At 70.2% G+C, this 57,671-nt stretch carries 42 protein-coding genes (1 of these 42 running past the window's edge); 16 read left to right on the plus strand and 26 right to left on the minus strand.

The window, feature by feature from the left end; all coding sequences use genetic code 11:
• The 4 genes from EJK15_RS25630 to EJK15_RS25645 all read left to right on the plus strand — a co-directional run.
• Positions 1 to 1,451: AbfB domain-containing protein (locus EJK15_RS25630; RefSeq protein WP_138713016.1), on the plus strand; the 1,451-nt coding region annotated here is incomplete at its 5' end.
• 88 nt (positions 1,452 to 1,539) lie between these two features.
• A complete protein-coding gene (locus EJK15_RS25635) occupies positions 1,540 to 2,814 on the plus strand; it encodes a pectate lyase (RefSeq protein ID WP_138713017.1) in 1,275 nt (424 codons plus the stop codon).
• Between the two features lie 197 nt (positions 2,815 to 3,011).
• Entirely contained in the window at positions 3,012 to 3,497 is a 486-nt protein-coding gene (locus tag EJK15_RS25640) for a SigE family RNA polymerase sigma factor (RefSeq protein ID WP_138713018.1), read from the plus strand.
• A complete protein-coding gene (locus tag EJK15_RS25645) occupies positions 3,494 to 4,675 on the plus strand; it encodes a hypothetical protein (protein WP_138713019.1) in 1,182 nt (393 codons plus the stop codon). Before EJK15_RS25640 ends, EJK15_RS25645 begins: the two co-directional genes overlap by 4 nt.
• Positions 4,676 to 4,792: 117 nt before the next feature.
• On the opposite strand, the gene EJK15_RS25650 is transcribed toward EJK15_RS25645, so the two are convergent.
• Positions 4,793 to 5,968, minus strand: a complete 1,176-nt coding sequence (locus tag EJK15_RS25650) for an ISAzo13 family transposase (protein ID WP_138713053.1) — start codon at positions 5,966 to 5,968, stop codon at positions 4,793 to 4,795.
• 321 nt (positions 5,969 to 6,289) lie between these two features.
• Here EJK15_RS25650 and EJK15_RS25655 point away from each other — a divergent pair, with 321 nt between their 5' ends.
• From EJK15_RS25655 to EJK15_RS25670, 4 genes are all read left to right on the plus strand, one after another.
• Complete coding sequence (locus tag EJK15_RS25655; protein WP_138713020.1) at positions 6,290 to 7,222, plus strand: sulfotransferase domain-containing protein; 933 nt, start codon at positions 6,290 to 6,292, stop codon at positions 7,220 to 7,222.
• Positions 7,223 to 7,242: 20 nt separating this feature from the next.
• A complete protein-coding gene (locus EJK15_RS25660) occupies positions 7,243 to 8,466 on the plus strand; it encodes a peptidogalycan biosysnthesis protein (protein WP_171074526.1) in 1,224 nt (407 codons plus the stop codon).
• Positions 8,467 to 8,516: 50 nt separating this feature from the next.
• Positions 8,517 to 10,256, plus strand: a complete 1,740-nt coding sequence (locus EJK15_RS25665) for an AMP-binding protein (protein ID WP_171074527.1) — start codon at positions 8,517 to 8,519, stop codon at positions 10,254 to 10,256.
• A 226-nt stretch (positions 10,257 to 10,482) separates the two neighbouring features.
• Positions 10,483 to 15,588, plus strand: coding sequence for a type I polyketide synthase (locus EJK15_RS25670; RefSeq protein ID WP_138713023.1), 5,106 nt, complete (start codon positions 10,483 to 10,485; stop codon positions 15,586 to 15,588).
• A gap of 56 nt (positions 15,589 to 15,644) precedes the next feature.
• Here the strand turns inward: EJK15_RS25670 and EJK15_RS25675 are convergent, their stop codons facing one another.
• Positions 15,645 to 16,343 (minus strand): thioesterase II family protein, encoded by a 699-nt coding sequence (locus tag EJK15_RS25675; RefSeq protein ID WP_171074528.1) that lies wholly within the window; start codon positions 16,341 to 16,343, stop codon positions 15,645 to 15,647.
• A 175-nt stretch (positions 16,344 to 16,518) separates the two neighbouring features.
• Here EJK15_RS25675 and EJK15_RS25680 point away from each other — a divergent pair, with 175 nt between their 5' ends.
• Positions 16,519 to 17,241 carry a sulfite exporter TauE/SafE family protein gene (locus EJK15_RS25680; protein WP_171074529.1) on the plus strand — a complete coding sequence of 241 codons (723 nt, stop codon included), beginning with the start codon at positions 16,519 to 16,521 and terminating at the stop codon, positions 17,239 to 17,241.
• A 159-nt stretch (positions 17,242 to 17,400) separates the two neighbouring features.
• Here the strand turns inward: EJK15_RS25680 and EJK15_RS25685 are convergent, their stop codons facing one another.
• From EJK15_RS25685 to EJK15_RS25730, 10 genes are all read right to left on the minus strand, one after another.
• Positions 17,401 to 18,894, minus strand: a complete 1,494-nt coding sequence (locus tag EJK15_RS25685) for a CoA-acylating methylmalonate-semialdehyde dehydrogenase (protein WP_206061109.1) — start codon at positions 18,892 to 18,894, stop codon at positions 17,401 to 17,403.
• Positions 18,895 to 18,940: 46 nt separating this feature from the next.
• Positions 18,941 to 19,840, minus strand: coding sequence for an ATP-binding cassette domain-containing protein (locus tag EJK15_RS25690; protein ID WP_138713027.1), 900 nt, complete (start codon positions 19,838 to 19,840; stop codon positions 18,941 to 18,943).
• Positions 19,837 to 20,892, minus strand: coding sequence for an ABC transporter permease (locus tag EJK15_RS25695; protein WP_138713028.1), 1,056 nt, complete (start codon positions 20,890 to 20,892; stop codon positions 19,837 to 19,839). The genes EJK15_RS25690 and EJK15_RS25695 overlap by 4 nt, the downstream gene beginning before the upstream one ends.
• Positions 20,893 to 20,898: 6 nt before the next feature.
• The gene (locus EJK15_RS25700; RefSeq protein ID WP_240777203.1) at positions 20,899 to 21,864 is read right to left on the minus strand and encodes a sugar ABC transporter substrate-binding protein; all 966 of its coding nucleotides are present in this window, start codon (positions 21,862 to 21,864) and stop codon (positions 20,899 to 20,901) included.
• 180 nt (positions 21,865 to 22,044) lie between these two features.
• Positions 22,045 to 24,015 (minus strand): 3D-(3,5/4)-trihydroxycyclohexane-1,2-dione acylhydrolase (decyclizing), encoded by a 1,971-nt coding sequence (gene iolD / locus EJK15_RS25705; protein WP_138713030.1) that lies wholly within the window; start codon positions 24,013 to 24,015, stop codon positions 22,045 to 22,047.
• Positions 24,012 to 24,929, minus strand: coding sequence for a 5-deoxy-glucuronate isomerase (gene iolB / locus EJK15_RS25710; protein WP_138713054.1), 918 nt, complete (start codon positions 24,927 to 24,929; stop codon positions 24,012 to 24,014). Before iolB ends, iolD begins: the two co-directional genes overlap by 4 nt.
• 11 nt (positions 24,930 to 24,940) lie before the next feature.
• Positions 24,941 to 25,846: a Cgl0159 family (beta/alpha)8-fold protein gene (locus EJK15_RS25715; protein ID WP_138713031.1), complete on the minus strand. Its 906-nt coding sequence runs from the start codon at positions 25,844 to 25,846 to the stop codon at positions 24,941 to 24,943.
• Positions 25,843 to 26,796, minus strand: coding sequence for a 5-dehydro-2-deoxygluconokinase (gene iolC / locus EJK15_RS25720; protein WP_138713032.1), 954 nt, complete (start codon positions 26,794 to 26,796; stop codon positions 25,843 to 25,845). The genes EJK15_RS25715 and iolC overlap by 4 nt, the downstream gene beginning before the upstream one ends.
• A gap of 5 nt (positions 26,797 to 26,801) precedes the next feature.
• A complete protein-coding gene (locus EJK15_RS25725; protein ID WP_138713033.1) occupies positions 26,802 to 27,701 on the minus strand; it encodes a TIM barrel protein in 900 nt (299 codons plus the stop codon).
• Positions 27,698 to 28,711: a Gfo/Idh/MocA family protein gene (locus EJK15_RS25730; protein ID WP_138713034.1), complete on the minus strand. Its 1,014-nt coding sequence runs from the start codon at positions 28,709 to 28,711 to the stop codon at positions 27,698 to 27,700. The genes EJK15_RS25725 and EJK15_RS25730 overlap by 4 nt, the downstream gene beginning before the upstream one ends.
• A gap of 168 nt (positions 28,712 to 28,879) precedes the next feature.
• Here EJK15_RS25730 and EJK15_RS25735 point away from each other — a divergent pair, with 168 nt between their 5' ends.
• Positions 28,880 to 29,617, plus strand: coding sequence for a GntR family transcriptional regulator (locus tag EJK15_RS25735; protein WP_138713035.1), 738 nt, complete (start codon positions 28,880 to 28,882; stop codon positions 29,615 to 29,617).
• Positions 29,618 to 29,903: 286 nt separating this feature from the next.
• A complete protein-coding gene (gene tuf, locus EJK15_RS25740) occupies positions 29,904 to 31,070 on the plus strand; it encodes an elongation factor Tu (RefSeq protein WP_138713036.1) in 1,167 nt (388 codons plus the stop codon).
• Between the two features lie 105 nt (positions 31,071 to 31,175).
• Here tuf and EJK15_RS25745 read toward each other — a convergent pair whose 3' ends face one another.
• From EJK15_RS25745 to EJK15_RS25775, 7 genes are all read right to left on the minus strand, one after another.
• A complete protein-coding gene (locus EJK15_RS25745) occupies positions 31,176 to 33,953 on the minus strand; it encodes a glycoside hydrolase family 2 TIM barrel-domain containing protein (protein WP_138713037.1) in 2,778 nt (925 codons plus the stop codon).
• A gap of 67 nt (positions 33,954 to 34,020) precedes the next feature.
• Positions 34,021 to 35,172, minus strand: coding sequence for an amidohydrolase family protein (locus EJK15_RS25750; protein WP_138713038.1), 1,152 nt, complete (start codon positions 35,170 to 35,172; stop codon positions 34,021 to 34,023).
• Between the two features lie 152 nt (positions 35,173 to 35,324).
• Positions 35,325 to 38,723 (minus strand): phosphodiester glycosidase family protein, encoded by a 3,399-nt coding sequence (locus tag EJK15_RS25755; protein WP_240777204.1) that lies wholly within the window; start codon positions 38,721 to 38,723, stop codon positions 35,325 to 35,327.
• 80 nt (positions 38,724 to 38,803) lie between these two features.
• Positions 38,804 to 41,053 (minus strand): hypothetical protein, encoded by a 2,250-nt coding sequence (locus EJK15_RS25760; RefSeq protein WP_138713039.1) that lies wholly within the window; start codon positions 41,051 to 41,053, stop codon positions 38,804 to 38,806.
• A 48-nt stretch (positions 41,054 to 41,101) separates the two neighbouring features.
• A complete protein-coding gene (locus EJK15_RS25765) occupies positions 41,102 to 41,953 on the minus strand; it encodes a sugar ABC transporter permease (protein ID WP_240777205.1) in 852 nt (283 codons plus the stop codon).
• On the minus strand, positions 41,950 to 42,945 hold the full coding sequence (locus EJK15_RS25770; RefSeq protein WP_171074530.1) for a carbohydrate ABC transporter permease: 996 nt from the start codon (positions 42,943 to 42,945) through the stop codon (positions 41,950 to 41,952). Before EJK15_RS25770 ends, EJK15_RS25765 begins: the two co-directional genes overlap by 4 nt.
• A 4-nt stretch (positions 42,946 to 42,949) precedes the next feature.
• A complete protein-coding gene (locus EJK15_RS25775) occupies positions 42,950 to 44,230 on the minus strand; it encodes an extracellular solute-binding protein (RefSeq protein ID WP_138713040.1) in 1,281 nt (426 codons plus the stop codon).
• A gap of 90 nt (positions 44,231 to 44,320) precedes the next feature.
• Between EJK15_RS25775 and EJK15_RS74800 the strand changes: the two genes are divergently transcribed.
• From EJK15_RS74800 to EJK15_RS25785, 3 genes are all read left to right on the plus strand, one after another.
• Positions 44,321 to 44,554 (plus strand): pullulanase-associated domain-containing protein, encoded by a 234-nt coding sequence (locus EJK15_RS74800; RefSeq protein WP_171074533.1) that lies wholly within the window; start codon positions 44,321 to 44,323, stop codon positions 44,552 to 44,554.
• Positions 44,446 to 47,121, plus strand: a complete 2,676-nt coding sequence (gene pulA / locus EJK15_RS25780) for a pullulanase-type alpha-1,6-glucosidase (RefSeq protein ID WP_338089889.1) — start codon at positions 44,446 to 44,448, stop codon at positions 47,119 to 47,121. Before EJK15_RS74800 ends, pulA begins: the two co-directional genes overlap by 109 nt.
• A gap of 125 nt (positions 47,122 to 47,246) precedes the next feature.
• Positions 47,247 to 47,912, plus strand: a complete 666-nt coding sequence (locus EJK15_RS25785; protein ID WP_240777206.1) for a hypothetical protein — start codon at positions 47,247 to 47,249, stop codon at positions 47,910 to 47,912.
• Positions 47,913 to 47,944: 32 nt separating this feature from the next.
• Here the strand turns inward: EJK15_RS25785 and EJK15_RS25790 are convergent, their stop codons facing one another.
• Entirely contained in the window at positions 47,945 to 48,595 is a 651-nt protein-coding gene (locus EJK15_RS25790) for a Uma2 family endonuclease (RefSeq protein WP_171074531.1), read from the minus strand.
• Between the two features lie 234 nt (positions 48,596 to 48,829).
• Here EJK15_RS25790 and EJK15_RS25795 point away from each other — a divergent pair, with 234 nt between their 5' ends.
• The gene (locus EJK15_RS25795; RefSeq protein ID WP_138713042.1) at positions 48,830 to 49,552 is read left to right on the plus strand and encodes a VIT1/CCC1 transporter family protein; all 723 of its coding nucleotides are present in this window, start codon (positions 48,830 to 48,832) and stop codon (positions 49,550 to 49,552) included.
• A gap of 17 nt (positions 49,553 to 49,569) precedes the next feature.
• Here EJK15_RS25795 and EJK15_RS25800 read toward each other — a convergent pair whose 3' ends face one another.
• The 6 genes from EJK15_RS25800 to EJK15_RS25825 form a co-directional block, all read right to left on the minus strand.
• The gene (locus tag EJK15_RS25800; RefSeq protein ID WP_138713043.1) at positions 49,570 to 50,205 is read right to left on the minus strand and encodes a LysE family translocator; all 636 of its coding nucleotides are present in this window, start codon (positions 50,203 to 50,205) and stop codon (positions 49,570 to 49,572) included.
• A 75-nt stretch (positions 50,206 to 50,280) separates the two neighbouring features.
• Positions 50,281 to 51,912 carry a glucose-6-phosphate isomerase gene (gene pgi, locus EJK15_RS25805; RefSeq protein ID WP_206061110.1) on the minus strand — a complete coding sequence of 544 codons (1,632 nt, stop codon included), beginning with the start codon at positions 51,910 to 51,912 and terminating at the stop codon, positions 50,281 to 50,283.
• A 98-nt stretch (positions 51,913 to 52,010) separates the two neighbouring features.
• A complete protein-coding gene (locus tag EJK15_RS25810) occupies positions 52,011 to 53,717 on the minus strand; it encodes an IlvD/Edd family dehydratase (RefSeq protein WP_138713044.1) in 1,707 nt (568 codons plus the stop codon).
• A 203-nt stretch (positions 53,718 to 53,920) separates the two neighbouring features.
• Positions 53,921 to 54,895, minus strand: a complete 975-nt coding sequence (locus EJK15_RS25815) for a cytochrome d ubiquinol oxidase subunit II (protein ID WP_138713045.1) — start codon at positions 54,893 to 54,895, stop codon at positions 53,921 to 53,923.
• A gap of 13 nt (positions 54,896 to 54,908) precedes the next feature.
• Positions 54,909 to 56,177 carry a cytochrome ubiquinol oxidase subunit I gene (locus EJK15_RS25820; protein WP_138713046.1) on the minus strand — a complete coding sequence of 423 codons (1,269 nt, stop codon included), beginning with the start codon at positions 56,175 to 56,177 and terminating at the stop codon, positions 54,909 to 54,911.
• 387 nt (positions 56,178 to 56,564) lie between these two features.
• Positions 56,565 to 57,461 carry a LysR family transcriptional regulator gene (locus EJK15_RS25825; RefSeq protein WP_138713047.1) on the minus strand — a complete coding sequence of 299 codons (897 nt, stop codon included), beginning with the start codon at positions 57,459 to 57,461 and terminating at the stop codon, positions 56,565 to 56,567.
• 105 nt (positions 57,462 to 57,566) lie between these two features.
• Here EJK15_RS25825 and EJK15_RS25830 point away from each other — a divergent pair, with 105 nt between their 5' ends.
• Positions 57,567 to 57,671: the 5' end (the start) of a hypothetical protein gene (locus EJK15_RS25830; RefSeq protein WP_138713048.1), read on the plus strand. 243 nt of this gene lie beyond the right edge of the window; the window shows 105 of its 348 coding nt (coding positions 1–105); the start codon lies at positions 57,567 to 57,569; its stop codon lies beyond the right edge, outside the window.

The raw sequence follows: 57,671 nt of genomic DNA on the forward strand, positions 1-57,671 counted from the left end.
GGGCGCAGCCGTACAAGGCGGGGTGGGAGAAGCTGGCCGCCAACGGGCGCTCGGCGAGCACGTGGAAGCCGCGGCCGCTGGAGACCGTGGTGCGCGGCGGGGACGGGCAGAACTATCCCCAGCTCTACAACGACATCCACGCCGCCTACCAGAACGCGCTGCGCTGGAAGATCTCCGGGGAGAAGGCGCACGGCGACGCCGCGCGTGACATCCTGAACGCCTGGTCGGGCACGTTGAAGACGATCACCGGCAACGCCGACCGGTTCCTTGCGGCCGGCATCTACGGCTACCAGCTCGCCAACGCCGCCGAGCTCATGCGCGGCTACCCGGGGTTCAACGTCGAGCGGTGCCAGAAGCTGCTGCTGACCGTCTTCTACCCGCTGAGCGACGACTTCCTGGTACGGCACAACGGCGCCTGCATCACCAACTACTGGGCCAACTGGGACCTGTGCAACATGGCCGCGATCATGGCGATCGGGATCTTCTGCGACGACCAGGCCAAGTTCGATCGGGCCGTCGACTACTTCAAGAACGGCAAGGGCAACGGATCCATCATGAACGCCGTCCCGTTCCTCCATCCGGGTGGGCTGGGCCAGTTCCAGGAGAGCGGGCGCGACCAGGGGCACACCATGATGGGCGTCGGGCTGCTCGGCACGATCGCCGAGATGGCCTGGAACCAGGGGCTCGACCTGTACGGCTACGCCGACAACCGGATCATGAAGGCGGCCGAGTACGTCGCCAGGTACAACCTGGGCCAGGACGTGCCCTTCACCACGTACAAGTGGGGCACCGGCACGAACTGCGCCCGCCGGGAGCAGACGGTCGTGTCGGATGTCGCGCGCGGCCAGGACCGGCCGGTGTGGGAGCTGCTCTACAACCACTACGCCAACCGGCGGGGGCTGTCCGTGCCCAACACGAAGGCGTACGCCGAGCGGGTGCGGGTCGAGGGTGGCGGTGGCAACTACGGGCCCAACAGCGGCGGATTCGACCAGCTCGGCTTCGGCACCCTGCTCTACACCCGCGCGGCCGCCGCCTCCGGAGGCGGCGGCCTGCTGCCGACCGGGGTGACGCGCGCGCTCCAGTCGGTCAACCTCCCCAAGGAGGGGGTCGCCGTCTCGGGCGCCCTCGGTGTGCTCGGCGAGGCGGCACCGCTGCGGATCGTCCCGGGCCTGGCCGACGCCAAGGGCTACTCGTTCATCGACGAGGACGGGCGCTACCTGCGGCACAAGGACTACCGGCTGAGGTTCGAGGCCGACAACGGCACCGCGCTGTTCGAGCGGGACGCGACCTTCCACGCCAGGGCGGGCTCGGCGAGCGGGACGGTGCGGCTGGAGTCGCTCAACTATCCCGGCCGTTTCCTCCGCCACCGCCATCACCAGCTGTGGCTGGACAAGGCCGAGGACACCGCCGCCTTCCGCGCCGACAGCACCTTCAAGCCCGTCAGCTCCTGATCACGGTGGCCCGTCCGCGTGGCCGGGCGCTGCGATCCGTCCCTCTGGCAAGCCGGTGATCTCACCGGACCACCGTGAAGGAAACACTTTGCACTGGAGATCCACGAAGACGGCCGCCCTGCTCGGCGGCGTGCTGCTGGCGGCCTCCGCGCCGGCCGGGATCACGCCCGCGGCGGCGGCGTCGGCGCCGGGCACGTACCAGCTGGTCAACGCCGGCAGCGGCCTGTGCCTGAGCGTCCCCGCGAGCGCGACGGGCGACGGGGTGCAGCTGGCCCAGCAGGCGTGCGCGGGCGGGGCCGACCAGACCTGGACGCTCTCGGCGGTGAGCGGCGGCTACCGGCTGCGCGTCGCGCACAGCGGCAAATGCGCCGGGATCAAGGCCAACAGCACCTCGGCGGGCAAGGCGGTCCAGCAGCAGACCTGCGTCGCCGGGCGGTTCCAGACGTGGCGGCTCAAGGCCATGGCCGGCGGCACGCGGCAGCTCGTCGACGTGGGCAGCGCCAAGTGCCTCAACGTCAAGTCCTCTTCCAAGAGGGCCGGCGCGCTGGTCCAGCAGAACTCCTGCGACACGGCGGCGAGCAAGCGCTGGACCCTGCGCGCGGCCGGCACCACCGCGAGCCCGGCCCCGTCTCCGACCGCGGCCCCGACGGCGCCGGCCGGCCCGACCGCGCCCACCGGTTCGTGGCCCACCGCGACCGGCAAGGAGGCGGTCACCGCGACCATCACCGTCACCGGTGTCCGTGACGGTGGCATGAGGCGCTTCTACGGCTCGGGCGCGCTGGGCACCGGCGACCAGAGCGAGAGCCAGCCCCCGATGTTCAAGCTGGCCGACGGCGCGACGCTGGAGAACGTGATCATCGGCGCCCCGGCCGCCGACGGCGTCCACTGCATGGGCACCTGCACGCTCAAGAACGTCTGGTGGGAGGACGTCGGCGAGGACGCCGCCACCTTCAAGGGCACCTCGGCCACCCAGACCATGGCCATCTACGGCGGCGGCGCCCGGGCCGCCTCCGACAAGACGTTCCAGCACAACGGCCCCGGCAAGATGATCATCAAGAACTTCCGGGCGGAGAACGTCGGCAAGCTGTACCGCTCCTGCGGCAACTGCTCCAAGCAGTACGCCCGCCATGTCGTGATCTCCAACATGACGATCACCACACCCGCCAAGGTGATCGCCGGGATCAACGCCAACTACGGCGACACCGCCACGTTCTCCGGGGTCACGATCGTCAACGACCCGAGCAGGAAGGTCGTGGTCTGCGCCAGGTTCAAGGGCGTGACGAGCGGCGAGCCCACGCAGACCGGCAGCGGCCCGGACGGCGCCCACTGCCTCTACACCGCATCGGACATCACCTACAAATAGCCCGGCTGTTGCCGGTGGGGCCGCCACCACCGCCGCCCCACCGGCGTTCACCTCCCTGACACGGCACGAGGAGGTTTGCCGCCACCTGTGAACGGACACAGGTTTCTGGCTCTACGCCTGGCGACGCCTGATCCCGCGAAAACGGCGGATTTCGTCAAGGCCCCAACCGTTCACCCCCTCTCGCGCGTCTTGTCTACATGACGGATTCCGAGGCGTTCGAGGCCTTCGTCGCCGCCTGGCACCCGCGACTGCTGCGTGCCGCCATCCTCATCAGCGGTGACAGGCATCTGGCCGAGGACGTGCTCCAGGATGCCCTGATCAAACTGGCGCGCCGCTGGTCGAAAGTGCATACCGACCCGGTCAGTTACGTGCGTACCACCCTGTACAGGGACGTGGCGTCCAACTGGCGGAGGCGACGGGAATTCGCCTACGGGGAGCCGCCCGACCAGGCGGATCACGACACCTCGGGAGCGTCGGACCTGAAGGTGGTGTTCGCCCGCGCGCTGGCCAGGCTGCCGGTGAAGCAGCGGGCGGTGCTGGTGCTGCGCTTCTACGAGGACCTGCCCGTCGGGGAGGTCGCCGCGATCCTCCGGGTCTCGTCCGGGACGGTGAAGAGCCAGACGCACGCGGCGCTGAAGCGGTTACGCGAGGTCGCTCCCGAGCTGGAAGAGGTGTTGATATGACGGACCAGAGGCTGCGGGAGCTCTTTGATGATCTCGCCGAGACTCTGCCCGAGGGGTCGTCCGGCGCGGGCGAGCTGTGGCGGCAGGGCACGCGGAGCCGTACCCGCCGCCGGCGGACGGTGGCCGCGGCGGCCGCGACGGCCGCGACGGTCACCGCGCTCGTCGTGGTGGCGATCGCCGTGTCCCCGGAGCCGGTCGAGCGCGGCATCACCGTGTATCCCAGCGTCACACCCACGTCCACGATCCCGCCGGCCCCCGCCGTGGACATAGCGCCGCCGCCCAGCGGTGAGGCGGGGCTGCCCACGCTGGCGACCGAGCTGCCGGAGAGGTGGGCCGGCATCCCCGTCGTGACCGCGGTTTCCGGACCCGTCCTGGCGCTGGCCGAGTTCGGCGACGGGCGGATCTACATCATGAAATCCGGCGGCCGCATCCCTCTCGATGTGAAGCTGGGTGATTCCGTGGACTCGGCCGGCAACGGCGGGACGCCGCTGAAGCCCAACTCGCTCGCCCCCGACGGGACGATGGCCGCCTTCCCGCAGAAGGACGAGGTGGTGGTCGTCGACCTCGTGATCGGCCAGACCAGGCGCTACCCGGTGCCGGGGTTCAACGAGGTGGTGCTCTGGCGCGGCGAGCAACTCCTCGTCGAGCAGGAGAAGGCGAACTACCTGCTCGACCTGGCCACGGGGAAGGTGCGGCGGCAGCCGTACAAGGGCTTCACGGGTGTCGCAGGCTATCGCGACCTCAGGATCGTCTCGCCCGGCGAAGGCGGCCGGACGGTCATCCAGGAGGGCGAGTCGGAGGTGGAGCTGGACCTCCAGGACATCACCAACGAGGGCCGCATGCCCGTGGGCATCCTGGGCAACCACGGATGGCAGCGCGACGGCCTCGTCGCCAGGTCCGCGTTCGCCCACCACGACCGGGCGGAGGTAGCCGACGTGGTCGTGGTGGCCGACACCGCCACGGGACGGGTGGTCAGGACGCTGCTCCTGCCCTGGGGCGATTCTCGTGACATGAGGTGCGGGAAGGGCGGCTGCCCCGTGCGCGGCTGGATCAGCCCAGGCACAGTGATCATCGAGAGCGGGGACAGGCTGCTCGGCTGGAACATCAACACCGGCGCGCTGTCACGCGTCGCCGACCTGCCCGAGGGTGTGACCGCCTACTCCCTGCGCAGTGGGTGAGCGGCCGGGACACGCCGAGGGCGTCCGCGATGTCGTCGACGAAGGACGGGGGATCGCGGACATCGGTCTCGGCCTGCAGGTCGGCCAGAAGCGCTTCCATCCGCGCAGCCTAAGAGCTCAGTCTGAATCAACGTCTCCAGTCGGCGCCGCTGTGATCTTGGCCGTGGAACTCGGGTAGATGGTGTAGTTCCAGTCGGGCCGGAAGGCATGCCTGGTGATCTGGGCCGCCTCCAGCTCCTTCGTGTCCCGGTCCGAGATCTTGATGCCCTTCGGATGGGCGGCGGTGTCCAACTCGGCGGTGCCCGTCAGCCCGGTCGCGGTGGTGGTCGGACTGATGGTGTTGACGATCACTTCGTGGCTGGTCACCGGTCCGCCTCGCCAGTTCATCGAGCTGCAGCTGAACAGCTTGTGCTCGATCCGGCTCCACTTGGAGGTCCCCGGCGGCAGATGCGCCAGCCGGATGGCCAGCCCGGTCTCGGCTGCGAACGCCGCCAGTTCCTTCTTCCACAGCCGGACCCGGTTGCCGTTGGACCCGCCGCAGTCGCCGATGATCAGCACCTCGGCAGCGTCGGGGTAGCGGGCTCGGCCGACCCGTGACCACCAGGTGCGAATGGCGTTGACCGCGAACGCCGCGGTGTCGTGGTCAGTCCCCACACTGACCCACCCGGCGTTCGCGCCCACGTCGAAGACGCCGTGGGGCCCGACCAGTTCCTTCTTCTCGGTGTCCACACTGATCACCGGCTGCCTCGCGGCCAGCGCGGTCAGCACAAGATCGTGGATGTGCTGGAATTGCGGATCGCGGTCCGGGCTTTGGGCACCTTCGATCGTCTTGGCGTCGGCCTGCAGGCTGTATCCGGCCTCCCGTAGCAGCCGCCGTACGACATGGACACCGACGCGATGCCCACCCGCCGACAGGTCGTCGGCCAGCTTGGTCAGCGACTTGCCGGTCCACCGCAGCGGGGACTCAGGGTCGCCACGGGTGACCGGCTCGACCAGGGCATCCAGCGCGGCGGGCAGCGCGGGATCGCTGACCTCGGCCTTCTTTCGGCCGCCGCCGGGGCGGCGAACGCCCTCAGCCAGCGGCTTGGCGCCCGATAACTCCTTGATGCCCTCGGCGATGGCCTCGGTGGTCACCCTGGTCACCCCGGCAACGAACGCGATTCCGCCGTACCCGAGCGAGCGCGCCTCGGCGGCCAGCCACAGCCTCCGGGATCGCTCATCCAGCAGGTCCCGCAGGTCAAGCCAGCGGCGGGTCAGGGCACTCTCCAGGCGTTCCCGATCCTCAGCGGCCATCGCGCGAAGCTTCACCACACGATTAGATCACCAAGTGTCAGACAGCGGGTTTATTTTCATATGAGCCCCTTAAGAAGTGTGCGTTTGGGACGACGGTCAGACGATCTAAAGGCCGGACCATCGTCACGATGAGCCGGCCTCTGACCTGGACTCCCGTGTGGAGTCATGGGGATGGCACATGCCCTACCAGGGGGCTTGGTTGCGTCAAGAGTTCCCGCCCGGCCAGACCAGCAATGCCACCAACTGAGGATTCTTATACGGAATGCACACAGACAATCACATACCTTCCTTTACTCCCGTTCAGTGATTAAACTCACGTCAATGACGACGCATCTGGCCCGTTACCTCACACCGATGGAGGACAGCTCCCGGTGGGACGGGTTCGAATTCCGGCCTGGCGACATTGTCATCAATTCGCCGGCGAAGTGCGGCACCACCTGGACCCAGACGATCTGCGCGCTCCTGATCTTCCAGACACCCCGGCTGCCTGCGCCGCTGTCGAGCCTCTCACCGTGGATCGACATGCTCGTGCGTCCGAAGCAGGAGGTCTGGGACCACCTGGCTGCGCAGCAGCACCGCCGTTTCATCAAAACCCACATTCCCCTCGACGGCATCCCGGCCGATCCACAGGTCACCTACATCACGGTGGGGCGAGACCCCCGCGATGTCGCCATCTCCCTGCGCAGCCACGGCAGGAACCTCAAACGTGACGTGATTCGTCGATTGATCCACCAGGCCGCCCACCCCGGCAACGGGGCGGCCGAAGCCCCGGTCGACGGTCATGACGAGAGGGACCTCCTCGACGAACGGACGTACTTGTTACGTTGGGTGGACATCGACGACTCGCCGTACGTCAACCTCGACTCGCTGCGTGCGCTGATCTGGACGCAGAGCCGCGCATGGATTCGCCGCGCGGAGCCGAACGTCATCCTGCTGCACTACGCAGACCTCTCCGACGACCTCGCCGGCCAGATGCGACGGATCGCGGAACGGCTCGACATCGAGATCGACGAGAGCAAGTGGCCGGAGCTGGTCGAGGCCGCCACGTTCCAGCAGATGCGAAATCGCGCGGCTGAACTCGCACCCGACGAGCAACTGGGCTACATCCGCGATCGCAAACGTTTTTTCCGCAGTGGTAAGTCGGGCCAATGGCAGCAGTTCCTCACCGCTGGGGATCAAGCACACTACGACCGCCGGATAGCCGAGCTCGCGGAGCCGGACTTGCTCGAATGGCTCCATCACCGGGCCGGCTGACCCCTGACTGCCGTGTGTTGATGACGCAGATGACGCATCAGAAAATTCCGGATATGACATCAGAAGTGCCCGGGCTCGTGACGGTCGAGCGCGTCCCCTCGTTGGGCGACGTTGCCGGGCGTGTTTGGAATGACGTCGCCGACCCGCGGGACATGTTCCAGAGCCGTGCGTGGCTGCAGGCTCTCGAGCAATCCGGTGACGGACCCGTCACGTACCTGATCGCCCGGCACCCTGGGCACCCTCGAATCCTCGGCGCCCTTCCCCTCTATGACTCACTCCCCAGTCGTGGTGACTACCTGTACTGGCCGGAGCTCCACTTCCAGGACCTTCTGCACGCCGGTGGTTCGCTCAATGGTCGACTGGGATTGCTGGCCGGTTCCTGTGCGGGATTCAGTACGCGGCTCATCGTGGACCGCACTCTGCCGAGTTCGGCCAGGACAGCGGTCCTGCATGCGCTCCGGGATGCGGCCTGCGCCGTCGCAGCCGACCGCGGGCTCCCGTACACCTTCTTCTTGTTCCTCGACGCCTCCGCATGGAGCGACCTCGCTCCGGTCATCGGCAACGGAGATCACCACCGATTGGCGAGCGTTGCGCAGACTGAGCTGGAGCTCCCCGGTGAGGACTTCGAGGATTACCTGGCGACGCTGCCACGGAACACACGCACCAGCGTCCGCAGGGAGGTGGGGCTCTTCGCCAAGGACTGTGCGACCGAGACCGTCCCTCTCCGTGAAGCCATCACGACCATCGCGCCGATGATCGTGAACGTGAGGGCCAAGCACGGGATGGCGTACAGCGTGGACGCGGTCACGCGACGCCTCTCGGCGTACTCGTCCGCTCTGGGAGATGCCTCGTCGATGGCGGTGCTGTGCCGTGTGCAGGGTCGTATCGCCGGCACCGGAGTCATGTGCCGCTGGCATGACCGGCTGTACGTGACGGACTTCGGGCGCCTCGATGACGAAGCGCCGGACCCGTTCGTGTACTTCAATGCGGCGATCTACGAACCCATCAAGTACGCCTATTCGGTGGGGCTGTCGAGAGTCGTCACCGGCGCCGGGGCAGAGCTGGGCAAGGCCCGGCGTGGTTCGGCCGTGCTCCCGCTGGTGCACCTGGCGTGGGCGGCGGCCGGAGGTCGCCCGAACCGCCAGATCGACAGCGCGCCGGCGGAGAACCGCAAGGAGCACTGGCGCGAGCTACGCAGCGCTCACCCCAGGTACTTTCACTCGGTGTGGGATGAGCTGTTGTGACGCAACATCGATCCGATGGGCTGGACGTCATGCCCGCGAGGGAGGCTAGCGTGAGCCGAGTGGACGAGCCGACCGGCCCCGTCCGTGACACAACCAGCACTGCCGCGCCGGGACTTCTCGGACGGGTGCCTCGTGACCTGAGCAGGGTTGCCCTGGTCCACGAGGATCGTGACATCACCTTCGGCGACGTTGCCGCACTCAGCGAGGACGTCAGCAGCGTCGTGCAGGCCCACCACCTGAAGCGCCGCGTGGTGGGCGTGCCGGCAGAGCGGAGCCCGGAGTTCGTCGCCCGGATCGCGGGGGTCTGGAGCGCGGGCGCCGTCCCGGCGATCCTCGGGGACTGGGGTGCTGAGCGGGTGCGCAGAGCATTGATGGCCACTGGCGCCGTGGCGACCTTCGGACCATCGTCCACCCCGGCTGGTCTGGAGGTGCTGGACAGTGTGCCGTCACCCTCGCGCCTCCATGGCGAGGACATGGGAGGAGTCAGTCATGTCCTCTTCACGTCCGGCACGACGGGAAGGCCCAAGGGAATCGTCGTCGGACGAGCGGCCTTCGAGGCCGCCAGTTTGGCGTTCTTCAAGGAACTGCCCATGGACGAATCCGATCGGGTCGCCTTTCTCAGCAGACCCGGCCACGACCCGAGCCTGCGGGAGCTGATCGCGCCCTGGCTCACCGGTGCGACGTTGTTCATCCCCGACAGCCGCACGGCCTCGGACCCCCGGCTGATGGTGGCCTGGCTCTCGAAGCATTCCATCACCGTGCTCCAGGGCTCGCCGGTCCTCCTCCAGCTCATGGCGGGCTCGTCGAGGCTTCCCGTCGACAGCCTGCGGCTGGTCTGCTCGGTGGGGGCACGACTCACGGCCGCGGCGCTGCGGTCGACGGCACGGTTCGCCCCGCGTGCCACCATCGTCAACTGCTACGGCGCGTCGGAGACCCCGCAGGTCGTGTGCATGCACCAGGTGCCGCCCGGTAAGGGGATCGCGAGCGAGGACCCGATTCCCGTCGGACGCGCACTCGGCCATGCCGTGGTCAGGATCGTTCCCACCGACGCGTCCGACGGTGAAAGTCCGGAAGGCCGGCTGCACGTGGAAGCCGCTGCCTGCGCACTCGGCTACACGGACGGAACCCCGCTGCTGGCTCCCGGCCATAACGGCCGACGCTGGTACGACACCGGCGACATCGTCCGTCGACTACCGGATGGCTCGATGTGCTTCCTCAGGCGGGCGGACCGGCAGGTCCAGGTCAACGGCGCGCGTGTGGAGCTGGACGAGATCGAGGGCGCGGCCGCCCGGGTCGCCGGCGTCGCCGGCTCGGTGGCGATGTTCGTCGAAGACAGCAGAGGAGTCGGCTCCGTGCGCCTGACCGTCGTACGGAGCTCCACGACGGCGGTCGACAGCGACGAGCTTCGTGCGGTGCTCCGCGACCATCTGGACCCCGCGGTCGTGCCCTCGAGCATCGAGGTGCGTGACTCATTGCCGGAGAACCACGGGTGGAAATCGGCCCAACCGGCGGTCGTGGATGCTGCGAGGAACGACCCGCAGGATGAGGACCGGGCGGCGACGCTGTGGGAGGTGCTTCACGAGAGCGCGCAGTCTGCTCTCGGCCGAGGCCGGATCGACCCTGACGGCGGCTTCTTCGACGCCGGCTTCACCTCGATGTCCCTCATGCGTTTCGTGTCGGAGGTCTCCGTTCGTCTCGGAACGGAGATTTCTCCCGTGCTGGTCTTTCGGTATCCCACCCTGAAGGCTTTTGCCGATTACCTGCGGGAGAACTTGGACGACATGACCTGACCTCGGTGTCCTTTCTGCTGAAGGGGGCGCCGCCATCGCCGGCCGGTGGTCATCCAAGACAAATTGTCTTTAACGAGCCCGGCCACGGAGCATTCTTCGCGATACCGTGATCGTTGACAAGCTCGGATTGCTGGCGGTGAGGGCTGACGTAGGAAGCGCCTCGGGTCTCCCGCGACGGCTCGTTCCCTGTACGGAGCGGCAGCAAGCGAATCGGAGGGCGGACGATATGGGTAACCTCGTTGAGCCGATCGCGATCATCGGAATGGCCGGTCGTTTCCCGGCGGCGGCCGACACCCGGCAGCTCTGGAGAAACCTCGTGGCCGGGGAGGAGGCAGTGCGCTTCCCGTCCGAGGACGAGCTCCGGTCGAGCGGCGTGTCGCGTGAAGCGCTGGACGACCTGGCCTACGTGCGGGCAGTGGCGGAACCTGAGGGCATCGACATGTTCGACGCCGGGTTCTTCGGCCTGACCCGGCGTGAGTCCGAGGCGTGCGACCCGCAGCTCCGGCTATACCTGGAGACCTCCCACGCCGCCGTCGAGAACGCCGGCTATGACGCCTTGAGACTCGGCAGAGCAGGCGTGTTCTCATCGGTCGCCGCGAACCGCTACGGGATGGGCCGCGTCTTCGGGAGCCCGGAGGCACTCCGGAGTGCTACCGGCATGGCGGCCGGCATGTGGAACAACCCCGACAGCGCGTCGACGCTGGTCTCGTACAAGCTGAACTTACACGGCCCCAGCATGACCGTGCAGACCGCGTGTTCGAGCTCGCTCGTGGCCGTGCATCTCGCCGTGAACGCGCTTCGACTCCACGAGTGCGACGTCGCCCTGGCCGGCGGTGCCGACGTTGAGTTCCCCGTCGGTCACGGGTACTGGTGGGCCCAGGACGGCCCGCTGAGCCGGGACGGCCACTGTCGCCCCTTCGACGCGGCAGCCAGCGGCACGATCTTCGGCAGCGGCGTCGGCGTCGTGGTGCTCAAGCGGCTCACCGACGCCCTGGCCGACGGCGACCGGATCTCTGCGGTGATCCGGGCTGTGGCTGTCAACAACGACGGCGCGAACAAGGTCGGCTTCACCGCGCCCAGCGCCGATCGGCAGGCGGAGGTCGTGCTGAGAGCCATGGAGATCGCCGACGTGGGTCCCGAGGACATCGGGTACGTAGAGGCACACGCCACCGCGACTCGACTGGGTGATGCCATCGAGATCTCAGCGCTGAGGAAGGCATTCAGTGCTCGGGCAACGTCGGGACTTGGGCAGTGTCCCATCGGATCGATCAAGGGAAATGTGGGCCACCTGGGCCACGCGGCAGGGATCACGTCGCTGATCAAGGCTGTGCTGTCGCTGGGCCATGAGCAGATCCCCGCGAGCATCAACTTCGAGGAGGTGAACCCGTTCCTCGAACTCGAGGGCTCACCGTTCTTCGTCAACGACACGCTGCGGCCCTGGCCTCGATCGGCCGGCAACCGACGCCTGGCGGGGGTCAGCTCCTTCGGAATCGGTGGCACGAACGCGCACGCGATCCTCGAAGAGGCGCCGACCCGCGCAGTCGACCCGGATCCGGGACCCACGCAGCTGATCGTGTGGTCAGGACGGACGCGGTCCGCGGCCGAGGCCTACCCGGAGCAGCTTGCCCGATCCTTCAAGGAGAGTGCGGACCCGCTCTCCAGCGTCTCGTTCACGCTGCAAAAGGGGCGCACCCCGCACCCGGTCCGAGGCGCTGTGGTGGTCGAGAGCATGTCCGATGCGGCCACTGCCGTGCTTGACCACGCGAGGCGAATCGTCACCCCGGAGGAACAGGCCGATCGAAGCACCGTGTTCCTGTTCCCGGGAGAAGGGGCGCAGCACGCCCACATGGCGGCAGAGCTCTATCGCACCGAACCGGCGTTCAGCGCGGCACTCGACGAGTGCTTCGATCTCTTCGAGGCCCACGGCCTGCCACGGCGGCAGATCTGGGCGGAGGCGTCGGAAGGCCTGGAGGACACCACCGTCGCGCAGCCGTTGCTCTTCAGCGTCGAATACGCGCTGGGGCGGCTGTGGCTGGCGCTGGGCATCGAGCCCGACGTGCTGCTCGGCCACGGCATCGGGGAGTTCGCGGCCGCCACGCTCGCCGAGGTGTTCACCCTCCCGGAAGCAGTACGGCTGGTGAGCGCCCGAGCCCGAGCGATGGGCGAGTCGGCCATGATGAGCGCCGCTGAGCAGTTCCGCCTGGCCTTCGACGGCATCGAGCCACGTCGTCCTCGTTGGAAGGTCTACTCCGCGTCCACAGGCGGCCTGGCGGAGGCGGCACAGGTGAGCAGCGCGGACTTCTGGATCCAGCAGCTCACCCGGCCCGTCCTGTTCGAGCAGGCGCTCGATGCCGTGTTGTCCGACGGTGACCGAGTGCTGGTGGAGGTGGGCCCCGGGCGGACGCTCACCACTTTGGCACGCTCACATCCTCAGGTGCGCGCCAAGCAGCACTTGGCGGTGCCGACGCTCCCGAACGGGCCGTCAAAGGGCGCCACCGAACGCACTTCCTTCCTTCATGCGCTGGCCCGGATGTGGACCCTCGGCACGGATGTGAACTGGTCGTCGCCGGCTGCGACGGGTCCTCGTGAACGCGTACCTCTGCCGGGCTACCCGTATCAACGCGAGCGGTACTGGATCGAGCGGGCGTCTCCGAGCAGCCCCGGCACCGACGCGCCCGCCCACGAGGCGAGGGAACCAGAGGGCCGTGCAGTGTTCCGGCTGCCCACGTGGGTGGAGGCCGCACCGGCCGGGCACCACGACACCGACGCCTGGGACCGGTCACGCCCACTGGTGTTCCTGCCCGACGATTCGCAACGAGCCGACGAGCTGGTCGCCCTGCTCGACAGGGCCGGGTGGGATGCGTTACGGGTGCGGCACGGCTCCTCATATTCGGGAGCAGCGGACCGGAGCCCGGAGTTCGTGATCCGCCCCCGGCACTCGGCGGACGTCGTCCGGCTACTGGACGAACTGAGAGACTCGCAGCGATACCCGGAGCTCATCATCGACGCGACGCAGCTCGGAGGCCTGGCCGAACCTGACCTGAGCAGCATCGACGACCAGCTCGACGCCGGTTTCCACCGAATCGTCGAGCTTCTGCAGGAAGCGGCGCGACGGGCACCCGACAAGCGCGGTCGCAACGTCCTGGTCGTCACCGAGCTGTCCGCGGACGTGACGGGCGGCGAGACCGTGCACCCGGTGAGGGCCATGCTGCTCGGACTCTTGCGGAGCTACATGCTCGAGAACCCTCGCGCCATGTGCAAGCTCGTCGACGTCCAGGGCGGCGTGACCGACGATCGGCTGCTCGCAGAGCTGCGCAGCCTCGATCGATCAGAGATCGTCGCCCTGCGGGGGGATCGGCGTTGGGTCCCCGGCGAGCGGGAGCTCGTCCCTGACGGTGTGGGCCCTGCCGACCTGCGTCGCAGGGGTGCCTACGTCATCACCGGCGGACTCGGTGGCCTCGGTCTGGCCGTGGCGCGTGGCCTGGCGGACACGGGCCTGCAACCACGGTTGCTGCTGCTGGGCCGCCATGCGGCAGGCGGGCACGACGCCGAGCTCGCCGAGCTCCGCGCTCTCGGAGCCGAGTGCCGCATCGAGGCATGCGACGTGACCGACGTGGCTGCGCTGCGGCAAGTGATCGACCAGGCGTCGGACTCCTTCGGGGGCATCAACGGGGTGTTCCATCTCGCCGGCGTGGCGGGAGGGGGCATGCTCCAATTCCGGACGCGGGCGCAAGTCTCGGCGACACTTGCGCCGAAGGTCCACGGGACGTTGGCTCTGGTCGAGGTACTGCAGGGCCGGGCGGACCTCGACTTCTTCGTGGCCTTCTCCAGCCGCGCGGCGCTCAGGGGCTTGGTGGGCGGTGCTGACTACGCTGCGGCGAACGCCTTCCTCGATGCGGTGGTGCGCCGGCAGCCCTTGGCAGGCTGCGCCTCGATGGCCATCAACTGGCCGTCTTGGGCCGAGGTCGGTATGGCTGCCCGCCAGGGGCGGCAACCGCAAGCCGGGCGCTCCGGATCGGGGACGGATGTGCGTCGGTGGTCGACCCCGCTGTCGGTCGAGGACTATCCGATCCTGGACGAACACCGTCTGGACGGCGTGCCGGTGCTGCCGGGCACGGCCCAGGTCGACTTCGTCCTGCGCGCCTTCCACGAGGCGATCGATCACGCGAACGGGCGCCCTGCGCAGCTGCGCCACATGGTCTTCCGGCAACCGGTCATCACCCCAGAGCCCGTGTCACTCGAGGTCGGCTTCGAATCGCATGAGGACCTCTGGCGATTCACCGTTCGCACCGCGCCGCTCTCGTCGTCCCCCGGCTCATCCGACGACTACCGCGTCCACACGACGGGTGAGATCCGGCTGGTGGACGCCAGGGCGGACAAGGTGGACCTGGACGGGCTGCGCGCGTCGCTGCCCGAGCGGCGGATACCCGCGAACGACCCTGACAACCGGCTGTTCACCATCGGTCAACGATGGCCGGGAGAGGAGATCTGGATCTCCGGGGAGGACATCAGCACGAAGCTCGCTGTGCTCACCTTTCCCGAAGCGTTCGACCATGAGCTCGACGAGCATGCGCTGCATCCCACCCTCCTGGACGCGGCGGTGTCACTGGCGCGGGATCCTGACCATGAGCCTCCGCACGCACCCTTCGCGTACCAGTCGATCGTGGTGCACCAGTCGATACCGGGTCTTGCGTACAGCCACATCCGCCGACGCCCGAGCGGCTCGGACACGATCGTGGCCGACATCGACGTGCTGACGGCCGGCGGTGACGTCGCCGTCGAAGTCAGAGGATTCACCATGCGCCGCGTCGACGAATCCATGGTCGCCGCCGAGACCGATCGTGAAGAGCGAGGCGCCGATGCCGGCCAGGACCCGTCGCTCGACGACGGGATCACGCCCGCGACCGGGGTCGGCATGTTGCTGCGCATCCTGGGCCGGCCCAGCCACAGACAAGTGGCGATCACCGTGTCGGGGGAGGACGCGGTCCTGAAGAACTCCGAGGACATGCCGGACGACGCCGGCGACGAGCAGCCGGGCGCGTCGGCCACGGCACCTGCGCGGCCCGGTTCACCCGGGCGGATCTCGGGTGGAGCGCCGTCGGACGAGGCGTCGCTCGAGGCTCGGCTGACGGAGATGTGGTGCGCCGAATTCGGTGTGGAGTCAGTCCGCCCCGACGAGAACTTCTTCGATCTGGGCGGCGACTCCTTCGCCGCTGTGGGTCTGGTCGAGGAGATCCGCAGGGGTTTCAGCGTGGACGTCGGCATCGCTGTGATCTTCGACCACCCGACGGTGGCCGAGCTGGTCGCCGAGCTGCGACGGCTGACCGAGTGACGTGAGGGTCATCAGGAACGACGTCTTCGAGTGCTCTCTTCCCGGTCGGGCAGTGTTCAGCCACGAACCTTCCTGACCCATTCGCGAAGAGTCTCGGGGGGCAGCTGCTCGACGATCTGGTGGCCGCCGTCGATCATGTGGACCGACAGCCACTCCGTCGTGTAATGGCTCCAGTCATTGAGGCACTCGGTGTCCCAGGAGCTCGCATCATCCGTGGCGCCGACCGCGACCATCGGCGCGTTGAGCAGCGGGCGCGGATCTGTCTCCAGATAGCGATTGAGCAGTTGGTACTCAGACCGCCAGAGACGTGCGTACTCCGGCAGAGCCGCCGTGTCCATGATGTGTGGCGGCGCCTCGAGCTCCTCGGCCAACGCCCGGTCCGGCAGCTCCGCCAGAGGTGAGAGGGGCGTGCGATGCGGCGGGTACTGACACATGACGACGGTACCGCGAAGCTGTCGCTCCAGGTGCTTGGCCGCCTCCAGGCAGACCAGACCACCCATGCTGTGGCCCACAAGCACGACATCCGTGGCACCGGAGTGCGCGATGAGGGACGCAAGCGCCGCGCCGCGCTCGTCAATGGAGGGCACGCTCATCGGCTCGCTCCAGTTGGCCCGGCGGATGACAGGTTCCCAACCCGGCTCGTTCCACCGGTCCACGAACTTCGTCCGGCCTCCCAGACCGGGAACGAAGATGACGGCCTGGTCACCATCGAGTGCCGGGCTGACTGTGTAACTCGCAGGCTCCTGACCACCCACGTCATTCGCTCCTATTGACGCCAATTGACGAAGTGCGAGGAAACGCCTCACCAACCATTTGCCGAAGCCTAACGCCGATCCGGACGGTATCCACATACCGCCACACCAACCGCCAGCGGTCAATTTTTCCGAGAATACTGGTTCATTTCAGTAGATCTATGGCAAAGTGTGGCAGGTGTCCACGCTGCTTGCCGCCGCCGTGATCATCCTGATCGCTTCAACGGTGCACGCGGTGACCGGATTCGGGTATGCCCTTGTCGCCACTCCGCTGCTGGCCCTCACGGTCGACCCTCATACAGCGGTGGTGGCCACCACACTGTCCGCCCTGGCCATGACCGTCACGATCGCCGTGCGTCAGCGTCACCACGCCGAGTGGAAAGTGGCCATGATTGCCATGGTCGGCATTGTGCTCGGCATGCCACTCGGCCTCTGGGTGTACGCAGTGGCGTCTGAGCAAGCGCTCACGGTGCTGATCGGGGTCGGAGTCCTGGGCTGCACAGTGATGGTGTGGCGGCGCGTAAAGGTCCACGGGAATACTCCCATACTGGTGGGAGTCGGCCTCCTCTCCGGCGCACTCTCCACCTCCACCGGCACCAATGGGCCGCCGATGGTCGCTGCCTTCCAGGGCATGGGCTATGACCCCCACAAGTTCCGCGCCACCCTCGCGGCGGTGTTCGCCGGCACCAGCGTGCTCAGCCTGATCGGGTTCGCCGTGGCCGGCCAGGTGAACACCCAGTCGATCTGGATCGGGTTGGTGGGCCTGCCGGTCGTGCAGTTGGGGTGGTTCGCCGGCAATGCGATCTTCAGCCGTATCGATCCGGAGCGCTTCCGCAAGGTGGTGTTGGTGGCTCTCCTCGTCAGCGCGGTAGTGACCCTCTCCAGCGCGCTCAGCGGCTGACGCCGGCGGGCGAGATCCGTGCGACGAGAACTCCGGAGTCGGCTTCGACGGCCGCGCCCCCAGCCGCCGCGTCGAACAGCTCCCTCGCACCCGGCGGGGGACGGCGGCGCGCTCTCCCGCCCGTGCCCCGCGGGGCGGCCTTCTTGACGGACTCGGCCGTCAGTCGTTCTGCGGGAAGCCGAGGTTGAGCCCGCCGTGGCTCGGGTCGAGCCAGCGGGAGGTGACGACCTTGCCACGGGTGAAGAAGTGCACGCCCTCGGTGCCGTGGGCGTGGGTGTCCCCGAACAGGCTGTTCTTCCAGCCGCCGAAGGAGTAATATGACACCGGCACCGGGATCGGCACGTTGATGCCCACCATGCCGACCTCCACCTCGTTCTGGAAGCGCCGCGCCGCCCCGCCGTCGTTGGTGAAGATCGCCGTGCCGTTGCCGTAGGGGTTGGCGTTGATGAGGTTCAGGCCCTCGTCGTAGGACTTCACGCGGACGACGGACAGCACGGGGCCGAAGATCTCGTCGCGGTAGATGGACATGTCGGGGGTGACATGGTCGAACAGGGTGGGGCCGAGCCAGAAGCCGTCCTCGCCGCCGTCGAACTCCCCGTCCCGGCCGTCGACGACGAGGGTCGCGCCCGCGTCGAGTCCCTCCTCGACGTAGCCGGCCACCTTGTCGCGGTGCTGGCGGGTGACGAGCGGCCCCATGTCGCAGCCACGGGTGCCGTCGCCGGTACGCAGCTTGCTCATGCGGTCCTTGATCTTCTCGACGAGCTCGTCGGCGACGGTGTCGACCGCGACGAGCGCCGAGATCGCCATGCAGCGCTCGCCGGCCGAGCCGAAGCCGGCGTTGACGGCGGCGTCGGCGGTGAGGTCGAGATCGGCGTCGGGCAGGACGAGCATGTGGTTCTTGGCGCCGCCGAGCGCCTGGACGCGCTTGCCGTGGGCGGTGCCGGTCTCGTAGACGTACCTGGCGATCGGGGTGGAGCCGACGAACGAGACGGCCCGCACGTCGGGATGGGTGAGCAGCGCGTCCACGGCCTCCTTGTCGCCGTGGACGACGTTCATGATCCCGTCGGGAAGGCCGGCCTCGGTCCACAGGCGGGCGATGGCGACGGCCGCGGAGGGGTCCTTCTCGCTGGGCTTGAGGATCACCGCGTTGCCGCAGGCGATGGCGACCGGGATGAACCACAGAGGGACCATGGCCGGAAAGTTGAACGGCGAGATCACGGCCACGACGCCGAGCGGCTGCCGGATCGAGTACACGTCGACCTTGGTGGAGACGTTCTCGCTGAACCCGCCCTTGAGCAGGTGCGGGATGCCGCAGGCGAACTCGGCGACCTCCAGTCCCCGGGTGACCTCGCCGAGCGCGTCGTCGAGGACCTTGCCGTGCTCGGCGGTGATCAGCGCGGCGATCTCGTGCTTGCGCGCGTTCAGGAGCTCGCGGAACGCGAAGAGCACCTGGGCGCGCTTGGCGAGAGAGGCGCCGGCCCAGCCCGGCCAGGCCGCCTTGGCCGTCGCGACGGCGTCGCCGGCGAGTTCGGCGGAAGCGAGGTCCACGCGACCGGTGACCGTGCCGGACGCCGGGTTGCTGACGTCGCCGGTGCGCTCGGAGGAGCCCTCCCAGGAGCGGCCCCCGATGAGGTGGGTGATGCGGGTGGTCAACGTACTCGTCCTTCCGGGTCGGCGACGCCTGCGCGAGGCGATCGGCTCACGTCTTCTGTTCTTCCTCTTCTTCGTGCAGCACGGCCTCGATCTCATCGCGTCCGAGCTCGGGCGCCTCGACGTGGCCGTGCTCCACCGCGGCGGGTGCGGCGACCTTGCCCGGCTCCGCGGCGCGCAGCTCGTGGCTGAGCTCCTGGAGCTCCTGGCCGCCGGCCATCTCCGCGGTCAGCCGCTCCAGCGACAGCTCGTCGCGGTGCGCGTCGAGCACGACCCGGCCCAGCTTGAGGATCACGAAGTGGTTGCCGACGAGGTAGGCGTGGTGGGGGTTGTGCGTGATGAAGATGACGCCGAGGCCGGCGTCACGGGCCTTGACGACGTACTTCAGGACGACACCGGACTGCTTGACGCCGAGGGCGGCGGTCGGCTCGTCGAGGATGATCACCCTGGCGCCGAAATAGATGGCCCGGGCGATGGCGATGCACTGGCGCTGGCCGCCGGAGAGCCCGCCCACCGGCCGGTCCAGATCGGGGATGACCACCCCCATCTTGCCCAGCTCGTCATGACAGATCTGCTTCATGCGGTCGATGTCCAGGACGCGCAGGAGTCCTTTGCGGAGCTCGCAGCCGAGGAAGAAGTTCCGCCACACCGACATCAGGGGCGCGAGCGCGAGGTCCTGGTAGACCGTGGCGATCCCGCTGGCCTGGGCCGCGCGCGGGGAGCCGAACCGGCACGGGTCGCCGTCGACCTTCATGACGCCGTCGCTGTGGTCGTGCAGCCCGGAGACGATCTTGATCAGCGTGGACTTGCCCGCGCCGTTGTCGCCGAGCACGCAGGTGACCTCGCCCTGGCGGACGTTCAGGCTGACCCCGCGCAGCGCGTGGATGTTGCCGTAGCTCTTGCCGACGTTGTCGAGCTCGAGGATGGGAGCGGCGGGCGCGGCGCTCATCGAAGATCCGCCTTCCTCTTGACGTACACGTTCACGATGGTCGCCAGCAGCAGCATCACGCCGAGGAACGCCTTGAACCAGTCGGGGTTCCACCCGGCGTAGTTGATGCCCAGCTGGGTCATCCCGAAGATCAGCGCGCCGATGGAGGCGCCGACCACCGAGCCGTAGCCGCCGGTGAGCAGGCAGCCGCCGATCACCGCGGCGATGATGAAGATGAACTCCTTGCCGATGCCCTCGCCCGACTGGACCGTGTTGAACTGGAACAGCAGGTGCATGCCGGACAGCCAGGCGCAGAAACCCACGGCCATGAAGAGACCGATCTTCGTCGCCCGCACGGGGACGCCGATCGCCCGGGCCGCCGGCGCGTCCCCGCCGACAGCGAAGATCCAGTTGCCCACCTGCCTGCGCAGCAGGACGTGAGCCGCGACGGCGGTCAGCACGATCCAGTAGAGCACCGTGACCTTCAGGGTCACCGGGCCGAGCGCGATCTCGGATCCGAACACCCTCTGCGCGCTGGCGAAGCCGTCCATGTCGGTGATGCCCGCGGTGGCGACGTTGCCGGTGAGCAGCCGCGTGACGCCGAGGTTGACGCCCTGGAGGACGAAGAAGGTGCCCAGGGTGACGAGGAAGCTCGGCAGGCCCGTTTTCAACAGCAGCCAGCCGTTGAACGCGCCGATGGCCAGGGAGAGGGCGAGTGCCAGGAAGACGCCCACCCAGATGTTGAGGCCGAAGTTCCAGGCGATCAGCGACGCGGAGAGCCCGGAGGTCGTCACCGCGACGCCCGCGGACAGGTCGAACTCGCCGCCGATCATGAGGAGCGCCACCGGGACGGCCATGATACCGATGGTCGAGGCGCCGTAGAGGATCGTGCCGACGTTGGCGACGTTGCGGAAGGGCACCGCCACCAGCATGAAGAGCGCGAAGATCACGATCGCGCCGACGAGCGAGCCGACCTCGGGCCGGCTCAGTGTCCGTGCCGCGAGCGAACGGCTGGCGACCCGGTCGTCCCGGGCCGCCTCCGCCCTGCCCGGCTCGGTGGCCGCAGCAGTCATGTCACATCACCTCGTGCCGTTGGCGGCAAACTGCTCCACCGCGGCGACATTGGTCTTGTCGATGAACGCGGGACCGGTCAGGGTCGGCTGGCCGCCGCCGATGGTGTTGCCGTTGGTCTTGTAGAGCCACAGGTTGTCGACCGCGAGGTAGCCCTGGAGGAAGGGCTGCTGGTCGACCGCCCACTCCACCTGGCCGTCCTTGATGGCGGTCACGAGATCACTGTTGGTGTCGAAGGTGACGACCTTGGCGGAGCTGTTGGCGTCCTTGATCGACTTGATGGCGGTCAGCGCGTACGGCGCTCCGAGGGTCAGCACGCGGTCGATGCTGGAGTCCTGCTGGAGCTTGGACGTGATGGCCGCCTGCACGCTCGGCATGTCGGTCCCGGTGACGTAGATCTTCTCGGTGTCGGGGAAACCGGCCTTCGCGCCGTCGCACCGGGCTTCGAGGCCGACGTGGCCCTGCTCCTGGATGACGCAGAGCGTCTTCTTCGCGCCGTCCTGCTTCAGCCGCGCGCCGGCCGCCTCGCCGGCGATCTTCTCGTCCTGGCCGAAGTAGCCGAGGACGCCCATGCTCTTCCAGCTGTCGATGCCGCCGTTGAGCGCGACGACCGGGACGCCGGCCTGCACGGCCTTCTCCACGTTGGCCTTCATCGCGTCGGGCTTGGCCAGGGTGACCGCGATGCCGTCGACCTTCTTGTCGATCGCCGACTGGACGAGATTGGACTGGTTCGCGCCGTCCGGGTCCGACTGGTACTGCAGGTCGATGTTGCTCTTCGCGGCTGCCGCCTCGGCGCCCTTGCGCACCAGGTCCCAGAACGTGTCGCCGGGGGCCGCGTGGGTGATGAAAGCGACCGTCATCGTCGGCGTGCCGGCGGCGGAGGCGGGCGCGGCTGCTTCGCCGGTGTCCTGCTTGCCTCCGCTGGAACTGCACGCCGCCAACGCGAGCGCCGCCACGCTGCTGGTCACCAGCACGGCGATTCTTGATGTACGGGCCACTGATTTCTGCCTTTCTTCATCCGCCACCTGGAAGGGGACGGATCGGGGGTGGTTCGGTGCTGTTTGGTGTCATGTGCCGCCGGTGGCAGGCGGCCTTGTCCCCGCACCCCCCAGTGCGGGATCGTCAGTGCGGCAGACCGCGGATGGGCGGCCGGCTCATGGTTCGGTGCTGCCGGGCGGCGCCACGAGCGGGCGCTGCGCGGCCTTGTGCGCCGTGTACTCCTCGTAGGCACGGCGGGTGGTGTCGAGCTCGCTGACCTGGCTGACGGGTACGTCCCACCAGGACTCGCTGTCCGGGGCGTGCACCGCCGGGTCCGTCTCGACGTGGATGACGACGGGGCCGCCGTCCGCCGGAGCGGCCTTGGCGTCCTTGATCGCCTGCTCGAGCGCCTTGCGGTCGCGTACCTCGATCACGGTGGCGCCGAGGCTGCGGGCGTTGGCGGCGAGATCGACCGGTAGCCGGTCCCCGTCGAGGCGGCCGGTGGTCTCGTTGCGGAAGCGGTAGCCGGTGCCGAAGCGCTGGGAGCCGAGCGATTCGGAGAGTGAGCCGATGGAGTGGAAGCCGTGGTTCTGGACCAGGACGACGATGACCTTGACGCGCTCCTGGACGGCGGTGACCAGCTCGGTCGGCATCATCAGATAGGAGCCGTCGCCCACCATGACGAAGACGTCCCGGCCCGGATCGGCCAGCCGTACGCCGATGCCGCCGGGGATCTCGTAGCCCATGCAGGAGTAGCCGTACTCGACGTGGTAGGCCTTGCGGTCGCGGACCCGCCACAGCTTGTGCAGGTCGCCCGGCATGGAGCCGGCCGCGCACACCACCACGTCCTCGGGGTCGGACAGCTCGTTGACACAGCCGAGCACGGTGCCCTGGGTGAGCACGCCGTCGGCGAGCGCGCCGGTGACCTCCGCCGGCGGGTTGTAGGCCGCCTCCACCCGGGCGTCCCACTCGCGCCACAGCGTGGCCTGGCGTTCGCGATAGTCCAGGTCCACGCGGTAGCCCTCCAGCGCCGCGGTGAGCGCGGCGAGAGCCTCGCGGGCGTCGGCCACGATCGGCAGGCCCGCGTGCTTGCCGGCGTCGAAGCGGGCGACGTTGATGTTGACGAAGCGGACGGCCGGGTCCTGGAAGGCGGTGCGCGAAGCGGTGGTGAAGTCGCTGAAGCGGGTGCCGATCCCGATGACCAGGTCGGCCTCCCTGGCGAGCGCGTTGGCGGCGGTGGTGCCCGTCGAGCCGACGGCGCCCATCGCCTGCGGGTGTTCGTGCGGCAGCGAGCCCTTACCGGCCTGGCTCTCGCCGACCGGGATGCCGGTCGCCTCGCAGAACGCCCGCAGGGCCTGCTCGGCGCCGGAGTAGTGCACGCCGCCGCCCGCCACGACGATCGGCCGCCGGGCCGCGGAGATGAGCGCCGCGGCCTCCTCGATGCCGGCGACCTCAGGGAGGGGCCGGCCCACCCGCCAGACGCGCGGGGCGAAGAGCTCCACCGGCCAGTCGAACGCCTCGGCCTGCACGTCCTGCGGCAGCGCGATCGTCACCGCCCCGGTCTCCACCGGGTCGGTCAGCACCCGCATGGCGCCGAGCAGCGCCGAGGGCAGCTGATCCGGCCGGGTGACCCGGTCGAAGAAGCGCGACAGCGGGCGGAAGGCGTCGTTGACGGTGACGTCCGCGGCGTACGGCACCTCCAGCTCCTGCAGCACCGTCCCAGCCGCCCGCGTCGCGAACGTGCCCGAGGGCAGCAGCAGCACCGGGAGCCGGTTGACGGTGGCGAGCGCGGCGCCGGTGAGCATGTTGGTCGAGCCGGGGCCGACGGACGCCGTGCAGGCCCAGGTCTGGAGGCGGTCCTTCTGCCGCGCGTAGGCCACGGCCGTGTGCACCATGGCCTGCTCGTTGCGGGCGAGCACGTACGGCAGCCGGTCAGGACCCTCGCCGGAGAGCTCGTCCTGCAGCAGCGCCTGGCCCAGCCCCGCGACGTTGCCGTGGCCGAAGATCCCCAGGCATCCGGCGAACAGTCTCTGGCGGTGCCCGTCGCGCTCGCTCCATTGGGCGCCCAGGAAGCGTACGACGGCCTGGCCCACGGTCAGGCGCACCCTGCCGATCGTCGCCGGGTCCGCGACCCTCTCGGCACTCATCGGGGTCCTCCCATCGGCAGTCGGGGATCGGCGTCCTGCTGGGCCCACGCCTGGCGCACCCAGCCGTGCGCGGGGTCGTCGCAGATCAGCCAGGCCCGGGTCGTTCCGGGACCGGCCATCACGTTGAGGTAGTAGAGGTCGTAGCCGGGCGTGGCCATGGCGGGGCCGTGCCACCCGTGCGGAACGAGGACGACGTCGCCGGTGCGGACCTCGGCGAGCACGTCGATGGGACGCTCCGCGGTGCCGTACACGCGCTGGTAGCCGACGGGATCCGCGCCCTCGGGGGCGCCGGGCTCGGCCTGGACCTCGAAGTAGTAGATCTCCTCGAGCTCGGTCTCCACGCCGTCGCGCTCCTCGTCGTGCTTGTGCGGCGGGTAGGAGCTCCAGTTGCCCGCGGGCGTGATCACCTCGCACGCGATGATCGAGTCGGCGTCGAGCACCTGCGGGACCCCGAAGTTGCGTACCTCGCGCGACGCCGTGCCGGCGCCGCGGAGCTCGACGGGTACGTCCGCCGCCGCCAGGTGCCGGAACGGCGGCGGGTCGGCCCGCTTGGTCGCCTTCGCGCCGCAGAGGGCGACCTTCGCCGGGCCGTCGCCGGCGCCGATCGTGAGGCTGGTGCCCGGCGGGACGTAGGCGACGTCGGTGGGACCGGCGAACACGCTGTCCCGCCCGGCGAGCCGGGCCTTGTGGTGCTCTCCGGCGTGGTCGACCGCCGTGACGTCCGCACCGCCTCGCAGGGGCACCACGATGATCTCGTTGTCGCCGGTGGCGAGGGCCACCCGGGCCCCCGGTGCCAGCGTGGCCACGCGCAGGCTCGTGTGCGTCCACCCGGGCACGGCGTCGGTGATCGACACCTGGAAGTCGTCATCGGCGGCCGTGCCGTACGGCCTGACCCAGCGCTCGTTGTCGTTCATGATCCGCCCCCTCATGATCCGGCTCCGTGCACGAGTGCCGCGGCGATGTCCACGGCCGCGGCCACATCGCCGTCCGGCGGGAACAGCAGCGCCCGCCCCACCACCAGCCCGCGTACGGCGGGCAGGTCCAGCGCCCGGCCCCACGCGGCGTAGGTCTCGTCCGGATGGCCGCTGGGATCGCCGCCCAGCAGCAGGGTCGGCAGCGTCGTGGCGTCCATGACGCGCTCCAGCTCCTCCACCACGGGGAGCTTCAGCCAGGTGTGCCGGCTGGTGGCGCCCAGCCCGGCGGCGATGTGGATCGAGGTGATGGTCGAGCCGGGATCGAGCAGGTTGTGCACCCGGCCCTCACGGCGGACCGTCAGGAACGGCTCCACCATCGCCATGACACCGTGCCCCGCCAGCTCGGTGATCGCCCGGCCGCTCGCCTCCAGCGTGGCCACCGTGCCCGGATCGTCCAGGCAGATCCGGGTGAGCATCTTGCCGCCCTCCAGGCCACGGACGGCGATCTCCTGCGGGGTGTAGGCCGTGAAGCGGTCGTCCAGCTCGAAGACCGCGCCCTGCAGGCCGCCCCGGTTCATCGACCCGATCGCGACCTTGTCCTCCAGGACGCCCATCAGCAGCAGGTCGTCCAGGATGTCGGGGGTGCCGAGCACGCCGTCCACACCCGGGCGCGACAGCGCCGTCGCCAGCCGCTCCAGCAGGTTGCTGCGTGAGGCCATCGCCCAGCGGTCCGCGCGCACGCCGAGCGCGCCGCGGGCCGGGTGGTCGGCGGCCACGATCATCAGCCTGCCGTCCACGCCTGCCAGATCGCGCCGCCTGCGGGCAGCCCAGCCTTCGGTGATCCGCCACGGCTCGCGTACCCGGATCTCCGTCAGCTCGGCGATGCCCGGACGGCTCGGGCTCGACGTCTGGGTCATCGCCCCGCCTCCTGTCCGCTGAGCAGGGTCTCGACCTCGGCCTGCGTGGGCATGGCGCTGGAGCATTCGAGCCGGCCGGCGACAATGGCGCCCGCCACGTTCGCGAACCGCAGGATGCGGGTCAGGTCCCAGCCGCTGAGCAGGCCGTGGACGAGGGCGCCGCCGAAGGCGTCGCCGGCGCCGAGGCCGTTGACGACCGTCACGGGGAACGGCGGCACCTCGACGCGCTCGCCGGCGGTCGCCGCGAGCACTCCCTTGGGTCCCTGCTTCACGATCGCGAGCTCCACGCCCCGCTCCAGCAGTGCGGCCGCCGCCCGTCGCGGGTCGGTCTCGCCGACGGCGACCTCGCACTCCTCCCGGTTGCCGACGGCGACCGTGACGTGCTCGAGGGCCTTGCCCACCTGCGCGCCGGCCTCGCCGGGGTCGGGCCAGAACATGGGCCGGTAGTCGAGATCGAGCACGGTGTGCGCGCGGCGGCCGCGGGCCTGCCAGGCGGCGAAGTGCGCCGCGCGCGACGGCTCCTGCGACAGCCCCGTGACGGTGGCCCAGAGGACTCCTGCTTCGCGGACGGCGTCGAACGGGATCTCGTCCGCCTCGATCATCAGATCGGGGGCGATCGGATACCGGTAGAAGTACAGCGGGAAGTGGTCGGGAGGGAAGATCTCGCAGAAGGTCACCGGTGTCGGCGGGCCGTCGACCTCGGCGACGAAGGCGTCGTCGACGCCGAAGCCGCGCAGCGCCCGGCGGACGTACCGGCCGAACGGGTCGCGGCCGGTCCGCGTGATGATCGCGGACCGGCGGCCGTACCTGGCCGCGGCCACCGTGACGTTGGTCGCGCTGCCGCCCAGGTATTTGCCGAACCGCTCCACGTCCTCAAGGCCGACGCCGTGGTCGAGCGGGTAGATGTCCACCCCGCAGCGGCCCATGGCCACCAGGTCGTATGCCGCCATCGGGGTCACGCCCCCGCCACGGCGAGCAGGTGCGCGACGCTCGCCCGCACGTCCGCGACCGGGTCCGGGCCGCCCTCGGCGGGCGCGCCGGTGAGGATGGTGTCCTGCTCCAGGACGTACCAGCCGGTGTAGCCGTGTCCTTCGAGGGCGGACACGATGGCCGCGATGTCCACGTCGCCCTCGCCGAGCGGGACGTACATCCCGCCGGCCACGGCCCCGGTGTAGGTCTCCTCGCCGGCCTGGACGCGCCGCGCCCAGTCGATCCGTACGTCCTTCAGATGGACGTGGGCGATCCGCCCGGGGTGCTGCCGGGCGACCGCGACGGGGTCGCCGCCGCCGATCAGGAGGTGCCCGGTGTCGAGGCACAGGCCCACGCGGCTGCCGTCGAGCACGCGTGCCGTCTCCTCGCCGCTCTCGATCATCGTGCCGACGTGCGGGTGCAGCGTGGCCACGAGACCGCGGGCGGAGGCGGCGCCGGCGATGCGGTCGAGGTTGCCCAGCAGGGTCGCCCAGCCGGACTCGTCGAGGGCCGGGCGGTCGTCGTAGCCCTCCTGCCCGGTGGCGGCGGCCAGGACGACCGTCGAGGCCCCGGCGGCGACCAGGCCTTCCATCGCGCGCTCGACCTCAGGGAGGGGGTCGTGGCCCGGATCGTGCAGGACGACCGGGACGAACTGCCCCACCGCCTTCAGTCCGTACTCCGCCAGGGTCGCGGCCTTGGCCTGCGGGTCTTCGGGGAGGAAGCCGTCGGGGCCGAACTCCGTGGCGGCCAGGCCCAGCCCGCGCATCTGGCGCAGCACGGTGCCGGGGTCGAGCTGGTGGCCCCAGCCCGGGACCTCGCAGACCCCCCACGAGATGGGCGCGCCGGCGATGCGGTCCGCCACCGTCAGGGTGGATGGGGTGGTCATGGCTTCTCGATCCCTTCGATCTCGGAGAGTGCGACCGGCCTGCGCTCCGCCCGCGACAGCTCGCACGCCTCCGCGATGCGGAAGGCCTCGAGCGCGTCGCCGACCGTGCAGGGGGAAGGACGCTCGCCGCGGGCGACGTCCGCGAAGGCGGTGAGCTCGGCCTGGTACGCCGGGAGGAAGCGCTCCATGAACGACCACTTCTGCGGACCGCGCGGGAAGTCCACGCCCTCCTCCGCCGAGCGCATCGCCAGCGAGTGGTCCAGGCCGACGGCGATCGTGCCCTTCTCGCCGAAGACCTCCATGCGGACGTCGTGGCCGCCGCCGTTGTAGCGGGTCGAGGAGACCAGCACGATCGTGCCGTCGTCCAGGGTCAGCAGGGCGCCGCCGGTGTCGACGTCGCCGGCCTCCGCGAAGAAGGCCGCGCCCTTGTTGCCGCCCGTGGCGTAGACGGAGGCCACCTCGCGCCCGGTGACGAACCGGAGGATGTCGAAGTCGTGCACGTTGCAGTCACGGAAGATGCCGCCAGAGGACGGGATGTAGGCAGCGTGCGGCGGGGCCTGGTCGTGGGTGTTGGCCCGGATGGTGTGGATGAAGCCGAGCTCGCCGGACGACACCGCCGCCTGCGCGCGCCGGTATCCGGCGTCGAAGCGGCGCTGGAAGCCGACGTGCACCGGCACGCCGGCGGCCGCGACGAGATCGGCCAGCTCGATGGTCTCCTTCAGGGTGGCCGCCACGGGCTTCTCGCAGAAGGCCGGCACGCCCGCGGCGATGGACTGGCGCAGGAGCGGCGCGTGCCCCGGCGTGGCGGTGGCGATCACAAAGCCGTCGACGCCCGAGGCGAGCAGCGCCTCGGCGTCCGGGGCGACCTGGAGGCCGAGCTCGGCGCCGACGCGCTCGGCGGCCTCGATGTCGGCGTCCGTCACGACCAGTTCGTCGACATAGTCGAGAGCGGCCAGAGTCTTGGCATGGAAGGCGCCTATCCTTCCGACGCCCGCGAGCCCGATGCGCATTCGAGTCCTGTCCAATTCACGTCGTTGATTCGTCGCTCGCCATGGCCCACTCCTGGTCAGGCCGCCGGCGATGTGGTGAAGCCTGCCTTGTTAACAATGCTCGAGTCAAGACTTTGTCCTGACATCATTGCGTAACGTCATATTCATGAGCGGAGGTACACTCGCCTCGTGGCAGTTCAAGTGGGTGTGACGATCGATCGCTCTTCCCCCGTGCCCCTCTACCACCAGCTCGCCGAGCAGCTCCGGGCGGCGATAGCCGGCGGCCGGCTCCAGCCCGGCGACCAGCTCGAGAACGAGATGTCCCTGGCCGAACGGCTCAACCTCGCCCGCCCGACGGTGCGCCAGGCCATCCAGGAGCTGGTCGATCGCGGCCTCGTGCTGCGCCGGCGCGGGATCGGCACCACGGTGGCGAACCCCAAGGTGCACCGGCGCGCGGAGCTCACCAGCCTCTACGACGACCTCACTCGCGCCGGTGGCCTGCCCGCGACCACCGTCCTGCGCCACGAACTGATGCGTGACGAGCGCGTGGCCTCCGCGCTCGACCTGCCCGCCGACACCGAGCTGCTCTCGATCGTCCGGGTGCGTTTCTCCGCCGACCGGCCGCTGGCCATCATGCGCAACTGGCTGCCCCCGGCCTACCACGGCATCACCCGGGAGGACCTCGAGTCCTCGGGTCTCTACGCGGTGCTGCGGAAGCGCGGGGCGCGTCCCGTCGTCGCCGCCCAGTCGATCGGGGCCCGGCCCCCGACCGCGCCGGAACGGCTCCACCTCCTGCTGAAGCCCGCCGAGCCCGTCCTCACGATGACGCGCACCGCGTTCGACGGCGAGGGCAACGCCGTGGAGCACGGCGACCATTGCTATCGCGCCCAGGACTACACCATCGAGGTCCTGGTCGACGAGCGCTGACGCCGCTTCGGCTGAGGCGGCCGGCAGGCTTGCCGGTTCCGGGGTGCGCATCAGGCGGCCTGCCTGGGCGGAATAATCCGTTGCGGTCGCGTGCTGATGATCGCACTATGTTCCTCATGTTCCTGCGCGCTCACCTGACGCCGCCCGCCGTGCCGGGCGCGTTCGAGCGTGCCTGCGGCGGCCTGGAGCGCTGACCTCTTCCCGTGAGTCCTGAGGTGACCCGGCGGGGGGAGGTTGTCGGCCCCGAGCACGGGTCACACGGCACCAGGTCTCAAGAGAAGGAACCATGGCCAAGCAGGCTTATGTACGGAACAAGCCGCATCTCAACATCGGCACGATGGGGCACGTCGACCACGGCAAGACCACGTTGACGGCCGCCATCACGAAGGTGCTGGCGGAGCGCGGGCAGGCCACGTACACGCCGTTCGAGCGGATCGACCGGACCCCGGAGGAGGCCTCCAGGGGCATCACGATCAACATCTCGCACGTCGAGTACGAGACCGCCACCAGGCACTACGCGCACGTCGACATGCCGGGCCACGCCGACTACGTGAAGAACATGATCACGGGGGCGGCGCAGCTCGACGGCGCGATCCTCGTCGTGTCCGCGCACGACGGGATCATGCCGCAGACGCGCGAGCACGTGCTGCTGGCCAAGCGGGTCGGCGTCGAGCACCTGGTCGTGGCCGTCAACAAGGCGGACGGCGCCGACCCGGAGCTGACCGACCTGGTCGAGCTCGAGCTGCAGGAGCTGCTGGCCGAGCACGGCTACCGCGGCGTCCCGATGGTCCGGGTGTCCGGGCTGCGGGCGCTGGAGGGCGACCCGGTCTGGACGGCGTCGGTGGAGGCGCTGCTCCAGGCGGTGGACGAGCACATCCCGGTGCCGGTGCGGTACGTGGACGCGCCGTTCCTGATGCCGGTCGAGAACGTGCTGACGGTCACCGGCCGCGGCACGGTCGTCACCGGCGCCATCGAGCGCGGCACGGTCCGCGTCGGCGACACGGTGGAGGCGGCCGGGTTCGGCGGCGGGTTCGGTGCCGTCGTGACGGGCGTCGAGACGTTCGGCAAGACGATGGAGCGGGGCGAGGCCGGCGACAACGCCGCCGTGCTGCTGCGCGGTGTGCGCCGCGACCAGGTACGGCGGGGCATGGTCCTGGCCGAGCCGGGCAGCCAGCGGGCCCGTACGTCGTTCACCGCCCGCGTCTACCTCCTCACCCCGGAGGAGGGCGGGCGTCGCAGGCCGATCGCGACCGGCTACCGGCCGCAGTTCTACCTGCGGACGACGGACGTGCCCGGTGAGCTGATGCTCGACGAGCCCGCCCGGCCGGGCGACACCGTGGAGGTGACGGTGGAGCTGGGCAAGGCGGTCGCGCTCGAGCCCGGGCTCGGCTTCGCGATCCGCGAGGGCGGGCTGACGGTGGGCGCCGGCACGATCCTCGCCGTGCCCGATTGAGCCGCGTGCTCCTGATGGAGCAGGCCGGGTCCCGCATCACACGGGATCCGGCCGCACCCACGGTTCACGCCGGGTCCCGTCGTGTGCGGGACCCGGCGTTCGCGTTCAGGCCGGGTCGAACCTGAGGGTGAGCGTCGCCTGGCGTGGGGCTCTCAGCTCGTACTTCGGCAGCGTGCCCGGACCGCACGTGGCGGTGCCGATGCCCTGGTGGGCGGCGTCCAGGTGGAGGTGCACCCGGTCCCCCGGCACCAGGTCGGGCCGGTGGCGGGCGGCGGCCAGTTCGTCGTTGCTCCAGCGGCGCGCGGTCATCCCGAACACCGGATCACCGGACACCTTGAAGGCGCCGAAGCCGGCCCACCGCACGTCGGCCCGGTGGCCGTTCTCCTGCGGGTAGACGTACGGCGTCTGCAGCTCGTCGACCGTCGCCGTCCAGCGGCCGACCCGCGCGGCCATGCCCGTGTCCGGGTACGCCTCGCCGGGCCCGCGCCCGAACCACGTGACCCGGTCGGCGGCGGTCCCGGGGAGCGTCATGGTGACGCCGAGCCGCGGGATCGGGTCGGGCCAGTCGCCTTCGGACTCGATGTCGAGGCTCAGCAGCAGGCCGCCCTCCCCGGTGACCGTCCAGTGGTACGTCGCCCGCATCCCGAGGTCCGTGGCCGCGGGCGCGACCCGGGTACGGACGGTCAGCCCGTCGCCGAGCCCGACGTCGTCGACCCGGTGGGTGAGCCGGTGCAGGCCGAGCGCGCGCCACTTGGCTTCGAGGCCGCCGTACTTGTCGTTGTCGGTAGGCACCCGCCACAGGTCCAGCCGCGGCCCCTCGACCTCCAGCCCGAACAGCCTGACGAGCCGCCCCGTCACCGCGTCGAAGGCCGACCCACTGGCGACGATCTCGCCGCCGTCCCGTACGAACGTGACCAGCGACGCCGAGGCGGTCCGAGGCGAGGGCGGCGTCAGGAGCGTCTGCCCCCACGCCACCTCGTGCCCTCCCTCCGCCCACGGCTGATCGCCGGCCAGCACGGCGCGGACGCTCAGCCAGCGCTCCCCCTCCGGCCCCGGCAGGTCGGGCAGCTTGACCTCGCCGCCCCCCGCGGGCACGTCGAGCCGGTACGAGGCGACCGGCTCGCCCTCCACCTCCACGGAGGCGACGAACTCCAGGTGGGTCAGGTCGCGGAAGTCGTAGCGGTTGACGACCCGCACGACCCCGTCCCCGAACTCGAACCTGACCGGCTCGAACACCTTCTTCAGGTCGACCAGCCCGGGCGACGGCGTGCGGTCCGGGAACACCAGCCCGTCGATCACGAAGTTCCCGTCGTGGACGGGCTCGCCGTAGTCGCCACCGTAGGCGTACTCGAAGTCCGGGTGTGCGATCCCGTGGTCGATCCACTCCCAGATGAACCCGCCGGCCAGCCGCGGATACCGCTCGAACAGCTCCTGGTACTCGGCCAGCCCGCCGGGCCCGTTGCCCATGGCGTGGGCGTACTCGCACTGCAGGAACGGCATCGCGCGCCGCCGCGCGTCCAGCTCCGGATCGTCCAGCGGGCTCTCGGCGAGGCGGCCGATGGCCTCGACCTCGTCGTGGGAGGCGTACATGCGCGAGTAGACGTCGGTGTGCGCGCACGACCAGTCGCCCTCGTAGTGGATCGGCCGGGACGGGTCGCGCTCGCGCGCCCAGTCCGCCATGACGGCCAGGTTGCGGCCGACGCCGGCCTCGTTGCCGAGCGACCACATGATGACGCTGGGGTGGTTCTTGTCCCGTTCGACCATGCGGCGCATGCGGTCGAGCAGCGCGTCGGTGTAGCGCGGGTCGTCGGTGGGGTTCCTGCGCCAGTCGACCTCGCCGAAGCCGTGCGTCTCCAGGTCGCACTCGTCGATCACCCACAGGCCCAGCTCGTCGCACAGGTCGAGGAAGGCGGGGTGGGGCGGGTAGTGGCTGGTCCTGACGGCGTTGACGTTGTGCCGCTTCATCAGCAGCACGTCGGCGCGCATGGTCTCGTACGGGACCGCGCGACCGTGCTCGGGGTGGAACTCGTGCCGGTTCACGCCCTTGAGCAGCAGCGGGCGGCCGTTGGCGAGCAGCACGCCGTCCACGATGGAGATCGTGCGGAAGCCGACGCGCAGCCGTACCGTCTCCTCCGGGAACGTCACGGCGGCGTCGTACAGGCGCGGGGTCTCCGCCGTCCACGGCTCGACGTCGAGCGCGACCTCGGTGCCCGGCTCGAGGCCGGCGACGCCGAGCTCGGGGATGCTGAGCAGACCCCCCTCGCCCTCGAAGCTGAGCGTGCCGTCGTGAGAGGCGTGCACAAAGACGTCGGCGGTGGAGCGGGTGAGTGTGACGTCCCGGAAGATGCCGGGCAGCCACCACATGTCCTGGTCCTCCAGGTAGCTGGCGGCCGACCACTGGTGCACCCGCACGGCCAGCACGTTGCGCCCGGGGCGCAGCCACGGCCCCGCGTCGAACTCGACCGGCAGCCTGCTGCCGGTCGAGAAGCCCAGCTCGTGCCCGTTGAGCCAGACCCTGGCGAAGGAGTCGGCGCCCTCGAACCGCAGCCGGCCGCCCGTCCAGCCCTCGGGCAGGTCGAACGCGCGGCGGTAGTCGCCCGTCGGGTTCTCGTCGGGGACGTGCGGCGGATCGATCGGGAACGGGAAGTCGACGTTGGTGTACGCGGGCGCGCCGTGACCGTGCAGCGGCCAGTGGGCCGGGACCGGCAGATCGCCCCAGGCAGCGTCGTCGTAATCCGGGCGGGCGAAGTCCTCGGGGACGTTCGCGGTGGGTGAGAGGCGGAAGCGCCACGTCCCGTTGAGGTCGAGGGCGGGCGCGTCGGAGCGGAGTGCCGCCCGGGGTTCGAGTCGGCCCGAACCGGGGGCGAAAGTTTCGAGATCCATCGTCGCCGAGCCTAGAGCTTCGAGAGCATTTTGGGCAGCTATGAGTTTTGTGTCCGTACTGAAAGTCTCATGTACCCGGGCCCAGGCCGTAGACGCGGCGGGCGTTCTCGGCGCCGACCATGGACGCCACCCGCGCCGCCTGCCCGATCGACCACTCCCCCTCGGCCACGAACCCGCCCACGACCCGGGCCATCGCCCGCCGCCACAGCACCGCCCCGAGGTGGTGCAGCTCGGCCGGTCCCCAGCCGTCGGAGGAGAAAAGGATCTTGGCGAACGGCGCCGCCTCCAGGCTCTCCGCGACCAGCGCCACACTCCGCGCCCCCGTGAAGGTGACGCCCAGCCCGACGTCGAAGTACACGTTCGGGTACGCCTGCGCCAGAAATCCGGCATGCCGCTGGTACGGATAGCAGTGCAGCAACAGCAGCGGCACCCCGGCCGGCTCGGCCAGCTCGATCAGCCCGCGCAGCAGCAGCGGGTCCGACCGGCGCAGGTCCACGTCCGGATCGCCGTACCCGATGTGGAACTGCAGCGGCAGGCCCCGGTCGAGCCCGGTCCAGATGAGGTGCCGCAGCAGCACCGGATCGGCCAGCCGCCCGCCCTCGGCGAACCAGCGGCCGGCCGCCTCAGCGACCTCCTCGCTGCTCGGCCGCGCCGGGTCGAAGTCGAGACCGTGCCGGTAGGCGGCGATGGTCTTGAGCCCGCGGGCCGTACGGGTGCGCTCCCACAGCGCCTCCTCGAACCGCCCGGCGAACGCACCCGCCGCGCACCCGCTCTCCGCCACCTGCTCGGCCACGGCCTCCAGCCGCACCACCTCGTCGGCGGGCACGCCGGTCGCCTCGGCCATGCCGGACGGGCCGAGCACCTCGTCGCCGCGGTAGCCGGTCTCGACGAGGAAGTGCCCGACGCCGCTCGCGGCGAGCAGCCGCCGGTTGACCTCGTCCACGCCCAGCCTGGCCCGCCTGGCCAGGTACGCCTCCGGCGTGCCATGCGGGTCGAGGCCGAGCACGGGGGCGCAGTGGCGCAGGATGGCGTACCCCACCTGGGAGTCGAACTGCGTCATCCACTCGGGCACCGGCCGGTCGGACTCGGTGATCAGCTCCTCGAACGCCTTGCGCGACAGGTCGACGGCCGACACGCCGTGCACGTGGTGATCGACCAGCGGCAATTCCTCGATGGCCCGTACGAGGCCGCCGGGCACGAGGTCGAGCTCAAGGGACATCGGCGATCCTCCCGCTCGTGCGCAGGTCAGGGCACCCGGCCAGGATATGCGAGCGCCTCCCGGCGAGCGGCGGCCCACGCGCCGGTGAAAAGCCGTGGCCAGGCCGCGCGACCGCATGGCGGGCGGTCGCGCGGCACGGTCGTGGCGAGCGGTCAGGCGGCCGCCCTGGCGGTGAGCGCCACGCCCGCCTGGCGGGTGACCCCGTTGACGGTGACCGCGACCGTCACCTGTCCCTTGCGCAGCGCCGTCAGCGTGCCCGCCGCCGGGTCGAGGACGGCGACGTGCCACGGCTTGGCCGTCTGGCGGGTGCCGACGTGCAGGTTCGGCGAGCCGGACCACGTGACCGACACCGGGTACGCGGCGGGCACCGTCCTGCCGTCCTGCCCGACCGCGGCCGTCACCTCGGCGGGCGCGCCCACGGCGACCGTGGCGGGGGCGGTCAGCACGAGGTCGTCCACGTGCGGGCGGACCTGCGTGCCGATCCAGTCGGGCGAGTCCGCGAACCAGTTGCGGCGCACGTGCTCGGCCTCGGCCCGCGTCACCGGGTCCACGCCCCACAGCGACCAGCCGGTGAAGCCGCCGTCGTCGGGCGCGGTGGCGGGGTTCTTGCCGGAGTTGCCGTTGATGAAGTACGGCACCGCGTCCACCCGCGCGGCGTGGAACGTCCCCACGTGCGCCCCGATGAAGGCGGCCCCCTTGCCGGTGTCGCGCTGGAAGCCGGCCAGCCATCCCTCCACGAGCGCGGCCTCCTTGCGGTCGCCGAGCTGGCTGCCCTTGCCGGGCGTCGGGTCGCGCGGCGGCACGTGGAACAGCACCGCGACGGACCCGATCGACGCGTCCTCGGCGGCCTTGTCCAGCTCGGACCTGAGCATGGCCACCTGGTCGTAGCCGCCGCCCCTGAGGTTCAGCCGCGAGGTGTCGAGGGTTATGAAGCGGGTGCCCTTGTGGTCGAAGGTCCGGTACGTGTCGCCGAAGGCGGCCTTGAAGTTGTCGATCTTGCCGCCCATGACCTCATGGTTGCCCGGAATGTAGTGATATTTCAGCTCTCCTCCGAGTTCCTCATCGAGGATCCGCTTGGCCAGCGCGAAGTCCTCCGGCGACGCCTCGTCCACCAGGTCACCGTTGATCAGCAGGAAGTCGGGCTTGGCCGCCTTGATCTCGCGCAGCGTGCGGCGGGCGTTCTTGACGATGTCGCTGTCGGGGGTCCTGGCCACGAACTGCGCGTCGGACATGACCGCGAACCGCCAGGGCATCCCCGCCACCTCGGCCTTGACCACGGGGTCGGCGACCTTGGGCGCGGGGGGCGCGGAGACCGCCGGCGGCACCTTGGCGACCAGGCCGTCGATGAGGATCTCGTTGGTGTACTTGGCGTCGGCCTTGGTCTCGGCCACGTAGAAGCGCCGCAGCCGGAGCGGGTAGTTGACGCCCGCGGGCACGGCGAACTCGACGTACTTCCAGCCGGTCCACGTCATGTACGGACCGCGCAGGATCTGCGACTGCCCAAGCGCGTCGTAGAACTCCAGGCTCGGCCACTCCCCCTTGCCGGTCGAGTGGATCCACAGCCCGAACGCCTGTGGCTGCCCGTCCACCACGATCTGCTGCGGCGGGCTGGCGTAGGCGGCGCGGGTGGCGGTCGAGGTGGTGAAGTCGTACGACAGCTTGAGGCCGCCCCCGCTCTGCCCGGGCGCAGCCGACAGCGAGCCGGTGGCGCGGGCGGCGGCGAACGTCCACTTCGCGGCGTCCTCGAAGTCGGCGACCGGCTTCTCCTCGAACCCGACGGTCACCGGCACCGCAGTGCTGTTCTTGCCGACCTTGGCGGTGATCAGCCCGGACCCGGTGGCCTTCCTGGCCTTGACCGTGAAGTAGCCGTGCTCGGCCGCGGTGACCTCGAACAGGCTCTTGTCGTAGTCGAGCGCGAGGTCGGCGGGCTCGATGGGCGCGGAGTTTCCGTTGCGGTCGTAGCCGACCACGCCGAACGTGGCGGTGCCGTCCGCGCCCGGCATCCCGAGCCGGTCGGCGGTGGTGCCGAGCCGCTGGAGCGGCTGGAGCACGGTCAGGTCGATGGTGCCCTTGGCGCCGCCGCGGGAGGCGGTGACCGTGGTCTGGCCGGGCACGAGGGCGTGGAATCTGCCGTCGCGGACGATGCCGTGCACGGCCGGGTTGGACCGCCAGGACGGGGTTCCGGCGGCGGGGCCGTACGTCTCGTCGTATCCGGCGGCGGTCAGCCGCCTGGTGAGGCCGGGGAAGACGCGGTCGGGGCGGCCTCCGGCGACGGGGGCGACGCCGGGCGCCCTGGCGGGGTCGCTCGCGGTCTCCAGCCAGAAGCCCTTGAGCCTGCCGCTGCCCTCGGGCGCGTAGAGCGCCAGGCCGTTGGGGACGTGGCGCTCGCCGCCGTCGGAGGGGCTGTTCTCGACCTGCACGCCGGCGGAGCCCGGCTCGCGGGCGAGCATGGTGGAGGAGCCGCCGCCGTCGAGGTTGAGCGCGTTGGCGGCGCCGAGGTCGGCCATCATGGCGGCGAGCTCGTTGAGCGTGACGCCGCGGCTGTCGGCCTGGCGGCCGTCCACGGTCAGCAGGTACATCTTCCGGCCGTCGGCGGAGAACCCGACGGCGGTACGCGGGTGCGCGGCCGGGTCGGCGGAGTTCTGCGCGACGCCGTCCTTGACCAGCACCCAGTTGCCGCCCACGGCCGCCTTGACCGTGCTGCCGTCGGACGCCTTGGGCCGGTACTTCACGTCCACGCGATCGCCCGTCTTGAGGGCGGCCAGCGCGGCGGCCCCGGCGTCGCGGCCGAGCAGGATCGTGGTCCCGGCGGGGATGGGCCCGGTGCCCGCGGAGGCGCGCACCTCGGAGACGACCCCGTTCACCAGGACGACCTCGGCGACGGACGCGGCGCCCTCGACCGCGCGGGCCCGGTTGTAGGAGCCCCACAGCGGCGTGAACAGCCCGGCGCCGCCGCCCTGCACGATCTGGTTGAACTGGGTGAGCGGGATCGGCGACCCGCCGGCCGGCGTGGCGGTGCCCTCGAAGTACATCTTCAGCACGCGGCCGACGCCGTCGCCGGTGACCGCGACCGCGTTCTCGTGCCCGGCGACGGGCGACTGGATGAGGTTGCCGTTCTGGACGCCGACGCCCTGGGCGGCGCCGGAGTTGTTGATGTCGAAGAAGTCGCCGTTGACGGCCGCGACGGCGCGGGAGCGCTTGGCGGGCCCGGACAGCGGCTCGGTCTTGGACACCTCGCCGGAGAAGACGTAGTCGGCCTTCGCGCCGCCGAGGTCGGCGGTGATCGCGTCCGCACGTAACCAGCCGAGCGCGTCGTAGGTGTCGAACGAGGTCAGCGAGATCCCCGGCGCGACGGGCCGGGTCCTCTTGGCCGTCTCCAGCCGCGGCTGCCCGGCGGCGGCCCGGGCGAGCAGCGTGGACGGCGGCGGATAGGACGACGCCTCGAGCGCGTCCTCTGCGGGTGGTGCGGGGTCGGCCTGGGCGGGCGCGGCGGTCAGTGCCACGGGGGCTAACAGGAACGCGGCGGCGGCCAGCAATCGGAGGGTCTGCACGACCGAACTCAATCGCTCGCGGATATAACTTTCAAGACCGAAGGGTGAACTAAAAGATAATTTCAGATCGTGCGTGGCCCTCACGCGGCGCGCTTGACGCGGATCAGCCGGTCGAGCGCCTCGTCGTAGAGCGGGTCGAGCCAGTAGTCGGAGTGCCACCGCGCCTCGGGCAGCGGCTGGCCGGGTCCCGGCCGGAGCGGGTCCCAGCAGAACCGGTCCACGGGGTCCGCGTCGATCCTCTTGGCGCCGGGCCCGGCGCCGAGGGGGTCGACGCGGCGGAACACGGGTCCGCCGAGGGGGTCGCTCAGCCGGTAGAGGTTGTACCACGGCACGGCGTCACGCACGGCGGTGAGCCCGGGAGTGCCGAAGTAGGCGGGGAAGAAGGCGGCGTACAGGCGGCGCAGCGGCGAGCCGTGAGTGAGCAGGCGGACCCGCCGCCGCAGCCGGGGGTTGAGCTGCGGGACCAGGGCTGCGGCGATGACGCTGCCCTGGCTGTGCCCGGAGAGGATCACCCGGTCCCGGTCGGTCCCAGCGAGCCTGCCGACCCGGGCGATCAGCTCGGGGATGACGCGCTCGGTGTAGCAGGGCGGGGCGAGCGGGTGGACGGCTCGGGGCCAGAACGTGGACACGTCCCAGAGAATCCCGATCGTCCTGCGCAGCCGGGAGTCACAGTACGTGAGGCGGCCGAGCAGCGCCACGCCGACGATGGCCGCGATCATGGCCCAGCTCCCGATCGAGGCGAGCAGCCCGGCGATCCCGCCGATCGGAGGGAACAGCCGGAACCGGTAGATCACGGTCACCGCGGCGAACCCGGCCACACCGATGCCGGTGAGCACCGCCAGCACGAGCCCGGCGCGGTCGGTGAGCGCGGCGAGCGCCCACTTGGCCGCAACCGCGCCGCTGTGCCGCTGGCCGTAGTACGGCGCCAGCCGCGGCGCGAGCCGGGCCGCCTCGGCCCTGCGGATCAGACAGAGGACGGCCGCGAGGGCGAGGAGTCCCAGCAGCAGGAGAGGCACCAGCGCCGCCGTCCACCAGACGGCGTCGTCGAGGAAGAGCTTGCGTCCGAGCGGCTCGGGCTCGGCGGTGCTGCCCGGCAGGCCGAGGAACGTGGCGGTCCAGAACTGCACGCCGAGCGCCAGCACGTTCGCGGTGCCCGCGGCCGCCATCAGCGCGAACCAGCCCGCCAGCCCGCCCAGCGCCCGCCGCTCGATCGGATCCCTCGTGCTCCGTGGGCGGTCCATGGCGGCGAGCACGCAGGTGGTGACCAGGACGAACAGGCCGAGCCCGATCGTGAGCGCGAACTGGAACGCTCCAACGCCGACACCGGGAAGCTGGAGTCCGGTGGCACTGGGCGACATCCCGGCCAGGGCCAGCGCGACCGTGGCCGCGAACACCAGCGGCGCGGCCGCCCGCAAGGCCAGGCACGCGTACGTGAGCCACTCCGGAGCACGCGCGCCGGAGTGCGGGTCCACGCGCCTGGCGAGCCACGGGAGCACCACCAGCACCGCGGCGGCGAGCTGGACGCCGCCGTTGGCGACGGTCAGGGCGAGCCCCTGCGGGGTGCCGGCGAACGGCGCGGACACGGCCAGCCCGATCGACGCGATCGAGAAGGCGACGTGCACGACCCGCAGCCGCCACACCGGCGCACCGCCGTGCCACAGCCGCGGCCGGGCCAGCAGCGGACGGGTACGGGAGACGCCGTCGGCAGGGATGACGGTCTGCTCGTCGCGCCGCCAGGTGCGCCGCGCGAGCCACCACAGCAGGACCACGACCAGGAGCGGCACGAGCGCGGTGACCGCCAGCCGCCGGGACGGCTCGCTCCCCCACAGCGCGCCCATCCAGTGCACCCACGCCGGGGACGTGTCGTGGGTGCAGGCCCGGCCCGCGGCCGTGCACTGCCAGCCGACGAGGTCCACGCTCGCCCTGGTGACGGCGCCGACGAGGGTGCCGGTGAGCAGCAGCGCGAACAGCCGCTGGGCCGCCTCGGTGACGTGCCGCAGCCGGGCGCCGCGTGGCGGCCTGGGCAGCATGAAGTAGGACAGATTCGCCAGCGAGAACGGCAGCAGCGGCAGCCACAGCGCGATCGTCCGGCCGCCGGAGGTGAGGCCGCCCCACGCGTACGCCTCCCGGTGACGGACGCCGGGCACGTCCGCGTCGTCGCCGACCGGCCGGCCGGTCGGCCACCAGCGCCGGTAGAACCCGGTGGGTCCGCCGCCCGTGACGCGGCGGGGGTGGGGGTGGTTGAGCATGCCCTCGGGCGGCGTGCCGTTGACGCCGTGCACGCGCAGCTCGGTCACACCTCCGCAGGTCCTGTCGATGAATCCGTCCATGCCACCAGGATCGTGCGTGGCACGCCATCACGTACAGTGATTGGCCGATTACGATTTCGTGGCTCCCGCGGTGAGGCCGGTGACGAGGTGCCGCTGGACCATCAGGAACACGACCCCGGCCGGGATGGCGATGAGCACGGCCGAGGCGGTCATCAATCCCCAGTCGGACCAGTGCTGGCCGACGAACTGCTGCAGGCCGACGCCGAGGGTGCGCTTGTCCTCCTGGGACATGAACACGGTGGCGTAGCCGACCTCGCCCCAGGCGGTCATGAAGCAGTAGAAGGCGGTCACCGCGATGCCGGGCCGGGCCAGCGGCAGCACCACCCGCCAGAACACCCCGAACGGCGTCAGCCCGTCCACCAGCCCGGCCTGGTCGATCTCCACCGGCACGGTGTCGAAGTAGCTCTTCATCATCCAGGCGCAGAAGGGCACCGCGATCGTCATGTACGCGATCACCAGGCCGGGGATCTGGTTCAGCAGGCCGAGCCCGGCCATCAGGTTGTACAGCGGCACGATCAGGATGGCGACCGGGAACATCTGGGTGATCAGCAGCAGCCACATCACGCCGCGGTGGCCGGGGAAGCGGAACCGGCTGACCGCGTACCCGGTGGTGGCGGCCAGGAACACCCCGGCCACCATGGTCAGCCCCGCGGTCAGCACGCTGTTGAGCAGCCACTGCGGAAATCGCGTCCCCGTCAGCACCCGCGCGTAGTTGTCCAGAGAGGAGTCGTCGAAGAGCCGCAACTCGGTCGACAGCCAGCCGTCGCGCGGCTTGAGTGAGGTGAGGACCAGCCACACCACCGGAAACAGCGAGACGGCCACCGCCAGGAGGAGTCCGGCGTGCAGGCCGATCGAGGCCAGCGGGCCCCGCTCACCTCGCATCCTGTGGCTCGGGCTCACCACGGCTCTCCTCGACTGCGCAACGTCCGGCGATATCCCACGGCCAGCACGATCAGCATGGCCAGGATGATCACGCCCCAGGCGGCCGACCCGGCGTAGTCGCGGATCCCGGTGAACGCCTCCCGGAAGGCGTAGGTGACCAGGATCTCCGTCTCGCTGCCCGGCCCGCCCCGGGTGATCAGGAAAATGATGGGGAACATGTTGAACGTCCAGATCGTGCCCAGCAGCACCACCGTGGACGACACCTGCCGCAACCCCGGCAACGTGATCGCGGTGAACCGCTGCCACGGGTTCGCCCCGTCCACCTCGGCCGCCTCATACAGCTCGGCCGGGATCGACTGCAGCCCGCCCAGCAGCGCGACCATCATGAACGGCACCCCGATCCACACGTTCACCACGATGACCGCGATCTTCGCCGTGGTGGGATCGTCCAGCCAGCCCACCCCGGACAGCCCGGCCAGCTTGAGCAGCCCGTTGATCACGCCGTAGTCGCTGTTGTAGAGGTAGCGCCAGATGAACGCGGCCACGAACGCCGGCACCGCCCACGGCAGGATCAGCAGCACCCGGTAGACGGACCGGAACCGCAGGCGGCGGTTCAACATCACCGCGAGGCCGAGGCCGATGCCGTAGTGGGCGGCCACGCACACCACCGTCCAGATCACCGTCCAGGCAAGCTTGTCCCAGAACAGGCTGCTGGTCAGGATCCGCACATAGTTGTCCAGGCCGACGAACTCGTACGTGGCCGGGATCACGTTCACCCCTATGGTGCGGCCGATATTGGCCTCGGTCGCGTCCGTCAGCGACAGGTACACCCCTCGCGCCAGCGGCCAGCCGATCAGCACCAGCATCACGACCACCACCGGCGCGATCATCGCCCAGGCGTACCAATGGGCCAACAGGAGGCGCCGTAACGGGCCCGGCTTGTCATGGCGGTGGTTCCGGCCGCGGGCGGACTCACCCGCGGCCGGCACGCGCCCGGTCGAGACCGCCACCGGGTCAGCTCCAGTCCTTCATGATCCCGCGATACTGCTCATCGACCTTCTTGAGCATGTCCGCGGGCCCGGACTTGCCGCCCACCAGCGACTGGTAGCCCTCCAGCAGAGGCTGGAACAGCTGCCCGCCCTCCGGGATCCACGGCCGCGGCACCGCCGTGTCCATGATCGGCTTGAACACCGCCACGTCCGCGTTGCCCTGCACCTCCGGATTCGCATACGCCGACGTGCGGGTCGGCAGCAGGCTGATCTCCTTGGCGATCTTCGCCTGCGCGTCGACCGTGGTCATGAACCGGACGAACTCGTACGCCGCCGGGATGTTCTTCGAGCCGGCGTAGATCGCCAGATTCCAGCCGCCCGTGGGAGCCGCCGCCTTGACCGATCCCGACGGGACCGGGGCGATGCCCAGATTCTTCTTGTCCTGGAACTCCTTGCCCTGATAGATCTCCGACAACGCCCACGGGCCGTTGTAGATCATCGCGGCCTTCCCCTCCTTCAGGGCCGTCATCGCGTTGGCATAGCTCTCGGTCGTGGCCGGCTTCGGCGCGGCGCCGGAGGTGATCAGATCGGACACCGTCTCGATCGCCTTCACGTTCGCCGGCGAATTCACCACGATCTTCTTGCCGGCCACGTCCAGCAGGTCCCCGCCTTCGCCGTAGATGAACGGCAGGAGGAAGTAGGAGTCGACGTTGAGTGCCAGCCCTTCGGCGCCGGTCTTGGCTTTGACGTCCAGCGCGACCTGCTTCAACTCCGCCACCGTGGCCGGCGGCTGCTCGTGGCCGGCCTCCTTCAGCAGCCGCTTGTTGTAGATCAGCGCGAGGGTGTCGGTGACCTGCGGCACCGCGTACGTCTTGCCGCCGTACTTCGTGCTGCTCAACGGGCCCGCCAGGAAGTCCTCCGGCTTGTCGACCGCGCGGGTGCCGTCCAGCGGCTGCAGATAGCCCAGCGACGCGAACTGCGACGTCCAGGCCACCTCCGACCGGATCACATCCGGCGCGCCCGCCCCGGCCTGCGCCGCCGTCTGGAACTGGTTCTGCGCCTGGTCCGACGGCACGTTCACATAGTTGACCTTGATACCGGGGTACGCCGCCTGGAACTCCTTGATCAATGCCTGGAACGTCGGCCCCTCACTCTCCGGCCGCGTGGTGTCCCACCACGTCACCTCACCAGTGATCTTCGACGGGTCGGCGGGTGGCGGCGCGGGGGCGGGCACACCGCCGCCACAGGCGGAAACCGCCAGCGCGAGTGCCGCAACGACCGCTGCGGCGGGTAAGAGTCGTCGCATGTCCTCTCCTCACAGAGCTCGATCGGAGGTGGATCAAGCCGGACGTTACGCCGCCGTGATGCGTCCGGGTAGAGGCGAACGCAAAGCCTTCTGCAACCTGTTACATCTCTAGGCGTTGAATTTCAGAAACTTCCAGAGAGGGTTGCAAAGGCGACAACGGCCGTCCTGCATTACCTCAGGCCGAACGGGAACCATGACGGCTGGAGGCTGCACGTGTGGGACGGCGCGGCCGAGCCGACCGAGCGGGCCACTCCCCCGCGGCCGTCGGGGCCGTGTTCCGGGTGCCGCTCGCCGAGGGGGCGAAGAGGACGAAAGCCGACCTGACCGAGGCCAGGGCACACTGGATCGACCGCGACACGGTGGCCTGGCAGGTCGAGCCGTCGTCGCGGCACTTCCTCGCCTTCAGCGCGAAGGGCGACATCGCCTGCGACGAGGACGAGCTGACCGGCGACCTGCGGCTCGTCCGCCTGACCCCGGGCACGCTGACCGGCGAGCAGCAACGCAGGTGGCCGCACCTGGCCGCCTGCCAGGCGCTGAAGGTGGGCCCGCGCGATGCCGGCCTGGTGAAGGAGGCGCTGCGCGGCCAGGTCGTGGCCGTGGCGCGGGACGCCTCGGGCAGGCTGCTCGCCGCGACGGGCGTGCAGATCCCCGGCGTGCTCGACGACGTGTACGCCAAGGCCACCACCGCCACGCTCGGCCCGACCGGCCGGATCATCCCGAAGCTGGCGCTGTGGGCGCCGACCGCGCAGAAGGTCGAGCTGGCGCTGTACGGGCCGCGCCGCCGCACCGTGCACCGGATGCGCCGCGACGACGAGACCGGCGTCTGGTCGGCGCACGGGCCGCCGACGTGGCTGGGCCGCGAGTACACGTTCCTGGTGACCGTCTACTCCCCCGAGGACGGCATGGTGGTGACCAACGAGGTCACGGACCCGTACAGCCTGGCCGTGGCCCCGGACGGCGTGCGCAGCAGGCTCGTCGACCTGGACGCCCGGGTCCACAAGCCGCCCGGCTGGGACCGGCTGGCCAAGCCGGAGGCCGTGCCGCAGCACCAGGCGTCGATCTACGAGCTGCACGTGCGCGACTTCTCCGCCTCCGACGCGACCGTCCCGGCCGGGCGGCGCGGCACGTACGCGGCCTTCGACGGGGACGACGGGAAGGGCGGGGGCACTGCGGGGATGCGGGAGCTGCGGGCGCTGGCCGAGGACGGGCTGACGCACGTGCACCTGCTGCCGGTGTTCGACATCGCCACGATCCCCGAGCGCCGGGCCGACCGGACCGAGCCCGACTGCGACCTGGCCGCGCTGCCCGCCGACTCCGAGCGGCAGCAGGAGTGCGTGGCGCGCACGGCCGCGAATGACTCCTTCAACTGGGGCTACGACCCGCTGCACTACACGGTGCCGGAGGGCTCGTACGCGACGGATCCGGACGACCGGATCAAGGAGTTCCGCGGCATGGTCGCCGCGCTCAACCGGGCCGGGCTGCGCGTGGTGATGGACGTGGTCTACAACCACACGCACTCCACCGGCGTGCTCGACCCGATCGTGCCCGGCTACTACCACAGGCTGCTCGACGACGGCTCCGTGGCCACCTCCACCTGCTGCGCGAACACCGCCCCCGAGCACGCGATGATGGGCAAACTCGTGGTCGACTCCGTCGTCACGTGGGCGAGGCACTACAAGGTGGACGGCTTCCGCTTCGACCTCATGGGCCACCATCCGAAGGCCGGCATGCTGGCGGTGCGGCGGGCGCTCGACGCGCTGACCGTGGCGAAGGACGGCGTGGACGGCAGGTCGATCATCCTGTACGGCGAGGGCTGGAACTTCGGCGAGGTCGCCGACGACGCCAGGTTCGAGCAGGCCACGCAGGCGAACCTGGCCGGCACCGGCATCGGCACGTTCATCGACGGGCTGCGGGACGCGGTGCGCGGCGGCGGCCCGTTCGACGCCGACCCCCGGGTGCAGGGGTTCGGCTCCGGCCTGGCGGGCGCCCCCAACGGCGCACCGGCCAACGGCTCGGCCGAGGAGCAGCGGGCTCGGCTGGCCGCCTACTGCGACGTGATCAGGGTCGGGCTGACCGGGAGCCTGCGCGACTACGTGCTGCCGTCCGGCAAGAAGGGCTCGGAGATCCACCACAACGGCTCACCGGCGGGGTACGCGGAGGCGCCCGGCGAGGCGGTGGCATACGTGGACGCGCACGACAACGAGACGCTGTTCGACGCGCTGGCGTACAAGCTGCCGCAGGACACTCCCATGGCCGACCGGGTGCGGATGCAGGCGCTGTCGCTGGCCACGGCGATGCTGTCGCAGGGGACGGCGTTCGTGCACGCGGGCAGCGAGCGGCTGCGGTCGAAGTCCCTCGACCGCAACTCCTACGACTCCGGCGACTGGTTCAACCGGCTGCTGTGGGACTGCGCGGCCGGCAACGGTTTCGGCGCGGGCCTGCCGCCCAGGGCGGACAACGAGGCCAGGTGGCCGTACGCCAGGCCGCTCCTGGCCGACGCGGCGCTGCGGCCCGGCTGCGACGCGATCAACGCCAGCCGGGCGCGCTTCGGCGAGCTGCTGCGGATCCGGTCGTCGACGCCGGCGTTCGCGCTGGGCTCCCTGGACGAGGTGCGGCGACGGCTGTCGTTCCCGGACTCGGCCGAGGGCGTGATCACCATGCACGTGGACACGACGGGCCTCGATCCGCGCTGGACGTCGGTCACCGTCGTCTTCAACGCCACCCCGTCGGCCTGCACGCAGGCGCTGGCGGCGCCGGCGGGGCGGGACGTGGCCCTGCATCCCGTACAGGTCGCCTCCGGCGATCCGGTCGTGCGGGAGTCGGCGTTCGACCCCGCCACCGGCACGCTGACCATCCCGGCCCGCACGGTCGCGGTCTTCGTCACGTCTTAGCAGGGTTTCAGGCCCGCCGAGCTGGGCATGCGCACGGAACGGCCATACGAAGAAACTCTCTGGCGTAGACGCGCACGACGGCGCAGACTGGAGAGACGGCGATCGCGTGGAGCAGTGGAGCATCCGTGGACAATCAGCTTGATCACATGCCGGTCCTGTCCCGCGGCAGACATCGCAACCCTAAACGCGGTGCCTGCTTCATGGAACTGGCCTCCTACCTGGCCGGGGAGCGGTGGAGTGACCATCCGGCCTGCACGCATCCGTTGCTGGCCGCACTCGCCCGCCTGGTCAACGACAACACCAGCGACGAGAGCCGGGCCGAGCTCGTCGGGCTCGTACCGTCGATCATCGGCCTGGCCAGCGACGACCTGCGCGTGGACGCGCGGATCGCGCTGCGCTGCGCCACGACGGCGCTGCCGGTGGCGGCCGCCGAGCGCCAGCTCGCGCTGGCGGTGTCGGTGCTGGCGGCGGAGGAGATGCTGGCCAGGCTCGACGGGGTCCCGTCGGGACGGCTGAGCGAGCAGAGCCGCCGGGCGATGGAGGAGGTGCCGCACGCGGCCGAGCAGGCCAGGCGCTTCAGCCGCGCGGCCCGGATCACGGAAAAGGGTTTCCGCCGGTACGCCGCGCCCAACGCGGTGCAGCTGTCGGTGGTGGGCATCGTCCAGGCCTGCATCGCGGACCCGGACGTCCTGCTGCGCCGGCTGCTGGAGGAGGCGATCGCCGACTGCGACGCCCTGATCCGCGGCCCGCAGACCGCGGAGCCCGCCGTCCCGGCCCCGGCCCACGCCTGACCGGCACCTCCTTCCGGCGCCGCAAACCCGCCTCAGGATTTGCGGCGACCAGCGAGGATCGCGGGATCGAAGGAGACGTGAAACGGCGTGGTGATGGTGAGAACCTCGCCCGCTTCAGCCATGGCATCGAGCTTGTACGCCAACCCGCGCAGCTGGAAGACCTCGACCCGGGGTGCACTCTTTCCTTCGAGATCGACGCGGATGAAGGTGGGGATGCCTGCTGCGGCGTATTTGGGTGGTTTGATCTCGTAATCGCGCTTCCTGCTCCCGACCCCAGGACTCACGATCTCCACCACCGCCACCACTTCGGGGAAGGAGATCTCTGGGAACCCTGAAACCATCGCGTCCGCGTCCGCGATCACGACGTCGGGGATGAGACCGTCATCCCCGACCACGATCCCCACCGCTTCAGCCACCTCGAGATCATCCGGCCTCGCGTCATCCAGCAGGCGCACCAACCGCTTGGCGCAGATGGCATGATTCGGGGCAGGTACGCCGTGCACCACGAGACTCCCGTCGATCAACTCGATGCGCTCCCCGGTCTGGGGCAGCTTGAGCCAGTCGTCGACGGTGTAACCGGTGGCACGGGCCTGCGGGAACAGGCGTGCCGGCTTAGGGAGCGGGTGCTCGATTAGCCAGCCCTCGCTTGGCAGGGCACTCATGCCTTCCTCGCCACCTTCCATAAGCCGAGTCTCGCATGCCGCACACTTCACGGCCATACGCATTCACGCGATCACACCGAGTGACGCGACGACATTACCCGGGCTTGACTCACCCCGCACCCTCTTTGTGCAAGCCCGTGCACACTGCGTCACCGAGGCGGCCTTTTCGCAGCTCAGGCAAGCCTCTCCTTCGTTGCGGATCTTGGCGACATATGCCTACATTTTGGACTAGAGACCCGTAAGTGGAGGAACTACATGACCATCGAGCTCTCCCGGCCGCGCTCTCCGGAGAGTCACCACAGCCACCGTGACGTCACCGGCGGCTGGCTGCGTCCGGCGGTGTTCGGGGCCATGGACGGGCTCGTGTCCAACTTCGCGCTGATCGCCGGGGTCGTGGGTGCGGCGGGCGCCGGGCGGGCCGCGGTGCTCGCCGGGTTCGCCGGGCTGGCGGCCGGGGCGTTCTCCATGGCGGCCGGCGAGTACACGTCGGTCAAGTCCCAGACCGAGCTGATGCGGGCGGAGATCGCCGTGGAGCGGCGCGAGCTGGCCCGCAACCCGGTGGGCGAGCGGGCGGAGTTGGCCGCGCTCTACCGGTCGCGCGGGCTCGACGCCGACCTGGCGCGGCGGGTCGCCGAGGGGCTGTCGGCCGATCCGGAGCAGGCTCTGCGGGTGCACGTGCGCGAGGAACTGGGTGTGGACCCGGATGACCTGCCCTCGCCGTACCTGGCCGCCGGGTCGTCGTTCTGCGCGTTCGCGACGGGGGCGCTGGTGCCGCTGGTGCCGTTCCTGTTCGGGGCGTCCGGGCTGGTGGCGGCCGTGGTGCTGAGCGTGCTCGGGCTGTTCGGGTTCGGCGCGGCGGTGGCGGTGATGACCGCGCGGCCGTGGTGGCTGGGCGGCCTGCGGCAGCTCGCGCTGGGCGTCGGCGCCGCCACCGTCACGTTCGGCCTGGGCAACCTGCTCGGCGTCGCGATGTCATAGGACCTTGCGGGCACGGTCTACGTGCGGCTGGTCGCGGCCAGCTTGACACCGAGGCCGATGAGGGCGGCCCCGGTCAGGCCGTCCACGGTCCTGCGCACGGCCGGCCTGGCGAACACCCTGCGCAACGTACCGACGATGTTGGCCACCACCAGGAACCACGCGACCGTGCCCGCCAGCGCGATCACGGACAACACCAGCGTGTCGCCGATCGACGCGCCCGAGCTGACGAACTGCGGCACGAGGGCCACGAAGAACAGCGCCGCCTTGGGGTTGAGCACGTTGGTGAGCAGCCCTTCGCCGAACGCCGCCGACGAGCTGCGCCGCCCAGGGTCGGGCAGGCCGAGCTCCAGCTCCCCGCCCTTGCGCAGGGCCGAGCGCAGCGCCTTGACCCCGAGATAGAGCAGGTAGGCCGCACCGACCACCTTGACCACGGTGAACGCCACGGCCGAGGCGGACAGCAGCGCCGCGACGCCGGTGGCCGCGGCCACCACCCAGACGAACACGCCCACGGAGATCCCGAGCGCGGCGGCCATGCCGTACCCGCGGCCGGAGACGGCGGAGCGGCGTACGACGACCGCGAAGTCCGGGCCGGGGGACATGGCCCCGAGCAACACGACACCACCGAAAGCCACGAACTGCGTCATAGAGGTCATGGCGTTCACCTTACGGGCATCCGTCTCCCGGGTATCAAGGCGCACCACCCGGTGCCGGGCGCGCCGGGGCGGGGGTCAGACGCGGCGGCCGCGTAGCTCGCGGTACCTGCGTACCAGGCGCTCGGTGGACGGGTCCGGGAGCGAGGTCGGCGGCTCGTCGGAGGTGAGGGCCGGGGCCAGGTCGAGGGCCATCTTCTTGCCCAGCTCCACCCCCCACTGGTCGAAGGAGTCGACACCCCAGATGGTGCCCTCGGCGAACACGATGTGTTCGTAGAGGGCGACGAGCTGGCCGAGCGTGGACGGGGTCAGCTTGGGGGCGAGGATCGTGGAGGTGGGGCGGTTGCCCGGCATCACCTTGTGGGGGACGATCTCTGGCGCGGTGCCCTCGGCCGCGATCTCCTCGGCCGTCTTGCCGAACGCCAGCGCCGACGTCTGCGCCAGCAGGTTGGCGGTGAGCTGGTCGTGCATGCCCTCGCGGTCCTCGAAGGGCTCGGCGAAGCCGATGAAGTCGGCGGGGACGAGGCGGGTGCCCTGGTGGAGGAGCTGGTAGAAGGCGTGCTGGCCGTTGGTGCCGGGCTCGCCCCAGAAGATCTCGCCGGTGCTGACCGTGACCGGGGAGCCGTCGGCGCGTACGGACTTGCCGTTGGACTCCATCGTGAGCTGCTGCAGGTAGGCCGGGAAGCGGTGCAGCCGCTGGCTGTAGGGCAGGACGGCGCGGGTCTCGGCGTCGAAGAAGTCGGTATACCAGATCCCGAGCAGGGCCATCAGCACCGGCATGTTCGCCTCGAACGGCGCGGTGCGGAAGTGCTCGTCCATGGTGTGGAAGCCGGCGAGCATCTCGCGGAACCGCTCAGGACCGATGGCGATCATGAGGGACAGCCCGATGGCGCCGTCGTAGGAGTAGCGGCCGCCGACCCAGTCCCAGAAGCCGAACATGTTGTCGGTGTCGATGCCGAACTGGTCGACCTTCTCGGCATTGGTGGAGACGGCCACGAAGTGCTTCGACACCGCCTCGTCGCCCAGCGCCTCGACCAGCCAGCGGCGCGCGACCCTGGCGTTGGTGAGCGTCTCGAGGGTGGTGAAGGTCTTGGAGCTGACCACGAACAGCGTGGTCTCGGGGTCGAGATCGGCGAGGTTGCCGGTGATGTCGGCGGGGTCGATGTTGGAGACGAACCTGGCCGTGATGCCGGCGTCGGCGTAGTCGCGCAGCGCCTCGTAGGCCATGGCGGGGCCCAGGTCGGAGCCGCCGATGCCGATGTTGACCACGGTCTCGATGGGCTTGCCGGTGGCGCCCTTCCACTCCTTGGACCTGACCCGGCCGGCGAAGGCGCTCATCTTGTCGAGCACGGCGTGCACGTCGGCCACGACGTCCTGCCCGTCCACGACCAGCTCGGCGCCCCTGGGCAGGCGCAGCGCGACGTGCAGGACGGCGCGGTCCTCGCTGACGTTGATGTGCTCGCCGCCGAACATGGCGCCGATCCGGTCGCGCAGGCCCGCCCGCTCGGCCAGGGCCACCAGCAGGTCTATCGTCTCCTGGGTGGCACGGTGCTTGGCGTAGTCGAGGTAGAGGTCGCCGGCGGTCACCGTCATGCGCCCGGCCCGGCCGGGGTCCTGCGCGAACAGCTCCCGCAGGTGCCTGCCCGCCAGCTCCTCGTGGTGCTTGGCCAAAGCCGCCCACTCCTGGCTCTGGGTGATATCGCCGTTCACGCTTCCTCCTCATGTCGCCAAACCGGGTCACCATCGTGCCGTAACCGCATACCCATCGCGGTTGATTCCGCGCACGGCGGAGCGGAGTCTTTAGGAGCTCAGTGAGATTCGCGGCCGACGGCGTCGCCGCTGGAGCCGACGAGGAAGTCGAGGTCGGCGCCGCGGTCGGCCTGAGTGACGTGGTCGACGTAGAGGCGTTCCCAGCCGCGGGCGGGCTTGGCGTGCCCGCTCACGACCGGCGGCCTGGCGTTCAGCTCGGCGTCGGGGATGTCCACGTCCAGGCGCCGCGCGGCCACGTCGAGCACGATCGGGTCACCGGTGCGCACCTTCGACAGCGGGCCGCCCGCGGCGGCCTCGGGCGCGGTGTGCAGGACGACCGTGCCGTACGCGGTGCCGCTCATGCGGGCGTCGCTGATGCGCACCATGTCGCGTACGCCCTTGGCCAGCAGCTTCGCCGGCAGCGGCAGGTTGCCGACCTCCGGCATGCCGGGATAGCCCTTGGGCCCGCAGCCGCGCAGCACCAGCACGGACGTCTCGTCCACGTCCAGGTCGGGCGAGTCGAGGCGGGCGTACACGTCCTCGACGCTGTCGAAGACCACGGCCCGGCCGCGGTGCCGCAGCAGCTCGGGAGAGGCGGCGGCGGGTTTGATCACGGCGCCGCCGGGTGCGAGGTTGCCGCGCAGGACGGCGATGCCCGCGTCGGGCAGCAGCGGGTCGGCGCGCCGCCTGATGACGGTCTCGTCCCAGATCTCCGCCCCGGCCACGTGCTCGGCCAACGGCCGCCCGGTGACGGTGATCGCGGCCGGGTCGAGCAGGTCCTCGACCTCCTTCAGCACGGCGGCCAGCCCGCCCGCCCGGAAGAGGTCGTCCATGAGGTGCCGCCCGGCGGGCTGGAGGTCGGCGAGCAGCGGCACGCCGGCGCCGGTGCGGTCGAAGTCGTCCAGGGTGAGGTCGACGCCGAGCCGGCCGGCGATGGCGAGCAGGTGGACGACGGCGTTGGTGGAGCCGCCGACGGCGGCGAGGGTGACGATGGCGTTGAGGAACGATCCCCTGGTCATGACCTGGCTCGGCCGGCGGCCCCGCTTGACGAGGTCGACGGCGAGCCGGCCGGTCTCGTGGGAGCGTTCGAGCAGGCGGCTGTCTGGCGCGGGGGTGCCGGCGGTGCCGGGCAGCGTCATGCCGAGCGCCTCGGCCATGCAGGCCATCGTGGAGGCGGTGCCCATCGTGTTGCAGTGGCCGCGGCTGCGGATCATCGACGACTCGGACTCGAGGAACGCCTCGCGGGAGAGCGTGCCCGCGCGTACCTCCTCGCTGAGCCGCCACACGTCGGTGCCGCAGCCGAGCGGCGCGCCCCGGAAGTGCCCGGTCAGCATGGGGCCGCCGGGCATCACGACGGCGGGCAGGTCCACCGAGGCGGCGGCCATCAGCAGCGACGGGATGGTCTTGTCGCAGCCGCCGAGCAGCACCACGCCGTCGATCGGGTTGGCGCGCAGCATCTCCTCGGTGGCCATGGCCGCCAGGTTGCGCCAGAGCATCGCGGTCGGGCGGACGTTCGTCTCCCCGAGCGAGACGACAGGCAGGTTGAGCGGTACGCCGCCGGCCTCCCACACGCCGTGCATGACGCTCTGCGCCACCTCGTCGAGGTGCGAGTTGCAGGGGGTGAGGTCGGAGGCGGTGTTGGCGATCGCGATGTGCGGCCGCTCCCCCTCGAACGCCTCGCGCGGCAGCCCGCGCCGCATCCAGGCCCGATGGATGTAGGAGTTCCGGTCGTTGCCCGAATACCAGCGCGAACTCCTGAACTTCATGTTCGCAGACTAACGGCATGTCGCCGCCAAGCCTGACCTGCAACGGCGAACGAGGCTGATTACGCATCGGCATGGTCATTCCGCAGGGATTCCGCAGCCGGGTCTCGTGGATCATGATTCCAGCGCTATCTCTTTACGGTGGTTGGCGATTTCGCGTTGGCCGTCGATGCACTTGGCATAGATCCTCAGGAGCAAGGCCGGGCTCAGAAGTAGCTGCTGGCGGTGCGTGTGCGGAAGGCCCACCAGTTCCACGCCTGGTAGGCGAGGATCACCGGGATCAGCACCACTCCGAACGCGGTCAGGATCTGCAGCGTGGTGCCGTCGGCCGCAGCCTCGGCGACGCTCAGGCCTGCACCGGCTTTGGTGGCCAGCACGTACGGGTACTGTCCTGCCCCCACCAGCAGCACCGGCGCGACTGTTGCACAGCAGGTGGCGGCGAAGGCACGGATGCGGTGCCCGCGCGACAGCGACCACCAGGCGGCCACCAGTGCCGTCACCAGCATCCCGGTCAGGAGCGCCGAGGTGAGTGGGTTGGTCATCGAAGCGCCCACGCCCAGCAGCGTCAACACCAGCGCCAGGACTGCGGCGGCGCCTGCCGCGCCCACCAGGGTGGTGCCCGCGCGGCGGGCCCTGGCGGTCAGGGCAGGGGCCGAGCGCAGCGCCAGGAAGGCCGCCCCGTGCGCGGCGAACAGCAACGCCATGCCCACCCCGCAGGCCAGCACGAACGGCGTTAGCACCTGGCCGACCCCGATGTGGAAGCTGCCGTCGGCGCGGCGCGGCACCCCGTGCAGCAACAACCCCACCACCAGCCCCCAGCACACGGCCGGCAACGCGCCGCCCGCCACGATGAGCGCCTGCCACCACCGGCGGCCGCGGCGGGTACGGCGGCGCAACTGGACCGCGGTGTTGCCTACCACCAGCCCGACCAAGATCGCCACCACCAGCGGGTACAGCCCTGACAGCAGACTGCCCTCCAGGTGCGGGAAGGCGCCGAACATCACGCCGGTGAAGGCCACCAGCCACACCTCGTTGCCCAGGAAGAACGGTGCCATCGCGCCCAGGGCCGCGTCGCGGTCTTTCATGAACGGGTGCAGCAGCTGCACGCCGAGGTCGTAGCCGCCCAGCACGAAGTACCCGGACAGCAGCAGCCCGAGCAGGGCCAGCCAGAACGTCTGCATGGTCGTCTCGCTCTCAGAAGGCCGGAACCGTTTGCTTGTCTTCGGCCAGCGGCAGTGGCGCGCCGAGCTGGGTGGCGTCCGGGCCGCGTCTGGCCAGGCGGGTGATGAGCGTCCAGTTCGTCACCGCCAGCGCCACGAAGATGGCGATGAAGGTCGCGCACGAGATGGCCAGCGCAGCCGTACTGACATGGGACAGGGCGTCGGCGACCTTCAGCTCGCCGTAGACCAGCCACGGCTGGCGGCCCACCTCGCGGAAGACCCAGCCGCCCACTGAGGCGATGAACGGGAAGGGGATCATCGCGGTCATCAGCCAGGCTAGGGGGCGCCAGCGCACCAGCCAGTCCTTCCACAGCAGGATGACGGCGATCAGGGTGATGGTGGAGATGGTGTTGCCGATGATCGTCATGGCGTCCATCGAGACGCGCAGCCATTCGCCCGGCAGCGTGTAGTCGCCCGGTCCGTACTGCTGGACGAGTTGGGCCTGCACCTGGGCGACGCCGCTGTCGTCCATGGCGGCGATTTTCATCGGCTGGGTACGGCGCAGCAGGGGGAACTGCATGTCGCCGACGATGATGACGAAGAAGGAGGCCAGCATGGCCACCCACACCCCCAGGCGGAGCGAGCCGCGAAACAGGTCGGTCTCCTTGGTGCCGCGGGCGAAGTGGTAGGCGCTGACGCCGGCGACGAACACCCCGCCGGTCGTCAGCGCGGCCAGGGTGACGTGGGCCAGCGCGATCAGCGCGCTCGGGTTGGTCAGCAGCGCGGTGAAGTCGGTGAGGTAGGCGGCTCCGTCGCGTACTTGGTAGCCGACCGGGTGTTGCATGAAGCCGTTGGCGACGAGGATCCAGTAGGCGGAGGCGTAGGCGGTCAGGGCCACCAGCCAGATCAGCGTGACGTGCACGCGGCGGCGCAGCCGCCCCCATCCGAAGATCCACATGCCGAGGAAGGTGGATTCGGCGAAGAAGGCGATGAGGGTTTCCAGTGCTAGCGGGGCGCCGAACACGTTGCCGGCGAACTTGCTCAGCCCGCTCCAGCTGAGCCCGAACTGGAACTCCATGACGATGCCGGTGGCGATGCCGACGGCGTAGTTGATGAGGTAGAGCTGGCCCCAGAAGCGCGTCATGCGCTCACGTACGGCCGCTTTGGCGGGATCTCGGGTGAACGCGGCTCTGGTGTGCATGATCGCCACGATGGGGACCAGGCCCATCGTGAGGATCACGAACAGCCAGTGGATGCCGGTGGTGGCCGCGAACTGGAGTCGCGCCAGATCCGCAGCGCTCATGGTGCGACCTTCCTGGTGCAGTGGCGTGGTGTGGGGGCCATTGCGACCGTAGAGGACAGGCGCTTATGCCTTCAAAGACCGGTTTTGCCATGAACAGATAACCCTCAAGGCATAACCCCTAGCCGATGGCCGCATCCAGCTCGCCGCTCTCCGCCGTCCCCGCACTCAGGCCGACCACCATGGCCGCATCGCCCTGGTGACGGCCTTTCCGCGGCCAGCATGCCACGATGCCATGACCTCACCCAGCACGGCTGCAACGTCCGTGACGAGCGCTGCGGACGTCGCCACCGCGCACCGCCCGATCGAAGTGGTGAGCGGATCCCACGCCTCACATCGTCGACGTCGCCGGCGGGACACCCGACGATGTGGCGATCATGAAGCGCGTCCTCAGCGCTTCTCCTGTGGTTCGCCGGTGATCCAGTTCCAGTTGGCGATCGTGGTGCGCATCAGGCGGGCGGCGGTGGATAGGTGGCTGCCAGCGTTCCAGTACAGGGTGACCGCGCGTCGGCAGTCAGGGCTGTCGACGGGGACCCAGGCGGCGGGGACCCGCGTGGAGCTGGTCCGGGCGAAAGCGGGGACGAGACCGATGCCGAGCCCCGCGCTGATCAGGGCCGCGATGGCGCTGGGCTCGTCGACCTCGCAGACGATCTTCGGGGTTTGGTCTCGTGCGGCGAAGAGCCGGTCCAGGAGGCGGCGTTGCCAGTGCCCTTTGCGGGCGCTGACGAAGGGCTGGCCGGTGAGCTCGTCGATGCTCACCGACGTACGGCTCGCCAGCGGATGGTCGAGCGGCGTGGCCAGACCGACCGCCTCATCGAGCAGTTGGACCGCTTCCAGGCCCTCAGCGGGGATCGGCTGGGAGGCGACGCACAGGTCGACGTCCTGGGCCCGCAGGTGACGGCCCATGTCCTCGGCCGCCATCCAGCGGAGTTCGACCTCGATGGCCGGGTGAGCTCGTTTGAAGGCCGCCAGCGGCCCGGTGAGCGTGAGGAAGGTCTCCGACGCGAGCCGTACGGTGCCCACACCCTCGCTGACGGCCTCGGCGACGGCTCGCCGCCCCGCATCCAGATCACCCAGGGAGCGTTCGACGTAATCGCGGAAGAGCTTGCCCGCGTCATTCAGCCGCAGTCGGCCGCTCCGGTCGAACAGCGGTGTGCGCAGCTCGCTCTCCAGCCGGGCGATGGTACGGCTCAGCGACGGTTGTGCGACGCGAAGCTCCTCGGCCGCGCCGCTGAGGTGTTCCAGCCGCGCCACCACCAGGAACTGCCTGAGCGAGTTCAACTCCATCACGCCTCCAGATACATAGCATTAAAGCGATATTAATCTTAGCCAAGATAACCCGTGAGTCATATTGCCTGGATCTGTTCGCACATCGAGTGAGGAGGGTCCCTCATGGCCGGCATCACAGGGACGGCCAAGCAGGAGGAGGATCTGCGGTCGCCGATACCCAATCCCCTGCGGTTCGTCCCGGAGATGACAGGAGTCGCTCGAAAGGCC

The organism is Nonomuraea basaltis (assembly GCF_005893125.1).
GTDB lineage: Bacteria > Actinomycetota > Actinomycetes > Streptosporangiales > Streptosporangiaceae > Nonomuraea > Nonomuraea basaltis.

Coding starts and splice junctions, on each gene's coding strand:
- iolC (WP_138713032.1), bottom strand. CDS start 26,796: ATGGCGGCATACGACCTGGTGGCCATGGGCCGCTGCGGGGTGGACATC.
- iolD (WP_138713030.1), bottom strand. CDS start 24,015: ATGAGTGCCGAGAGGGTCGCGGACCCGGCGACGATCGGCAGGGTGCGC.
- EJK15_RS25815 (WP_138713045.1), bottom strand. CDS start 54,895: ATGCAGACGTTCTGGCTGGCCCTGCTCGGGCTGCTGCTGTCCGGGTAC.
- EJK15_RS25650 (WP_138713053.1), bottom strand. CDS start 5,968: ATGGCCGCTGAGGATCGGGAACGCCTGGAGAGTGCCCTGACCCGCCGC.
- EJK15_RS25645 (WP_138713019.1), top strand. CDS start 3,494: ATGACGGACCAGAGGCTGCGGGAGCTCTTTGATGATCTCGCCGAGACT.
- EJK15_RS25655 (WP_138713020.1), top strand. CDS start 6,290: ATGACGACGCATCTGGCCCGTTACCTCACACCGATGGAGGACAGCTCC.
- EJK15_RS25725 (WP_138713033.1), bottom strand. CDS start 27,701: ATGACCACCCCATCCACCCTGACGGTGGCGGACCGCATCGCCGGCGCG.
- EJK15_RS25730 (WP_138713034.1), bottom strand. CDS start 28,711: ATGCGCATCGGGCTCGCGGGCGTCGGAAGGATAGGCGCCTTCCATGCC.
- EJK15_RS25690 (WP_138713027.1), bottom strand. CDS start 19,840: ATGAGCGCCGCGCCCGCCGCTCCCATCCTCGAGCTCGACAACGTCGGC.
- EJK15_RS25660 (WP_171074526.1), top strand. CDS start 7,243: ATGACGCAGATGACGCATCAGAAAATTCCGGATATGACATCAGAAGTG.
- EJK15_RS25775 (WP_138713040.1), bottom strand. CDS start 44,230: ATGCGACGACTCTTACCCGCCGCAGCGGTCGTTGCGGCACTCGCGCTG.
- EJK15_RS25795 (WP_138713042.1), top strand. CDS start 48,830: ATGACCATCGAGCTCTCCCGGCCGCGCTCTCCGGAGAGTCACCACAGC.
- EJK15_RS25640 (WP_138713018.1), top strand. CDS start 3,012: ATGACGGATTCCGAGGCGTTCGAGGCCTTCGTCGCCGCCTGGCACCCG.
- EJK15_RS25670 (WP_138713023.1), top strand. CDS start 10,483: ATGGGTAACCTCGTTGAGCCGATCGCGATCATCGGAATGGCCGGTCGT.
- EJK15_RS25760 (WP_138713039.1), bottom strand. CDS start 41,053: ATGGACGGATTCATCGACAGGACCTGCGGAGGTGTGACCGAGCTGCGC.
- EJK15_RS25790 (WP_171074531.1), bottom strand. CDS start 48,595: ATGGAAGGTGGCGAGGAAGGCATGAGTGCCCTGCCAAGCGAGGGCTGG.
- iolB (WP_138713054.1), bottom strand. CDS start 24,929: ATGAACGACAACGAGCGCTGGGTCAGGCCGTACGGCACGGCCGCCGAT.
- EJK15_RS25800 (WP_138713043.1), bottom strand. CDS start 50,205: ATGACCTCTATGACGCAGTTCGTGGCTTTCGGTGGTGTCGTGTTGCTC.
- EJK15_RS25715 (WP_138713031.1), bottom strand. CDS start 25,846: ATGACCCAGACGTCGAGCCCGAGCCGTCCGGGCATCGCCGAGCTGACG.
- tuf (WP_138713036.1), top strand. CDS start 29,904: ATGGCCAAGCAGGCTTATGTACGGAACAAGCCGCATCTCAACATCGGC.
- EJK15_RS25745 (WP_138713037.1), bottom strand. CDS start 33,953: ATGGATCTCGAAACTTTCGCCCCCGGTTCGGGCCGACTCGAACCCCGG.
- EJK15_RS25695 (WP_138713028.1), bottom strand. CDS start 20,892: ATGACTGCTGCGGCCACCGAGCCGGGCAGGGCGGAGGCGGCCCGGGAC.
- EJK15_RS25810 (WP_138713044.1), bottom strand. CDS start 53,717: ATGAAGTTCAGGAGTTCGCGCTGGTATTCGGGCAACGACCGGAACTCC.
- EJK15_RS25820 (WP_138713046.1), bottom strand. CDS start 56,177: ATGAGCGCTGCGGATCTGGCGCGACTCCAGTTCGCGGCCACCACCGGC.
- EJK15_RS25825 (WP_138713047.1), bottom strand. CDS start 57,461: ATGGAGTTGAACTCGCTCAGGCAGTTCCTGGTGGTGGCGCGGCTGGAA.
- EJK15_RS25750 (WP_138713038.1), bottom strand. CDS start 35,172: ATGTCCCTTGAGCTCGACCTCGTGCCCGGCGGCCTCGTACGGGCCATC.